We start from the raw sequence: 52,922 nt of genomic DNA, 5'->3' as shown, positions 1-52,922 counted from the left end.
GAAGAAGAAAAAGCGAAAGCTAAGGCGAAGGCAGCAGCAGCTGCAAAAGCAAAAGCGGCGGCGTTAGCGAAACAGAAAAGAGAAGGGACAGAAGAAGTAACAGAAGAAGAAAAAGCGAAAGCCAAGGCAAAAGCGGCAGCACTAGCGAAGCAGAAAGCCTCGCAAGGTGATGGGAATTCGGGAGATGAAAAGGCCAAGGCAATTGCAGCGGCAAAAGCGAAAGCAGCAGCGGCTGCAAGAGCGAAGACAAAGGGAGCTGAAGGTAAGAAAGAGGATGAGCCGAAGCAGGAAGAACCGTCCGTAAATCAACCACATTTAAATCAGTATGTTGAGGCTATTAGGGAGAAGTTAGGAGAGGGTGCATTAGTAGATTCCTATATTAATAAATTGTCAAAGGATGTGCCAACTCTTGTGGTGGATCCCGCAAAATATTATGAAGTGATGGAGTCACTGCGATTCCATGAGGGACTTGCTTTTGATTATATGTCAGAGCTACATGCGACGGATTTTGTGACACATATGGAAGTGTATGTTCATTTGTTTTCATATGGCAAGAAACAATCGGTAGCGGTGAAGGTAAAACTAGACCGGGAAGCGCCGCAAGTCGAGTCTGTGACAGCGCTTTGGAAAGGGGCTGACTGGCCGGAGAGAGAAGCGTACGATTTGCTAGGCATTGTATTTAAAGGGCATCCGAATTTAACGCGTATTTTAATGCCAGATGATTGGGTAGGATATCCGCTTAGAAAAGACTATGAACCGTATGATGTGGAGGTGTAGCTATGATCCGTACGGAAGAGATGCTTTTGAATGTAGGACCTCAGCATCCGAGTACACATGGTGTGTTCAGGCTCGTAATTAAGATTGACGGGGAAATTATTAAAGAAGCTACACCGGTTATTGGGTATTTGCATCGCGGGACGGAAAAGATTGCTGAGAGCTTACAGTATACGCAAATTATTCCTTATACAGATCGAATGGACTATTTATCAGCCATGACGAATAATTACGTCATTTGCCATGCTGTAGAGACGATGATGGGGCTTGAAATTCCAGAGCGTGCCGAATATTTGCGAGTACTTGCGATGGAGCTAGGAAGAATTGCAAGTCATCTCGTTTGGTGGGGGACGAATCTTCTTGATATAGGAGCGGTCAGCCCGTTTCTGTACGCGTTTCGTGAACGAGAGATGATTATAAATTTATTAAATGAATTATGCGGGGCACGGCTTACTTTTAACTATATGAGAGTTGGTGGTGTGAAGTGGGATGCGCCAGATGGTTGGATTGAAAAGGTGGAAGAGTTTGTTCCGTATATGAGAGAGCAATTGGCAGGTTATCATGATCTTGTTAGCGGTAATGAGATTTTCTTAAATCGTGTGAAAGGCGTTGGTATATATAGCGCGGAAGAAGCGATTTCGTATTCTTTAAGCGGAGCAAATTTGCGGTGCACTGGAGTAAACTGGGATCTTCGCAAAGATGAGCCATATTCGATTTATGATCGTTTTGATTTTGATATTCCTGTTGGAAGCGTGGGCGATGCTTGGGATCGCTACGTTTGCCGAATGCAAGAAATCGAGGAGTCTTTAAAGATTGTTGAGCAAGCGGTTCAGCAGTTCCCGAAAGATGGAGCTGTACTGGCAAAAGTACCGAAAATTATTAAGGCACCTAAGGGAGAAGCGTTTGTACGTATTGAATCGCCGCGCGGAGAGATTGGTTGTTATATCGCTAGTGATGGAAAGAAAGAGCCGTACCGTTTGAAGTTTCGCAGGCCATCTTTTTATAACTTGCAAATTTTACCGAAGTTATTAAAAGGTGAAAATATCGCTAATTTAATTACGATTTTAGGTGGAGTTGATATTGTACTTGGGGAGGTTGATGGCTAATGATTGAGACGCTCTTACAATCACCTTCAAGCTGGACGAATTTCTTCATTTTTTTCGGATTAGCGGTGCTTCTACTATTTGCAGTCCTTGGCTTCGTTACATATGGAATTTTGGCAGAACGGAAAGTGATGGGGTTTATGCAAGGGCGGATTGGACCAAACCAGGTTGGAGGCCGATTCGGTTTACTGCAAACGGTAGCTGATGTTTTAAAACTATTATTGAAAGAAGATAGTATTCCGAAAGCAGCAGATAAACCGCTGTTTATATTAGCGCCTGTCATTGCATTTGCACCAGCATTTATGGTGCTTGCAGTTATCCCGTTCACTGATAAATTTCAATTTGCAGATATTGGAGTCGGGCTACTTTATTATATTGCTGTTTCCGGTATTACGACGATAGGTGTTGTAACTGGGGGATGGGCATCGAATAATAAATATTCCCTTTTAGGAGGGATGCGTGCGGCGGCGCAAATGATTTCTTATGAGATTCCGCTCGTAATGAGTGTAATTGGTATCGTTTTGTTAGCTGGTAGCCTGAATTTAAATGAGATTGTAGCGGCGCAGGAGAAGGTTTGGTACATTTTCGTACAGCCAATTGGCTTCGTCGTTTTCTTAATCGCAGCAGTTGCAGAGTTAAATAGGACGCCATTCGATTTGCCAGAAGCGGAGTCAGAACTTGTTTCTGGATACCATACGGAATACTCAGGTTTTCGCTGGGCGTTTTTCATGCTTTCAGAGTACGTATATTTCTTCGGGATGGCATCGTTAATTACAGTGCTCTTTTTAGGAGGCTGGAATCCAGTCATGTTTCTTGGATTTATCCCAGGTGCCGTATGGTTTGCTTTGAAATTTAGCAGTGTAGTCTTTCTATTAATTTGGTTCCGCGTCACGTTCCCGCGTATAAGAGGTGACCAGTTAATGGAGTTTGGATGGAAAGTATTATTGCCGATTGCACTTGCAAATATTTTCTTAACGGCATTGATTAAGGAGTTATTCTTCTAATCTATGAGGGGGGTGCCAGTAAGAGATGAAAGGACTATTTAAAGGATTAAAATATACATTAAGTAATTTGAGCAAGAAGAAGGTAACGTATGATTATCCAAATCAGCCGTTGCCGTTGCCAGACCGTTTTCGGGGGATTCAAAAATTTTATCCGGAGAAATGTATTGTTTGTAATCAATGCTCTAACATTTGTCCGACAGACTGTATTCAGTTAACAGGAAAGAAACATCCAGATCCTACGAAAAAAGGAAAAATTATCGACACGTATGATATTAATTTTGAAATTTGTATTCTTTGTGATTTATGTACAGAAGTTTGCCCGACAGAGGCAATTGTCATGACAAATAACTTTGAACTCGCGGAATATTCACGTGATGACTTATTTAAAAATTTGCAGTGGCTTGACGAAAACGACGAAAACGTCAGGAAGGAGAATAAGGCATGAATGGCGAGTTTGTAGCATTCTTTATACTATCCTTGTCTGCAATTATCGGCGGTGTTCTTATGTTGAACTTAACGAAAGTTATGCACATGATGCTAGCTCTCGTTCTGACATTTCTCAGCATTGCAGGTTTGTATTTTCTTTTATCAGCTGAATTTATAGGCGTTGCACAAATTTTACTTTACTCTGGTGCAATCACAATTATTATGATTTTCGGCATTATGTTAACGAAACATAACGCGGAAAATGAATCGCGTCTTACTCTTCGAAAATGGATTATCTTCTTTGCAGTTGTAGCATTTGGAGCGGTTATGTATTTCGCTGTTAATAATGTTGATTTTGCAAATGAAAGCACACAAGGAAGTTTACCTCTCCATGAAAACAACACACTTCAAATCGGTACGCTTCTCTATTCAAAATATATTATTCCATTTGAACTAACTTCAGTTATTTTACTTGTAGCACTCGTTGGCGCGATTATACTTGCGAAAAAGGACGAGAAAGAGGAGGATTCCAATGAGTAGCGTTCCGGCTTCTGCATATTTAACACTTGCGATTATTTTGTTTTGCATCGGTCTATTTGGAGCTTTAACAAAGCGGAATACAGTAATCGTATTAGTTTGTATCGAATTAATGCTGAATGCTGCCAATTTAAACTTAGTGGCGTTTAGTAAATTAGGCCTATTTCCGAATTTAACAGGTCAAATTTTCTCACTGTTTACGATGGCTGTAGCGGCAGCAGAAGCGGCGGTAGGACTCGCTATTTTAATTGCTTTGTATCGTAATCGTACGACAGTTCAGGTAGATGAAATGGATACGCTCAAAGGATAGCATTGTGACCGAAAAAGGGGGAAGGAAACAATGATCGATTATGCATGGCTCATACCGCTTTTCCCACTCGTTTCGTTTTTGTTACTTATTATATTCGGGAAGAAAATTAGAGAAGGAAGCAGCGTACTTAGTATTTTTTTCGTCTTTCTCTCCTTTATACTTGCGGTACTTGTGTTAATAGAAAGGTTTTCAGAAGCAAGCGTGAAGCATAAGTGGGTGTGGCTTAGAGCTGGAGATGTGGATATATCATTCGGCTTTGAGGTGACTGCATTAGGAGCTTTAATGTTATTTATCGTGACGCTTGTGAGTCTGCTTGTACATGTGTATTCGAAAGGTTATATGAAAGGTGATGAACGATTACCAACCTTTTACGCATATTTAGGACTCTTTACATTTGCGATGTTAGGGCTTGTTATATCAACGAATTTATTACAGCTTTATATATTTTGGGAATTAGTTGGCCTTGGCTCATTTTTACTTATCGGTTTTTATTTCTTTAAAGAAGAAGCGAAGGCTGCTGCAAAAAAGGCTTTTATTATGACCCGTATTGGGGATGTTGGTTTATTTATCGGGATGATTTTAATTTTTTGGTACGCAGGTAGTTTTGAATATGACGCAATATTTAGGGCGATTTATACAGGGGATTTACCTCCTTACATGATTACGATAACAGCGATATTAATTTTTATCGGGGCGATGGGGAAATCAGGTCAGTTCCCGCTTCATACGTGGTTGCCAGATGCAATGGAGGGGCCAACGCCTGTTTCGGCACTTATTCACGCCGCGACGATGGTTGCAGCAGGCGTATATTTAGTAGCGACGATGTTCCCTCTATTTTCAGCAAGTACAGTGGCGATGCAGACCGTGGCAATCGTTGGAGCTTTCACTGCAATCTTTGCGGCCTCTATCGGTCTCGTGCAAACAGATATAAAGAGAGTACTTGCTTATTCTACAGTTAGCCAGCTTGGATATATGATGCTTGCGTTAGGTTCTGCAGGTTATGTAGCCGGTGTCTTCCATTTAACGACACATGCTTTTTTTAAAGCACTACTATTTTTGGCAGCAGGAAGTGTAATTCATGCAGTGCATACGCAAAACATTAATAAAATGGGCGGTTTACAGAAGAAGATGAAAGTAACTGGTACGCTATTTCTAATAGGTACCCTTGCCATTAGCGGTGTTCCGCTCCTTTCCGGTTTTTTCAGCAAAGATGAAATTTTAGCGGCGACTTGGATGAATGGCAATTACGTTTTATTTACTTTAGCAGTAATAGCGGCGTTTTTGACAGCGTTTTATATGTTCCGCCTATACTTTCTTGTCTTTACCGGAGAAACGAAGACGAAGGAAGATGTGCATGAGTCGCCCCGCGTTATGACGTATCCAATGATTGTTCTCGGTGTTCTTGCGGTAGTGGCAGGATATATAAATACACCATGGTTTGGTACGTTTCTCGGAGATTGGTTGACGAAAGATGTAGGGTTTAAGGTTGAAGAAGCGCATGGGCCAGTTTGGATTATGATTGTTGCGACGCTCGTTTCATTTGCGGGAATCGCTCTTGCATATTTCATATATGGCAAGAAATCAATTTCTAGAGATTGGGCTGGGGGTACGGAAACCTCGCTTTATAATCTTTTGAAAAAAAAATATTATGTGGATGAACTATACAACATGACGGTGATCCCTATTACGAAAGGAATCGCTCATGTGCTTCGCTTATTTGAAGTGTATGTAGTCGAGGGAATTGCAGTTTTAATTGGAAGCGTAGTTAAAGGCACAAGTAATCTTGGATCGAAACTTCAAAACGGGAATGTACAAGTGTACGGTACCGTAACGGCGGTTTCGCTCGCTGTACTCGTTATTATTTTGCTCTATACAGGAGGGGATTTACGATGAATGATTTGTTGTTAACGTTCTTCATTTTTTCCCCGCTTTTAGGAATTTTATTGCTTGTACTAACACCGAAAAAGGAATTGCGTACAGTGCGGGCGCTTGGCTTATTTGGGACGGCACTTCCATTTGGAATCGCTATCGTCCTCGCTTGTACATATGCTTCTGGAAAGAGTTTGTCACTATTTGATGAAAAGGTGAAATGGATTAAGTTCGGGGATTTTACAGCGGTGGATAAAAGGTGGTTTTCTATTTATTACGAGCTCGGTATTGATGGTTTGTCGCTTGTTATGATGGTGCTGACGGCTCTTCTAGCGATGCTTGCAGCAATTGCAGCCTTTTCTATTAAAAGAAATTTAAAAGCATTTTATATGCTGTTACTCATGCTAGAAATAGGGATGCTCGGCGTCTTTGCTGCTCAAAATCTAATGTTGTTTTTTATCTTCTTTGAAATTACGTTGCCACCAATGTTCTTATTGATTGGGAAGTGGGGGAAATTATCGAGCGAAAAGGCTGCGTATAGTTATTTAATATATAACGGTATTGGCTCAGCTATTTTGCTCATTGTTTTCTCAATTTTGTTCGCGAAAACAGGTACAACAAATATTGTGGAGCTGAAAGAGATATTAAGAAGCGTAAGTGCAGAAGGAGAACTCATCATCCCAAGTAGCTTGCAGCTTGGTGTATTTATTTCCATAATGATTGCCTTTGCAATTAAACTACCTGTTTTTCCGTTGCACCGTTGGATGGTCAATGTGCACATAGAAGCGCATCCAGCTGTAGTTATGCTTCATGCTGGTGTTTTGCTAAAGATTGGAGCGTACGGTATTATTCGCTTTGGAAAAGGGCTATTCCCGGAATATTTTCACGATGTTGCAACGCTAATTGCGATATTAGGTGTAATTAATTTATTATACGGTGCCTTTTTAGCGCTCATCCAAACGGACTTTAGGAAAGTACTGGCTTACTCTAGTATTTCGCATATGGGAATTGTGTTAATGGGACTTGCGTCACTTAATGCACCGGGTACACAAGGGGCGTTATTTCAGGTTGTATCGCACGGTTTAATTGCAGCCTTGCTGTTTTTCTTACTCGGTGTTATAGAACAACGTTTCGGAACATCAGACATTACAGCGCTTGGTGGACTCGCAAAGAGTGTCCCAGTACTTAGTGGCTTCTTCTTAGCAGGAGGAATGGCATCGCTTGGATTACCAGGGATGTCTGGGTTTGTTAGCGAATTTCTTGCCTTTCTCGGTTTATTTCAAGGAGAGCCCGTCATTGCTGCAGTCGGTGTGATTGGCATCATTTTAACTGCTGTATACGTATTAAGAGCGACACTTCAAGTGACATTTGGAAAGAAAGAGTGGGAAGCAAAGTCTGATATACACGGATGGGAGTACGTCCCTGTTTTACTACTTATCTTTTGTATTATTGTAATTGGAGTTATGCCAGAGATACTAGGGGATCCGCTTCAAAATACATTGAAAACATTGGGGGTGAAGTAGGATGGATATGAATACGTTACTTAGCTTATCGTGGCATCTAATGGTGCCAGAATTTATTATTCTCGGGGCCGCCATCCTTCTTTCCATATGTGATTTGTTTTTTAAGCTGAATCATAGATATGTAGCTCTTGGTGCGATCGCTGCCATCGTATTAGCACTTGTGTCATTAATTACGCTATATAGCGAACCAGCTGGAGATATTTTAAATGGATCGTTTGTGTTAGATGGATTTTCAAAAGGGTTTAAAACGTTGTTATTAGGCGCCTCAGCTCTCATTTTATGCATCGCAATGAGCGATGATAAGAAGAATCCGATTGAAGATAAGGGCGAATATTATTACTTATTTTTAATGGCACTTCTTGGTGCGATGTTCATGGCTTCTAGTATTGACTTTATCACCCTTTTCGTTGGTTTAGAGTTACTTTCACTTTCTTCTTATATTTTAGTAGGAATACGAAAAAAGAACCGTGCATCAAATGAAGCGGCAATGAAATATGTCATTAGCGGAGGAATTGGAACGGCAATCACGCTCTTCGGAATGAGTTATTTATACGGTATTACAGGTTCAACTAACATTGTAGATATGCAAAAGGTACTCACTGGGGAGCTCGCTAGTGGTATTCAGTTATTGCTAGCTCTGGCATTTCTTTTATTGCTAGTCGGTCTCTCATTTAAAATTGCCACAGTGCCGTTTCATATGTGGGCACCTGATGTGTATGAAGGCGCGACTACACCTGTTACTGCCTTTCTTGGAACGATTTCTAAAATTGCTGGGTTCCTACTCATTATTCGTTTGTTCCTTATGGTTTTTGCAAGTGTATTAATACAAGGAGATATGCAATCTTTATATGGGCATATGAGTATATATATTGCGGTGCTAGCAAGTATTACTATGATTGTTGGGAATGTAGTCGCGTTAAAACAATACAACATAAAACGTTTATTTGCTTATTCAGGTATTGCGCATGCTGGGTATTTGCTCGTTCCACTTGTGGCATTATCACCATTTACGCTGGATAGCATGTGGTTTTATATGTTGGCATACATGCTTATGAATATAGGCGCGTTTGCCATTATCCACGGCTTAATCTTACAAAACGATAAGGAAAATATAACGATTTTTACCGGATTATATAAGAAATCACCATTTGCAGCGATCATGATGACAATCTTTATTTTATCGCTGGCCGGGATACCAGGGACGGCTGGCTTCATTGGAAAGATTAACATCTTTTTAGGCGCGCTTCATGTAGAGCCAGCACATTACGTACTAGCTTCGATTATGATGGGTACGACAGTTGTTTCATTCGTATATTATTTCCGTATTTTACAACAAATGTTTTTCCGCACCGGAGAGACAGAAGAGAGAATACGGTTACCATTAAATATAAAGGTTGTTATGAGCCTTTGTGCAATTTCGATTGTAATACTGGGGATTATGCCGATGATTGGGTACAATTTCTTTTATGAATATTTTCCATTAATGAAAGATTTCTTCTTCTTAGGGAACGTGGTACAATAGTGAAAATAAAAGGTGTGGAGTCAGTACTCTGCGCTTTTTATTTTGTGTTAACTTGTAATGTAGATATACGTTTTTTGAAAGAAAATCACGATGTAAAATGTAAGATGTCTATGTGCATTTGAAAAAGTGTGGCTCCTACTTATTATGGTATCGTTTTTATATTCTTTCATAAGTAGTAGCTGAGTAAAAAGGGGTCGATTTTTTGGCACAACTTTTAGGGCAACAAGCACTGATTGCCATTGTTTCGCATTTATTGTTTATTACCATTACGTGGTGGGCTTTGCAAGGCATTCACATTGAGCGTTTAATGAAGTCCGGAAAAGTGCTGCAGACGCGAGTATTACTCATCTTAATTACAATTGCAATTGGGACATCTGTAAGTAACTTTTTCCTTGATTATTTAGGCTATTCGAAGAGTTTAACGTATTTAGTAAAGTAAGTGTATAGAACCTCAAATCTCCGTTAACAATGGGGATAGGAGGGGATGAAATTGAAGCTTAAAGCCATTCTTATTGTTGCACTTAGTGTTGTTTTATTTTTGGTTGGATATAGAGAGATGAAACCGATAAGCGATGAACAGAAAATGGAGAGCATGATTAAGGCTTTAGAGAAAAATGATGCTAAAGTAGAAAAATGGTCATGGTTAGCTAGAGAAACAAAAACAATTTCTAATATACATACGTTTCAAAAGTTGTTAAACGATGTGAAGGACAAGGCAAATATTCAAAAGTGGGAAGTAGAGCAATCTCCAGATGGATATAAAGCTACATCCTATAAAAAGTTTGCTTCTCATGAAGAACGAGTAGTAGTAACTTGGAGTAAAGAAAATACTAAAGAAAACACTTTCATTATCTTTGAAGTAAGTGGGGCGAAATGGGACCCGAAGTATGTTCAAAAAGTAAATAAAATTTTTAGTGAAAAACCTATAATTTACACTTGTGTTCAAGGTGTACTGAATGATAAGATTGAAGGTGTTTTGCAAAATAAAACCAATCAGGTTTTGAAAGATCTTTCAGCAAGAGCGATCGAACAAGTAGAAGAAAGAGCATTTGTGTCAGTCTCCGCATACAATAAAAAGTGGGATGACGCTCTTTCAACAAATAGAGAGAAAATAAATGTGCAAATAGCAATACGTTCTACAGACAACAAAGATACAATTGTGGTTGGCACACCGATCATAACTTCTGAGTATTGAGTGAATAGATACTGAAAAAAGGACACGGAGGGGAATAATTTGGAAAAGATCATCGTCCGTGGCGGAAAGCGGTTAAACGGCACAGTGCGTGTTGAGGGCGCAAAAAATGCTGTATTACCTATAATCGCTGCAGCCCTATTAGCGAGTGATGGAAAGAATGTACTATCTGAAGTACCAGTTTTGTCTGATGTATACACAATTAATGAGGTATTACGTCATTTAAATGCTGAAGTCGTATTTGAAAATAATCAAGTAACAATCGATTCTTCTAAAGAACTAAACATTGAAGCACCATTTGAATATGTACGTAAAATGCGTGCATCTGTTCAAGTAATGGGACCATTATTAGCACGTAACGGTCGTGCTCGTATTGCACTTCCTGGTGGATGTGCAATCGGTTCACGTCCAATTGACCAACATTTAAAAGGCTTCGAAGCAATGGGAGCAAAAGTACAGGTTGGTAACGGTTTTGTTGAGGCATATGTTGAGGGAGAACTAAAAGGAGCTAAAATCTACTTAGACTTCCCAAGCGTAGGCGCGACAGAAAACATTATGTCTGCAGCTACATTAGCAAAAGGGACAACAATTCTTGAAAACGCAGCGAAAGAACCAGAAATCGTTGACTTAGCTAACTTCTTAAATGCGATGGGAGCGAAAGTACGCGGAGCTGGAACTGGAACGATTCGTATCGAAGGCGTTGATAAATTATATGGTGCAAACCACTCTATTATTCCTGACCGTATTGAAGCGGGAACATTCATGGTTGCAGCAGCAATTACTGGTGGAGACATCTTAATTGAAAATGCTGTACCTGAACATTTACGCTCAATTACAGCGAAAATGGAAGAAATGGGTGTTAAAATTATTGAGGAAAACGAAGGTGTACGTGTTATCGGCCCAGATAAGTTAAAAGCGGTTGATATTAAAACTATGCCTCACCCAGGTTTCCCAACAGACATGCAATCACAAATGATGGCATTATTACTACAAGCTGATGGAACAAGCATGATTACAGAAACGGTATTCGAAAACCGCTTTATGCACGTTGAAGAATTCCGTCGTATGAATGCTGATATTAAAATTGAAGGTCGTTCTGTTATTATGAACGGTCCAAACAGCTTACAAGGTGCTGAAGTAGGCGCAACTGATTTACGTGCTGCAGCTGCATTAATCTTAGCTGGTTTAGTATCAGAAGGTTATACTCGTGTAACTGAGTTAAAACATCTTGACCGTGGTTATGTAGATTTCCATAAGAAATTAGCTGCATTAGGTGCAACTATTGAACGTGTAAACGAAAAAGTAGAAGAAGTGAAAGAACAAGAAGTTTCTGATCTTCACGCTTAATTGAAATAGTCTCTATGTCTTTTGACATAGGGGCTATTTTTTTTGGGTTATTACTGTTATAGTCAATAAATTCTATACTTATGCACGTACCAGTAAAAATATTTAGAAAATTTACGTTTTATGCTCTTCCTCCTTAAGTATGTTCTAAAAGAAAGAGTTGTTCCATAAGAATGAATGGAGTAAAGCTTTTATATTGGGGGAAAATAGGATGAAATTTTCAAAGCCACTTTTTATTACAGTAGCGCTCTTAATAGCGCTCGTTATCATTGTACCTGCAGCCCTTGTTATCCCATTTGCGAAAGCAAAAGTAGGGGAAGAAACGGCCGCTAAAACTCCTCCAGCGATAGAAAGTATACCAGCTCCAGGAAAAGTAGATACAGCTGTTCAAGTTGCTGTATATCGTGAGAAACAAAAGAAGGTAGAATCATTACCTATGGAGGAGTATGTGACCGGTGTAGTAGCTTCTGAGATGAATGCCAGTTTTGAAATAGAGGCGCTAAAGGCGCAGGCATTAGCAGCGAGAACATTCGTGGTGCAACGTATGCTGAGCGGAGGAAAGAAAAACAATGCGGACGTGACAGATACGGTGAAAGATCAAGTGTACAAAAGTAAAGAAGAATTGAAGAAACAATGGGGTAATAACTACGAAAATAATTTGAAGAAAATCGAAGAAGCTGTTTCGAAAACAGCAGGACAAGTTTTAACGTATGATGGAAAACCAATTTCAGCATCCTTCTTTTCAACGAGTAATGGCCGAACAGAAAATGCAGCTGACTATTGGGGAAATGATTATCCGTACTTGAAAAGTGTAGATAGTCCGTGGGATCAAGCCTCTCCAAAGTTTACGAGCGAGCAAACATTTACAGTAGCTGATTTTCAAAAACGTCTCGGTGTGAAAGTGCTAGCAGACGGGAAGGTTGGAAACATTAAAGACCTTACGGAAGGAAAGCGCGTAAAGGATGTAGCTTTTCAAGGAAAAACATTAACAGGAAAAGAAGTTCGTGAAAAGTTAGATTTACGTTCTTCTGATTTCACGTGGAAACAACAAGGAGATAAAATCATCGTTACGACGAAAGGCTTCGGTCACGGCGTTGGTATGAGTCAATACGGGGCGAACGGCATGGCAGCGGAAGGAAAGAAATATACAGATATCGTCGCTCATTACTATAAAGGCGTTGAAATAAAGACGATGAATGATTATGAAGGAAAATTGATGGTGAAGAAATAGGTGTCAGAACTCTGGCACCTATTTTTTCTGTTTAAAATATCATAATTTTCCATTAACTGTTTGATATAATAGGATAAAAAGGCATTTGGGGGAAATGAAATGGCGTTACTAGAGTTGAAACAATTAGGGAAGGCGAACCAGTTACCGGCAATTGAGCTAGAGGTGGAGAAGGGACAATGTATTGTTTTGCAATGCAATAATCATACAGCTAAAGTGTTACACCGTATCATTATTGGTGAAGAAGAGGCGTCGACTGGCAATGTACTGTTTGAAGGGGAAGCAATTGGAAAGAAAAATTATTCCCGCATCGGTTTTTGTTTTTTGAAAGATGAGGCATATGATCGTTTGAAGGTGAAAGAATACTTCAAATTTCTATTAGGGCTTTATGAATCAAAGATAAGTATAGAAGAAGTTGTGCAGTCTGTTGGTCTCCTAGATAAACTAAACGTTAAAATAGAAAAATTATCATTTTCAGAGAAACGCCGTCTTCATATCGGGCGAGTGATGATTCATAATCCGGATTTAGTTATTTTGGAAGAGCCAGGGCAAAATGTAGATATAGAGAGTACGGTTATTATTCGAAAAGCAATCATGAAAATGAAAGAACAAGGAAAGGCGATTTTTATTACGTCATCTTTCCTATCGGATGCCCTTTCGTTAACGGAAGATGTATATATACTAAACAATGATGGTGTGAAAAAAGTAGAAATTGAACAAGAGGAAGCAGAAAAAGTCGATGAAGAGAAGGTCGTTCAAATAATTCCGCAAATGAAGTTAGAAAGAATACCTGCGAAAGTGAACGATAAAATCATTTTACTTGATCCGATGGAAATCCATTTCATTGAAACGCAAAACGGAGTGACACATATTCACGTTCGTGAAGGGGATTTTGTATGTGCATTAACATTAAGCGAACTAGAAGCGAGATTAACAGGTTTTGGTTTCTTTAGATGTCATCGCTCGTATCTTGTGAATTTACAAAGAGTACGAGAAGTGATTACATGGACTCGTAACAGTTTCAGTTTAATTTTGGATGACGAAAGAAAAAGTTCAATTCCGCTTTCAAAAGGACGCATGGATGAATTAAAAGGTGTGATTGGGCTATAAAAAGTGCTCCAATAAGCTCAACATACGATTCATTCACCGGTAAAAATACTCCTTTTACCGGTATTTTACTGCGTAAACCCTTTGTTTTTCATATGATTGAGTCAAGAAAAGCGAAACAAACAAACGAAAAGCGCTAAAGCGACTTTCATCTATAAAGAAGAAAAACAAAGGGGATGAAGAAATGACATTGGCAATTGAAATGAAAGATGTAATGAAAAGTTTCAGTGGAAAAACGGCACTTCGAAATGTAAATATTGAGGTGAAGCAAGGAGAGATATTCGGATTCCTCGGACCGAGTGGATCTGGTAAGACGACAACAGTAAAAATTTTAACTTCTCAATTGCTTCATAGTGTTGGAACGGTAAGAGTATTAGGGAAAGATATTACAGGACCAAGTAGCATCGATTACAAACGAATTGGTATTTTAACAGATAACAGCGGCTTATATGAAAGACTTAGCATTTATGATAACTTACTATTATTTTGTGACTTATACGATTGTAAAAAAGAACGAATCAATGAAGTACTAGCGCAAGTAAATTTATTAGATGATAAAAAAACACTAGTAAAGAAACTATCAAAGGGAATGAAGCAACGCGTCACACTAGCAAGAGCAATCCTTCATAAACCAGATATCCTCTTCTTAGACGAACCAACATCTGCACTCGATCCAGTAAACGTACAAAACATTCATAAAATCTTAAAAGACTTAAATGAAGAAGGAACGACGATTTTCTTAACGACTCACAACATGGATGAAGCAGAAACGCTTTGTAACCGCATTGCCTTCCTTTGTGGCGGAGAAATTGTAGCGCTGGATACGCCAGAGAACCTACGCTTACAATACGCTAAGGATCAAATACAGGTCGTATTAAAAGATAAACAAAAAGAAGTAGTGCAAAAAGATGAATTAGGCGCAAAACGTATTTCAGAATGGATGAAAAAGGGCGAACTGTTATCTATTCATTCACACGAACCAACGCTAGGCGATATCTTTATTGAAGTTACTGGGAGGGGATTATAATGACATTTTCAATGAGACGTGTATCAGCTATTTTTAGAAAAGAAGTACAAGATTTTAAGACAAATTCACAAGTGTTGTTAATGGCATTTTTACCAATTATACTTTCATTTTTGTTTAGCAGATTTGGAGTGGGAAAGGAAATGTTAGGCATTACTACTATAACGGCCTTCCTATTTGTCGCAGGCTTTGTTCAATCTATGGTAATTGCAGAAGAAAAAGAAAAACATACATTACGTGTATTAATGCTATCACCGGCATCTTCGGTTGAAGTTCTACTTGGAAAAAGTATATTAACAGCATGTTTGACATTGGGCATTTGTATTGTGAACTTATTTATTTTGGATCAATTCAGTGGAAATCTATTATTGCTAGGATTTATTTTCTTATGTGGAACAATTCTATTTATTGTGATTGGAACAATGATTGGATTGTTAGCTGCATCTGTACCACAAACATCAATAATTGGAATGCCGATATTAATGACGATGTATTTGGCTGTACAGTTTGAGCCGATGGTTGAAAATAAAGTAATTAAGACGATGATTGGATATCTTCCAACATCTCATATTGTGAAAGCACTTAACAGCTTAGTAGGTGGAGCGGGATTTAGTAGTATTAGTGGGCATGTATTAAATGTTGGAGTGTGGCTTATTATTGCGCTTATTGCATGTTTAATCGTATATAAAAAGAAACAAATGGACTAAAAACTGGGCCGAAACGCTCAGTTTTTTCTTTTTTCTATCATTTCCTCGGAAATTTTACATTTCTTATACATATTTTTACAAATTTTGTCGAAAAGTAATTAGTTATACGTTGTATAGGATACGTGAATATTGTTCAAAATGATTGCTGAGGTGATGATGGAATGCGAGGAAGAAATAATAAAAAGTCGCAAAAGGTAGTACATTTATTTCAAAAAAGATGGGTGTTTCCGGCACTATACATTGCTTGTGCAGCGGTAATCTTAATGGTTGCGCTATGGTTCCAAGGAGCTAATCCGAAGAAGACTCCAAACCACGATCAAGCAACACCGTATACACAATCGGAAGATCCAGCAGTACCAGTAACGAAATCTTCAGAAGTAGTGAAAATGCCAGCTGCCGCGAATGCGGAAGTAGTCGTACAAAAGAAATTCTATGAAGATGCAGCAACTGAGGCGGAACAAGAAAAAGCACTTGTCTTTTATAACAACACATATTCCCCAAACAAAGGAATTGACATTGCTGCGAAGAATGGAAAAGAATTCAATGTTGCCGCTGCTTTAAGTGGTACAGTAACGAAAGCTGAAAAAGATTCACTTCTTGGTTATGTTGTAACAGTTGATAGTGGAAATGGTGTAGCGGTATCTTATCAAAGCTTAGGCAGTGTGAAAGTAGAAAAAGGTGCAAGAGTTGCACAAGGTGAAGTATTAGGAACATCCGGTCTAAGTGCAATGAATAAAGAGGCAGGCTCTCACGTTCACTTTGAAGTACGTAAAGACAATGTGGCTGTGAACCCTGAACGTTACTTAAATAAATCAGTAACAGAAATTAAAGCTGATGCAGGTGCTGCAAAGGCTACGAATGCTTCTGGTAAAAAAGCTGACGACAAATCTCAAAAAGAAGAGAAGTCAACGAGCACGAAACCAGAAAATAAAACAGAAGACAAGTCTCAAAAAGAAGAGAAATCAACAAGCGGTTCAACTAGTGACAAAAAAGAAGAACCGAAGAAAGAAGAAAAATCAACAAACGGTTCTACAGAATCATCTAACGATTCTTCTTCACAAGAATAATAAAGTGAAAAAATCAGTTCCCACTAGGGGAGCTGATTTTTTTATTTTTATATAAAAATACTCAATTTCGAGAAAAAAGTTGTAAAAACAAGGAAAAATGACGAGATTCTCGAATATATATTACAAAAGGGAGGGGATACTGTGTCATTTTTGTTTGTTCTGTCGACTGCTATTATTTTATTGTTTGTTTTATTCACTTTATATTATTATATTGCCGGTAAGAAAGAGGTTCCCCACCATCAGTTGTTAGAAGAAGAATTGGAACGAGAAGAATGACGCCTTTTATACAAGGTGTCATTTTTTTTGGCCATAATAGTCAGTTTTAACGTATTTCTCACAAAAAAACGTAATTTTTCTTAACTTAGTCCGCAAAAATAGTGAACATGTAGCATATATCAGTAGTGCGGGCAATACAATGGTATAAACCAAAGCAAAGAGAGTGTTTGAGGTGAGAAATCGTGAATCATTTCATTATAAATCCAAGAATGTTTAACGCTTACAAACAGCACTCACACTTACTTCTTAGTCGTATGCAGCGAGGCTCATTTCACCCTTCTCACATCCAAATTAGGGAGGCGAGTGGTGTGCACGATTACATCAAAGAGAGAACTATCAAGATTGGTAAGTATATCGTGGAGACAAGAAAGACAGTGCGTGTCATTGCAAAGGAATTTGGGGTATCAAAGAGTACAGTCCATAAAGATTTAACAGAACGTCTACCAGAGATTAATCCAGAGCTCGCAAATGAAGTAAAAGAAATTCTTGATTATCATAAGTCTATTCGTCATTTAAGAGGTGGAGAAGCAACAAAACAAAAGTATAGAAAAGAAGATGTAGAGAAGCCTGTACGTCAATAATGTTACAGTAGCAAACATTCCGTTCACATTCGGTAATATTTTTCAGAAGAATTCTTTTTGCGAATATTACGTTTCTGTTAAATTTATGATAAAATCAGAAATTAGGTGAAAAGAATTCGGGTGTAACCTGATTTTGAATATCGAGGAGGAAAAAACGGGAATGTTTGCGCGAGATATCGGAATTGACCTAGGTACGGCTAACGTATTAATTCATGTTAAAGGTAAGGGTATTGTATTAAATGAGCCATCTGTTGTGGCCATTGATCGTAATAGTGGTAAAGTATTAGCAGTCGGTGAAGAAGCGAGAAGTATGGTGGGACGTACGCCTGGTAATATTGTAGCAATTCGTCCACTTAAAGATGGTGTAATCGCAGATTTCGAAATTACAGAAGCAATGTTAAAGTATTTCATTAACAAATTGGACGTAAAGAGCTTCTTTTCAAAACCTCGTATTTTAATTTGTTGTCCAACAAATATTACATCAGTAGAACAAAAAGCAATTCGTGAAGCTGCTGAACGTTCAGGTGGTAAAACAGTATTTTTAGAAGAAGAACCAAAAGTAGCCGCAGTTGGTGCTGGTATGGAAATCTTCCAACCAAGCGGTAACATGGTTGTTGATATTGGTGGAGGTACAACAGATATCGCTGTACTATCTATGGGTGATATTGTTACCTCTTCCTCTATCAAAATGGCTGGCGATAAGTTTGATATGGAGATCTTAAACTATATTAAACGTAAGTATAAGCTATTAATCGGAGAACGTACTTCAGAAGATATTAAAATTAAAGTTGGTACAGTATTCCCAGGTGCACGTAGCGAAGAGCTTGAAATTCGCGGACGTGACATGGTAACAGGCTTACCACGTACAATTACAGTATGCTCTGAAGAAATTACAGAAGCATTAAAAGAAAATGCAGCTGTTATTGTACAAGCTGCAAAAGGCGTATTAGAGCGCACACCACCAGAATTATCTGCAGATATCATCGACCGCGGTGTTATTCTAACAGGCGGTGGAGCTTTACTACACGGTATCGACATGCTTCTAGCAGAAGAGCTAAAAGTACCAGTATTAATTGCTGAAAACCCAATGCACTGCGTTGCGGTTGGTACAGGTATTATGTTAGAGAATATCGACAGATTACCAAAGCGTGCTTTGAGATAATTTGAAAGAACTAAGGCTAATGCCTTAGTTCTTTTTTTCGTTTTTATATTTTTTTATTTTGTTTTTTTGCGAAAATGGAAGGAAAATAGAGAAATATGAAGGAAACAGGTAAAATATTCATATATATGGTTAAATTTAATATTTCCTTAATTGAAAACGTTTATAATATAATGAGTCGAATACGACATTAAGGCAAATAATGTTTCAATACATATTGCCTTTCCCTAATTTGGGCATACACTCCTTTCCACCTCCGTGTCAGTTGCAAAAATGTGCAACTATTTTAATGGAATAGAGTGTGTGCATTTTTTTTTAGGAAGTTGTGCTAAATATAAAATGTTACTTTGTAATGACAAACAATAAACAAAATGGGATAATAGCAATATGTCCAAGTGGTAAGACCAATATTACAAAAGGGGCGATTGTTACATGCTAAATATAGAACAAATTAAAGAAATCATTCCTCACCGCTATCCATTTTTACTTGTTGATAAAATATTAGAAGTAGATGAAGGAAAAAGAGCGGTTGGGATTAAAAATGTATCCGCAAACGAAGAATTCTTTAACGGACACTTCCCTGACTATGCAGTTATGCCTGGTGTACTTATTGTAGAAGCATTAGCACAAGTCGGAGCAGTTGCAGTATTAAAGAAAGAAGAAAACCGCGGAAGACTTGCCTTCTTCGCAGGTATCGACAATTGCCGTTTCAAAAAACAAGTACGCCCAGGTGATCAGCTTCGTCTAGAAGTAGAAATGACACGCGTACGCGGCCCAATTGGAAAAGGAAAAGCAATCGCAACAGTAGATGGTGAAGTTGCATGTGAGGCAGAAATTACATTTGCGATTGGTGATAAAAAAGAATAGATAGTACTAAAAAATCTCCTTGTAAAAAGACAAGGAGATTTTTTTAATTTCTGCTATATAACGATGAAACGATAATATACAAACTAATCAGAAAATTACTTGTAAATAGATGGCAATTACCATATACTTACTTTATTGTTTATCTAGAAAACAGGATAAGTGATAAAGGTAATAAAGAAATAAGGGCATTGTCATATTGTTAAGGTACTTAAATAAGACAAAGTAGAATGTTATTGATTATGATGAAATGTGGGGAAATCAGCAAGAATATTAATTAGACGTATGAAATCGAGCATAAGAGAGAGAAAAGGGAAATGTCGCATTTCACAAAAGGAGATTATGAATATGTTCGGGAGAAAGAAAAGAAAACCATTACGACAATTAATTACACATAAAGAGCCTAAATCGCGTATTACAGAACAATACCGTAACATTCGTACAAACATTGAGTTTACATCTGTAGATAATCATGTTCGTTCTATTATTGTTACTTCAGCAGATCCAGGTGATGGGAAAACAACAACAATCGCAAACTTAGCAGTTGTTTTCGGACAACAAGGAAAGAAAGTTTTATTAATTGGAGCTGACTTGCGTAAGCCGACGATACAAAACTTATTTGCCGTTCATAGTTCAAATGGGTTAACGAACTTATTATCAGGACAAGCAAAACTTATGCAATGCATTCAAAAAACAGATATAGAGAACGTATATTTAATGGCAGCAGGTCCAATCCCGCCAAACCCAGCAGAACTATTAGGGAGCCGGGCAATGGACGAGGCGTTGCTAGAAGCGTATAACATGTTTGATATTATATTAATTGATACACCACCTGTCCTTGCGGTTACAGATGCACAAATACTTGCGAATAAATGTGATGGAATTGTACTCGTTGTACGAAGTGAAAAGACGGAAAAAGATAAAATCGTAAAAGCGAAACAAATATTAGATAAAGCATCAGGAAAACTACTAGGTGTTGTTTTGAACGATAAAAGAGAAGAAAAAGAACAGTATGGTTATTACTAAAATATGAAAAGCCGACAAAAAATGTTGGCTTTTTTGTTGTCTGAAAATTATTTATCAAGTTATACATTGTAAAAAGCATGATATGATAAAATTTTTGGGAAATCATTGGAATGTGTTGTCATATTTAAGATTATTTTGTAAGATTAAACTTGTTTCTTGTGAACAAATATAGAACTGAATTATTAAAAATAAAAAATGTAAGATTTATATGTTATAATTTTTCCTATGTGTAAATTTTAGAAAGTTGGAGGAACCTATGGAAGAAACAATTAGTTTAAAAGAGTTATTTCATATCTTAAAAAAACGTTTAGCAATGATCCTCGTAATCGCCTTTGGTGCAGCTATTGTAAGTGCTATCATTAGCTTTTTCTTCATGACACCAATCTATCAATCTTCGACGCAAATTCTTGTTAACCAGAAGAAACAAGAGGGTGCAATGTTCCAAGCTGGTGAAATTCAAACGAATATTCAATTAACGAATACATATAAGGTTATCATTAAAAGTCCAGTAATCTTAGAACAAGTGAATGAAAAATTAAATTTAAATATGACATCTCAAGCGCTAACAGGAAAGATTAATGTTGCAAATGAAAAGGATTCACAAGTAATCTCTGTAACAGCTGAGGATAAAGATCCAAAACTAGCTCGTGATATTGCTAATGCAACTGCAGATGTATTTAAAGGTGAAGTTGCAAAAATTATGAATGTCGATAATGTAACAGTATTATCTAAAGCAGAAGTTGCAGAAAATCAATCTCCAATTAAGCCAGCGCCTATGCTTAATGTAGCGATTGCTTTCATTGTTGGTTTAATAGCTTCAGTTGGTCTTGCATTCTTATTAGAATACTTAGATAACACGGTTAAAAAAGAAGAAGATGTAGAGAACTTACTTGGCTTACCAGTATTAGGAATTGTAGCTCGTATGGATGAAGAAACAATGAACGTGAAATCACACGCTCCATCATCAAGAAAAGTGAGGGGACAAACAATTGGCTCTTAATTTATTTAAAAAGAAAAAGAATCATCGTCAACGCCGTCAATTAATTGCTCATCAACAACCGAAATCACCAATTTCAGAACAATATCGTAATATTCGAACGAATATTGAATTTGCAGCTATTGATACGAATTTACATTCATTAATGGTAACATCTGCTAACCCGAGTGAGGGGAAAACGACTACGACAGCGAATATGGCAGTTGTTTTTGCTCAACAAGGAAAAAAAGTATTATTAATTGATGCAGATATGCGTAAACCAGCAATGCATCAAATGTTCCAAGTAGATAACATTTTTGGACTCACGAACGTACTAACACATAGTGAACGCTTAGAAAAATGTGTACAAACGACATCTGTAGACAATTTACACTTTTTAGCTTGTGGTCCAATCCCGCCAAACCCGGCCGAATTGTTAGGTTCAAAATCAATGAAAGAACTTCTTGGACAAGCATATAGTATGTACGATCTAGTTATTTTTGATATGCCGCCAATTTTAGCTGTAACCGATGCGCAAATTATGGCAAATGTATGTGATGCTTCTATTCTTGTTGTTCGTAGTGAATCAACAGAGAAAGAAACAGCGGTAAAAGCAAAAGGATTGTTAGAATCAGCTAAAGGTAAATTGTTGGGCGTTGTTCTGAATGATCGTAAACGTGAAGAAGGCTTATATTATTATTACGGTGCAAACTAATTAAAAGAGTGAGATATGGTTGAAACATATCTCCTTTTTTCCCTTGAATATGAGCGATATCTCATATTCAAGGGAAAAAAGATCTTTATAGGAGAGAGGGAGGATGAAACAAATGATAGATTTACATTGTCACATTTTACCTGGTATCGATGATGGTGCCCAGACAGTAACAGATAGTTTAGCCATGGCGCAACAAGCCGTTTCAGAAGGAATACATACAATTGTCGCAACGCCGCACCATCAAAATGGCAAATATGTAAATGAACGTACCTCAATTATTCATCACATAAAACAACTAAATGATGAACTACAACAACATAATATTCCACTTACTATTTTACCGGGGCAAGAGGTCAGGTTATATGGTGATTTATTAGAAGACTATGAGGCTGGTAAAATCGTTACTTTAAATGAAACAAATAAATACATATTCATTGAATTCCCATCAAATCACGTACCTCGTTATACCGAACAATTATTATACGAATTACGTGTAAAGGGAATGATTCCAATTATCGTTCATCCAGAACGTAATGCCGAGTTAATCGAGCGACCAGATAAGTTATATAACATTGTAAATAAAGGTGCATTAACACAAGTGACAGCAGGTAGTTTGCTTGGAAAGTTTGGTAAAAAGATTAAAAAATTCTCACTACAGCTTGTGGAACATAATTTAACACATATGATCGCATCAGATGCGCATAACACGACGTCGAGAGGATTTCATTTAGCAGAAAGCTATGAACTAATTGAGAAAGAATTTGGAATGAGTGTTATGAGTGATTTGAAAGAGAATCCATATTTATTAATTAGCGGGAAAGCAATTTATAAAGAAGATCCAGAACAAATTCGCCGTAAAAAATTGTTCGGTATTTTTTAAATAAAGAATGGGTGATGTCTCCTAACCGTTATCAATGGGGGCACTCGGTCGTGCTGTGGGTAGAAATTTTTATTTCGAACCTACCTTAGACGCTTGTCGTCGGGAGTATGACGTGAGGATGGGTTAGATGCCCATAATTTATTTCTAATAGAAACTCTACCTATGGAGTTATAACTATGACTCCATAGGTAGGGTTTTTGTTATTGTTACATATAAATATAATAATTTATTTTTGGGGGTACTAGATTTGAAAAAAGTAAGAAAAGCAATTATTCCAGCTGCTGGACTGGGGACAAGGTTTTTACCAGCAACGAAAGCGATGCCGAAAGAAATGTTACCTATCGTTGATAAACCGACAATTCAATACATAGTAGAAGAAGCGATAGAATCAGGAATTGAAGATATTATTATTGTTACTGGAAAAGGTAAACGTGCCATTGAAGATCATTTTGACCATTCCTTTGAATTGGAGCAAAGCTTACTAGAAAAAGGGAAGCATGAGATGCTAGAAAAAGTACAAGCTTCCTCAAAAATTAATATTCATTACATAAGACAAAAGGAACCAAAAGGTCTAGGGCATGCAGTATGGTGTGCACGTAAGTTTATTGGAAACGAACCATTTGCTGTATTACTTGGTGATGATATTGTGCAAGCAGAAACGCCTTGTTTACGTCAATTAATGGATCAATATGAAGGTACACAGTCGTCAGTTATTGGTGTACAAACAGTACCTGAAAACGAAACACATCGTTACGGTATTATCGATCCAATTGAACAAAGCGATCGCCGTTATCAAGTACGTCAATTTGTGGAGAAGCCAGTTCAAGGAACTGCACCATCAAATTTAGCAATTATGGGACGTTACGTATTAACGCCAGAAATTTTTATGTTCCTTGAAAATCAACAAACAGGTGCGGGTGGAGAAATCCAATTAACAGATGCCATTCAACGATTAAATGAAGTTCAACGTGTATTTGCGTATGACTTTGAGGGTACGCGTTACGATGTTGGGGAGAAGTTTGGATTTATTAAGACGACGATTGAGATGGCGCTACAAAATGAAGAATTAAATGTAGAGTTAATGAAGTATATGAAGGAACTTGTAAAAAAGGAAGAGGTACATTCATAAGAGAATGTCCTTTTTTATTATGAATAAGATAAGAATTATATAAAGAAGGGAACAGGTATATTGAGTTATCGAAGACGGCTCTCATTATTAATTTTATTAGATTCATTTATCGTATTAACTGCCGTGTATTTAAGTTATTGGTTTATACATCCAAATGTATTAAACAAAATTCCTATGACAGTAGTTATTAGTTCTATTACATTATTGTGTAGTCATCATGTTTTTGCAGCTATTTATAAGTTGTATAACAAGGCGTGGGAATATGCAAGTATTGGAGAGCTAAAGCAAATATTTAAGGCGATTACGCTATCAATTCTAGTAACAGCAATTGTTCAACAAATTATTAATCACGATATTTATGTTCGAATTTTAGCAATCGCATGGATGTTGCATTTACTATTAATTGGCGGTTCTCGCTTCGTATGGCGTATGTTCCGTGATACATATATTACAAAAGCTACTAATAAAAAACGAACATTAATTATTGGTGCGGGTTCAGCAGGAACGATGGTAGTACGTCAATTACAACATAATAAAGAAGCAGATTTATATCCAATTGCGTTTGTTGATGACGATAGAAATAAGCAAAAATTGGAGATTTATAATGTTCCAGTTGTTGGAACAACAAATCATATTCAAGAAATTGTAGAAGATAATGATATAGAACATATTATCATCGCTATTCCTTCTTTAAATAGAAGTCAAATCAATGAAATTTTTGAGAAGTGTAGAAAGACAAAGGCGAAAACGCAAATTGTACCGATGCTTGAAGATCTTTTAGATGGAAAACTCTCTGTTAATGAATTCCGTGATGTACAAGTAGAGGATTTATTAGGGAGAGAACCAATAAAGCTAGATGATGCAGGAATTGGAGAGAAGATTACAGGTAAAACAATTTTAGTAACAGGCGCTGGTGGATCAATTGGATCAGAAATTTGTCGCCAAGTGATGAAATATAAACCGGCTAAAATTGTTCTTTTAGGACATGGTGAGAACAGTATTTATAATATTGAGATGGAAATGAGAGTCACTTATAAAGATTCTGTGGAAATAACAACAGAAATTGCTGATATTCAAGATCGTCATAAAATCTTTGAAATAATGAAGAAGCATCAACCGTATATTGTATATCATGCGGCTGCACATAAGCATGTTCCTTTAATGGAACGTAATCCAGAAGAAGCTGTTAAAAATAACATTTTTGGTACGAAAAATGTAGCTGAAGCAGCAGATACGTTTAAAGTGAATACGTTTGTTATGGTTTCTACAGATAAAGCTGTAAATCCGACAAATGTAATGGGGGCTACAAAACGATTTGCAGAAATGATTGTGCAACATATGGCATCTGTAAGTACTAGTACGCGTTTTGTTGCGGTTAGATTTGGTAATGTTCTTGGAAGTAGGGGAAGTGTAATCCCACTATTTAAGAAGCAAATTCAAAAAGGCGGACCTGTAACAGTTACTCACCCTGATATGATTCGTTACTTTATGACAATACCAGAAGCTTCTAGGTTAGTAATTCAGGCTGGTACATTAGCTAGAGGTGGAGAGTTATTTGTTCTCGATATGGGAGATCCAGTGAAGATTGTTGATTTAGCTAAAAACTTAATCACTCTTTCGGGTTATTCTATTGAGGAAATTGGAATCGAATTTACTGGATTAAGACCAGGCGAGAAAATGTATGAAGAGTTATTAAATGAAGGTGAGATTCATCCAGAGCAAATATTCCCTAAAATTCATATAGGAAAAGCTGTTTTAATTGATCAAGGGATTTTAAGGCAGTTTATGAATGATTTTGAAGGAATTAGTAAAGAAGAAATAAGAGAACGATTATTAGATATTGCAAATAATAAAGTTAATCTTAAAAACTAATTTAAGGGAAGGAAGTTTTTTAAATGGGAGACAGAATATTTCTTTCATCACCACATATGAGTGATGAAGGTTATGAAATGCATTATGTTAAGGAAGCTTTCGATACTAATTGGATTGCGCCACTCGGGGAAAATGTAAATGGATTTGAAAGAGAATTAGCCGCAAAAGTTGGTTCTAAGGAAGCTGCAGCGCTATCTTCTGGGACAGCTGCAATTCATTTGGCTTTAAAAGCGGCAGGAGTAGGGGAGGGAGATATTGTTTTCTGCCAAACACTTACATTCTCGGCTACTGCAAACCCTATCATTTATCAGAATGCTACACCTGTTTTCATAGATAGTGACTATGAAACTTGGAATATGTGTCCTAAAGCTTTGGAAGAGGCTTTTAAAAAGTATCCGAACGTAAAGGCAGTTATAGTAGTCCATTTATATGGTCTTTCTGCGGATATGGATAAGATTGTTGAACTTTGTAAAAAATACGATGTTACTTTAATTGAAGATGCTGCGGAATCTTTAGGAACGTACTATAAAGGAAAGCATACTGGAAGTTTTGGTAATTATGGTATTTTCTCTTTTAATGGAAATAAGATTATTACAACCTCTGGTGGTGGTATGCTCGTTTCTAATAATGAAGAAAGAGTTTCAAAGGTAAGATTTTGGGCTACTCAAAGTAGAGATCAAGCCAGACATTATCAACATAGTGAATTAGGTTTTAACTATCGTATGAGTAATGTAGTTGCTGGTATTGGTAGAGGACAGCTTAAAGTTTTAGATCAAAGGGTTCAGAAGAAAAGATACATATTTGATTTTTATAAGAGAGAACTAGGAAATCTTGAAGGAATTGAATTTATGCCTAGTAATGGGTGGAATGAACCAAACTATTGGCTAAGTTCTATGACACTAAACGGTAAGATCCGTCCAATAGATGTGATGGAAGCCCTTGAAAAAGAAAATATTGAATCTAGGCCGGTTTGGAAGCCAATGCATATGCAACCATTCTTTGAGAAATATGATTTTGTTGGTACAGATGTATCAGAAAAACTTTTTGAGAATGGTATATGTTTACCAAGCGATACGAAGATGACAGAAGCAGATCTAGAAAAAGTTGTGAAAATTATTAAAGGGTTGTGGATAGCATAATGAGGAGTTCTAAAGTTGGCATCTATGGTAGGTTTATAAAAAGGCCGATGGATTTTATACTGTCTTTAATTGCTATTATAATGCTTAGTCCAGTATTCCTTATAGTGGCTTTTCTTGTAAAAACAAAGTTAGGTAGTCCGGTATTATTTAAACAAGAGCGACCTGGATTAAATAGAAATATTTTTAAGATGTATAAATTTAGAACAATGACAGATGAAAAAAATGAAAATGGTGAGCTATTACCTGATAGTGTGAGGCTTACTAAGTTCGGTAAGTTTTTACGTTCGACATCACTTGATGAATTACCTGGGCTGTTTAATATTTTTAAAGGTGATATGTCAATTATAGGACCAAGGCCTTTATTAGTTCAGTATTTACCACTATACAATGAACATCAAAAGCGTCGTCATGAAGTTAGGCCTGGATTGTCAGGGTTAGCGCAAGTCAATGGTCGGAATGCTATTAGTTGGGAAGAGAAATTTAATTACGATGTAGAGTATGTAGATAATGTAAGTTTTACTACGGATTGGAAGATTATCCTTTTAACAATTAAGAAGGTTTTTATTAGAGAAGGAATTAATTCAGAAACTGCAGCTACAATGGAATATTTTGAAGGTAGTAAAGTGAGGGAAAATAATGAGAGAAATTAATATTTTAATTTTAAGTGCGGGAAGACGCGTAGAGCTAGTGCAACATTTTCAAAAAGCAATGAGAGATTTAAATGTTAAAGGTAATATTGTAGCAGGTGACTGTTCTAATACGGCACCAGCGCTATATTTTGCAGATAGAACTTGTAAGTTACCACGAATTAGTGAACCAAATTATATTGAAGAGATTATAAACATCTGTAATCAAGAAAATATTTCGTTAATTGTCCCAACGATTGATACAGATTTATTGCTACTTGCGGAGAACAAGGAGTTTATTGAGGAAAAAACGCATGCTAAGGTATTGATATCCGATTCAAAGGTTATTAAAATTTGCAGGGATAAAATCAATACACAAAGATTTTTAGAAGAAGAAGGTTTTGGAGTTCCAAAAATGTATACAGATGAGGAATTAATTTGTGGGGAGAACATACAGTTTCCTTTATTTATCAAACCTAAATCTGGAAGTTCAAGTGTTAATACATTTAAAGTAAATAATTTAGCGGAATTAAAGACATATAAAAGTTTTATCAATGAGCCCCTGATCCAAGATTTTATGGAAGGGGAAGAATTTACGGTTGATGTATTTTTAGATTTTCAAGGGAATGTAATTACAGTAGTTCCACGATTAAGAATAGCTACACGTAGTGGTGAAATTTCAAAAGGGAAGATTGTAAAGGATCGAGAGATTATTAATGATGTAATTAAATTAATGAAGACACTCCAGCCAACTGGACATATAACTGTTCAACTTATGAAGACAAAGAAGGGGATTGAGTACATTGAAATCAATCCAAGATTCGGTGGAGGAGCTCCAATGAGTATTCAAAGTGGTGCAGATTCATGTGGTAATTTGTTGCGCTTATTAATGGGACAAACATTAAACTATAATGAAAACTATCGAGAAAACCTTACATTTATTAGGTTTGATAGTAGTATATGTTTAGATGAGAACATGGAGTTAGTAAAATGATAAAATCAGTTATATTTGATTTAGATGATACACTTATCTCTGAGAAAAGGTATATCGAAAGTGGCTATAAACATATCTCAAAATTACTAAGTAAAAAACTTCAAAAAGATGAACAAGAACTGTATCAAATATTAATAACCTTATTTAATGAGGATACTAAAAATGTATTTAATAGAATGTTTGATATGATTGGAGTTATCTATAATCAAAATGATGTATTAGAACTAGTAGAAGCTTATCGTAACCATGTGCCAACGATAGATTTTTTTGAGGATGTATTACCATGTCTGAAAAGCCTAAAGGAAAAAGGGTTAAATTTAGGTATTATAACAGATGGTTATGCAAATGCTCAGCAACAAAAAATAGATGCAATAAAGGCCAGTAATTATTTTGATGAAATTATTATCACTGATAAATTGGGAAGAGAGTTCTGGAAGCCACACCCTAGGGCATTTGAGACTATGAAAGAAAAATTAAACACAGAATTTAATGAAATGATTTATATTGGAGATAATCCAGAAAAAGATTTTCATATAAGTTCTATTTATCCAATACAGACTGTAAGAATTTATCGGGATGGAGTTTATAGTGAAAAGAGTTATTTGAATGAAGTTAAGGAAGATTATTCAATTTATTCTTTGAAGGAATTGAATCAGATAATTAATAAGAAGCTTTGTAAATAGCAAGTTTATTGCGGATGTAACAAAAACTTGTTTCTAAGATAAGAGTATAATTGGTCATGGTTAATAAGGAGAAGGTGTTAGAAGTAATTCTAGATAGGAGATTAGAGAGTTAAAAATGAAAATATTATATGTTACGACCATATCCAATACTGTAAATACTTTTTTAATACCACATATACAACTTTTAGTGGAACAAGGGCATCAGGTTGATATGGCCTTTAATATTGTGCAAGAGGTTAATCCTGAACTAATTAAAATGGGATGCAAAATACACAATATAGAATTCCAACGCTCTCCCTTGGATAGAAAAAATTATTTAGCATATAAAAATTTGAAAAAGCTTATAAAAAACGAGGGATATGATTTAATTCATACACACACACCTGTTGCTTCAGCATGTGTGAGGCTTGCATGTAAGAAAATGCAGGGTGTAAAAGTAATATACACTGCACATGGATTTCATTTTTTCAAAGGTGCTCCACTTATAAATTGGTTGGTATATTATCCTATCGAAAAATGTTTAGCAAAGTATACTGATATACTTATTACTATAAATAAAGAAGACTATAATAGAGCCAAAAATTCTTTTAAAGCGGATAGAGTGGTGTATATTCCTGGAGTAGGGCTTGATACCCAAAGGTTTGATACGATACTTGTAGATAAATCATTGAAACGTAAGGAGCTGGGATTGCCAGAAGATGCTGTCATTATTCTATCGGTTGGTGAACTTAATAAAAATAAAAATCATGAAACTGTTATTAGAGCGCTAGCAAAGTTAAATAATCCAGCTATTTATTATGTAATATGTGGACAGGGACCTTTAGAAGATAATTTAAGAAGCTTGTCTAAAGAATTAGGATTAGAGAATCGTGTGAAGCTATTAGGGTATCGTAAAGATATAATTGAAATCTGTAAGGCAGCAGAGATCTTTGTATTTCCTTCATTTAGGGAAGGATTATCTGTGGCTTTGATGGAAGCGATGGCATGTGGTTTACCGGTTATTTGTTCAGATATCAGAGGGAATAGAGATTTAATGGAAAATAGTGAAAGTGGCCAGTTAGTAAAACCAAATGATTTTGAAGAGTTTGCTAAGAGTATTAATAAGGTTCTAATGTGTAATGGGAATAGGATTGACGTGAATAATAAAGAGGCTATTAAAGCTTTTGATATTAGGAACATTGTACAAAGAATGCAGGAAATATATTCACAAGTTCAGTTAGATAAGACATCAAATGAAATTTTAACTAAAGACAAAGATTATAGAGAGGGGGAAGTTTAATGCCAAAGATATCGGTAATAATGGGTGTTTACAATGGAGCTAATAAAATAAAAACTGCAATTAAATCAATACTTGAGCAAACATTTACTGATTTTGAATTAATTATATGTGACGACGGCTCAACTGATAATAGCATTGAAATAATTGAAAAATGGGTTGCTAAAGATAATAGAATTAAATTTATACGCAATCCAAAGAATTCAGGGCTTGCCCCAACGCTTAATAACTGTTTAAAGATAGCTAAAGGAGAATATATAGCTAGAATGGATGATGATGATATTTCACATCTAAACAGATTTGAAAAACAAGTGGATTTTTTAGATTCCCATTTAGAGTATGCAATAGTAGGCACGAGCCGAAATATGTATGATGATAATGGTGTTTGGGGGAAAAGTATAGAAGAGGGTGAAAGAACACCTCTTGATATTTATCTTGGAAAAACTTTCGCCCATCCATCAGTAATGATGCGGAAACAAGCCGTGGTTGATGTTGGGGGATATACAACAGGTCCCGAAACTGAAAGGACGGAAGATTTTGATTTATGGTGTAAATTATATGAAAAAGGTTATAAAGGATTTAACCTTGGGGATATATTATTTGATTATTATGAATCAAGAGGTTCATATGGTAAACGAAAATATAAATATCGATTTTGTGAATATAGGCTTAAAAAGAAATGGCGTAGAAAGCTGGATATTCCTGTGAAATATTCTATATATGCGTATAGACCCCTTCTTGTAGGATTAATACCTACAAAAATGCTCATGAAGCATCATGAAAAAATTTTTCAGAAATAAATTAATCGAATAAAAAGCTAAGATTACATCGTTCCTATTCTTGATGAGGTCATAAATAATGGTTGTGATTAGCTGGAAATAACAGGAGTGTAGGTGGAAATTGGAAATGAAAAAAGTGATGTTTGTAATTGGGGTTCTTAGTAATGGTGGGGCAGAAAGAGTAATATCCATTTTAGCAAAAGAGATGATTAGAAAAGGGTATGAAGTTAGTATTGTTACAGTTTTTGGTGATAATAACAATTATGTAACTGACAAAAGGATTACGCTATATCCAATAAATCAGAAATACAAAAATAAAATGCTAAGGGTCATGGGGATATTGCGTAGGACTCGTCAATTAATTAAACAGCAGAATCCAGATTTAATTATTTCTTTTGATACAACAATTAATATATATACTATTGTATCACGTACTTTTTTACCAAATAAATTGATAGTATCGGAGAGAAATGATCCCTACCAATATCCTGGAAGTAAAGGGATAAGAAAAGTAAGAGATTTTTTATATAGGTTTTGTGATGGATTTGTTTTTCAAACAGAGGATGCAAAGAAATATTTTTCATCTCGGATACAAGAAAAAGGAGTTGTAATTCCAAATCCTATCATATCTGATTTACCCTATTGGAATGAGAATAGTTCAGAAAAGACAATCATCACAGCTAGTAGGTTAAATAGACAAAAAAATCTCCCAATGCTAATAAATGCTTATTCAAGGATAAAGGATAGTTTTCCAGAATATAAACTTAAAATATTTGGTGTAGGAGAATTGCGAGAGGAATTATTAAATCAAATAGAGCATTTGGGATTAAGTGATAAGGTTACAATACCGGGATTTTCTAATGATATTCATACTGAGATGGCGAATTCAGATTTATTTGTTATTCCCTCCGATTATGAAGGGATTTCAAATTCTATGCTTGAAGCATTGGCTATAGGGGTACCAGTAATTTCAACTGATTCACCTATAGGTGGAGCAAAGATGTTTATTAAGAATGAAGAGAATGGGATACTTATAAAAGTCAGAGATACTGATGGATTAGTTCAAGCAATGAATCAGATTTTATCTGATAAAAAATTCGCGAAAAATCTATCATATGAAGCACGCAAAATAAGAAAAGATTTACAATCAGAGAAAATCGCAAAAATTTGGGTAGAGTTTGCCCAAAAAATTTATAGAGGTAATCATGAGTGGTAATCGATATATTCAAAAGGTGGAAATAAAAAGGCGAAATATGGAAATTGGGAGCATTACTATTTTATTAGCGGTGTTCGGATACCTATTATACCTAATGACGTTGTCATTAGGTAACACTGTTGCAAGTTATAATGAAATAATTTTCGCGCTTAGCTGGTTGGGAATTTTCTTGGTGGTATATGTTATTACAACGTGGTATAAATTATCAGGAACTATATTCTCTCCGTATACGATATTCATGTTATTTTTCTTTCTATTTAACTTTGGGCAGTGTTTTATGTGGGCATTTGGTATCCATAACCCATCTGAAATTGGAAAAGTACCTATGTTTAATGGGTTTGGAACACCAAGTGGTGAGGATATTGTTCATGCTCAAGGATTAACGCTAGCATGTATTTTAATGTTTCATAGCGGTGCAGTTTTATGTTATAAGAACAGAGCTAAGAAAAGTGTCAAAGCGATGGAAGATAACCCTACTATTTTTAAGGATTATAATAAAAGAACTTTGAATTCAATATTTTACGTTTGCTTAATAGTGAGCTTAGTAGTTATTCCTCTTGAATTATACAATAGCTATTCAGAACTTCGGTTAGCAAGTATTTATGGATATAATTCTTTATATTATTCAGATTTAGCTAGCACTGATGCGACGTTTATAGGTTTGTTGCAAAGAATGTTCTTCCCATGTTTAGTGGGGCTATTAATAGGTAGTAAGTACAATAGAAAGGTTCAAGTAGTTGTTTATATAATTTTTTCTATCTATATGTTTTTAAACTTGCTTGCTGGAGATAGGGGATCGTGGGTGTATAAAATCATAATTTTAGCTTGGCTTAGTCATGCATGCTATAAACCGATAAAGTTTAAGAAGTTTGTGAAATATATGGTTGTTGGTATTGTTTTTTTATATTTCATTACAGCCATAGTATCTGTAAGAGATACGGGTTTATCTAGTGCTACTATTGCGCAGGCATTTGAATCCATCTCTTTTGAGGAATCACCTATTATAGGGGCTATTTTTGAAATGGGTGGTTCAATGAAACCTGCTATTGTATTACAAAAGTATGGGTGGGATGTATGGCCCTATGGTAATACTTATTTGCTTGCCATACTTGGGATGGTCACAAATAAGGTTATATATCTTTTAGATATTCCGTTTGCTTTACCAAGTGCATGGTTTTCCCAGGGGTATTTAGGGTTATCTTGGGGAGCTGGTTTCTCTATTGTTGCTGAAGCTTTACTAAATGCAGGACCATTTTTTGCACCTCTAATATTAATTATTGTGGGTTATTTAGTTACATCGATGATATATATAGATAAAACAATGATTTATATGGAAAGGCCACTTAAATTCTTTTTTGTTGCATCAACTTTGCATTTTTTTATTCCAATGACAAGAAATGAATTACATGTCCAATTAAAAGATTGGTTTTATGGTTTGCTTGTTCTATGTATTCTTATATTAATAGTGAGAAACCTGCCATTTAGATCGAGTAATAATAGTGTTAATATTAGGAAATAAATGTGTTGCAGATTATCAACGTTTAATCTGAATTGAACTGCACTCCAATTGTTAGACATAGTGCAACAATTGGAGTGCAGCTTTTTGGGTTAAAGATCAATATAAGGATGTACTCGTAAAAAATAAAAGTTAAGAATCAAAAGATAGGTTGAAATTGAAGTGTTACAAGCTAAATCAGTGAGACCTCGTATAGAAACGTGTACTTAGAAAAGGTGAATACTGTAGTACGAAAAAAGGGAACATTACCAAGCAGGAAAAAGCCCATGTAATCTATGAACTAAGGTTCAAAATCCCCAATATAAAACCATTGTTACTTACTTTATATTCCTAAAAGTAGAATTTATGTATAAGTGAATTTTTAATTATTTTGGAATTTAAGTTGTTGTTCGACAAAAGTATATTTAGTCTTAAGTTATGTTTAGTATTAGAAACACATTGAATCATCTGATTTTTAGCACTCATTTAGGATGATATGAATGATTGTTTATTTTAGAATAGAAAGGGAAATTATTATCTTATGCTAGGAAGCAGTTTTAATAAAAAGGTTGGCATTTATTTTATTGGTATGTTGTCCTCAAAAGTATTATCGGTATTATTAATCCCAATATATGCATTTTACGTTTCGGCAGATGTTTTAGGGTATTACGATTATACACTTACAATCATGAGTATTCTAATCCCGTGTATATATATTGCAATTTGGGAGGCAGTCTTAAGGTTTATATTATCGGAAAAAGATGAAATTGAAAAAAAGACAGCAATTGCAACATCAGCGATTTTTAGTTTGTTTATGACATGCATCCTTATAATAGGGATAGTTATATATGGGAATCTATTTATGGATGAAACAAGGGTTATGTTATCAATAGCTATAATGTTTGCAAGCTATGGATTAGCAAATATATGGCAATATTTCGCAAGAGCTTTCGAGGAAAATAGAGTTTATGTATACGCGGGTATAATTGGTACAATAATTAATTTTATTTTAGTAGTGCTATTGGTGTGCATTTTTAAGTTAGGAATTCAAGGGCTTTTCATTTCTTATATTTTTGGACAAGCTTCAATTTTGATTTTCATTGAAAGTAAAATAAATGTTTGGCAGTATATTAAAATGAAATACTTTAAGATTGATATGCTTAAAAGGATGTTGATGTTTTCAGCCCCTTTAGTACTCAATTTAACTTCAATATGGTTAATGTCTGCATTTGGAAGATTTATTATTACAAAAAAGATAAGTATGGATGCAAATGGGCTCTTCTCATTTGCAAGTAAATTTTCTTTAATTGTAACTATGATAGGGTCAGTTGTGACTATGGCGATTATTGAAGAGGCTATTACTTCAGCAAAAACAAAGGGATTTAATTCTAATTTCACTAGAACGATAGAAAGTATTTTTAAGATATTTCAATCAATAATTTTAATTGCGGTTCCCTTAATAGTAATTTTTTATAATATTATTCATAAGACGGATTACTATACTTCAATGCAGTATGCACCTTGGTTATTGCTATATGCGGTTGCTACAACTATGTCATCCAATTTGGGTTCGGTTTTCCAGGCCATAAATAAGACAAAGTATCAATTTACAACGACTGTAATGGGTGCTTTGGTTACTGTAGCTTTATCTTACGGGTTAATTTCCATAATTGGGATTTACGCAGTTATTATTGGTCAAATCATGGGTGGTATAGTCATGATGTTGATGCGTTATAGATTGATTAATAAATATATAGATTTTAAAATGAAATGGATGCCAATTGTAGGAATGACGGCTTTGTTTTTGGGAATTACTGTGGTATGTTTGAACTCGAATTTAGTTATTAATATAATTATTTTGTTATTGATAATGGTATTTTTAGGTTATCAAAACTGGAATTATGTGAAGCAAGGATATCGACTCATCAGGAATCGATTTTGATTATAGAAATAAAAAGAAGGGGAAGGTGTAACCATGTATAAAATAGCAGTGGCTGGAACAGGTTATGTTGGCCTAGTAGCAGGTGTATGTTTTGCAGAAGTTGGGCATCAAGTAACTTGCGTGGATATCGATGAAAAAAAAGTAGATTTAATGAAATCCGGCGTTTCACCAATTTATGAAGCTGATTTAGAGAATTTAATGCAGAAAAATTATGCTGGAGGAAGAATTAATTATACAACGGATTACAAGTTAGCATACAAAGATGCAGATGCTATTTTTATTGGAGTTGGGACTCCAGAACAAGCTGATGGTTCTGCAAACCTTTCATATATTGCAACCGTGGCAAAACAAATCGCTGAAAGTGTAGAAAGAGATTGTCTTGTTGTTGTAAAATCAACTGTTCCAATTGGAACAAATGATAAAGTGGAGCAGTTTATTCAAGACTTTTTAGTTAATAATGTGAAAGTTGAAGTGGCATCAAACCCAGAATTTTTAGCTCAAGGTTCCGCTGTTCATGATACGTTATATGCAGAAAGAATTGTTATCGGTACAGAAAGTAAATGGGCAGAAGAAGTATTAACGAATCTTTATAAGCCATTTCATTTACCTATCGTTTCAGTAAACAGACGTTCAGCTGAAATGATTAAATATGCATCTAATGATTTCCTAGCTCTTAAAATTTCTTACATGAATGATATTGCAAATCTTTGTGAATTGGTCGGAGCAGATATTCAAGATGTTGCAAAAGGTATGAGTTTTGATGAGCGTATTGGAAGTAAGTTTTTAAATGCAGGTATTGGATTTGGAGGTTCATGCTTCCCTAAAGATACGAAAGCATTAGAATATTTAGCAAGACAAAATGGTTACGAGTTAAGAACAGTAAAGGCTGCAATTGATGTGAATAAAGATCAAAAGACTTTATTATACAAAAAGGCGAGTCAGCGGTTAATTACTTTTAACGGTCTTAAAGTAGCGGTGTTGGGTTTAACATTTAAACCTGGTACAGATGATTTAAGAGAAGCTGCATCCCTTGAAAATATTCCTCTATTATTAGAGCAAGGTGCAGACATTTATGCTTTTGATCCAGTCGGTGCAAATAATTTTGCAAAAGTATATCCTGAGGGAAGAAATAAGAATGGAAATATCACATATGTTACAGACATTGAACAGGCGTTAGAAGGGGCAAATGTTTGCTTTATCTTCACCGAGTGGGGAGAAGTGAAAGCATTAACTCCAGAGATTTATAAAAAGTTAATGAGAACACCACTAATTTATGATGGAAGAAATATTTATGATGTTCAAGCAATGCAAGAAGTGGGCATAGAATATCATTCCATTGGCAGAAAATCAACAAATAGAGATCGTATGAAGGAGTTGAATAACATTGAACTACAAGCCTCTAGATAATAGTAAAACATATCTTATTACTGGAGCAGCTGGTTTTGTAGGATACTTTTTATCTGAAAAATTACTAGCTCAAGGTTGCAAAGTAATAGGTATTGATAATATGAATGACTATTATGATGTAAATCTTAAATATGCTCGTTTAGAACAATTAAAGCCCTATGAAAAATTTACTTTTATTAAAGGTGATATTTCTGATAAGGATATGCTTACTAAGCTCTTTGAAGAGTATAAGCCTAATATTGTAGTGAATTTGGCTGCGCAAGCTGGTGTGAGATATTCAATTGAAAATCCAGATGTATACATTCAAAGTAATATCATTGGTTTTTATAATATTCTTGAAGCATGTAGACATTTCCCTGTTGATCATCTTGTATACGCATCATCAAGTTCTGTTTATGGAGCTAATAAAAAGGTACCATTTGAGGAAACAGATTTTGTAGACAACCCAGTCTCGCTTTATGCTTCTACTAAGAAATCAAATGAGTTAATGGCTCATACATATAGTCACTTGTACCAAATCCCTGCAACTGGACTTCGTTTCTTTACAGTGTATGGTCCTATGGGGCGTCCGGATATGGCTTATTTTGGCTTTACTAATAAATATTTTGCTGGTGATTCGATTAAAATATTTAATAATGGTGATTTTGAAAACGATCTGTATCGTGATTTTACTTATATAGATGATATCGTTGAAGGAATTCAACGACTTTTAAGTAATCCACCTCAAGATGATGTTAAGCATAAAGTATTCAATATTGGAAATAATAACCCTGAAAAACTAATGGTGTTTATCGAAACGTTAGAGAAGACACTAGGTAAAGCGCTAGGGAGAGAAGTTGCATTTGAAAAGGTATTTGAGCCTATCAAACCAGGAGATGTACCAGCTACTTATGCATCTACAGATTTATTACAGAAGGCTGTAGATTTTAAACCTGAGACATCTATAGAAAAAGGTTTACAAGAGTTCGCTAATTGGTATGTAGAGTATTATAAAATGAAATAATCTGGTTATAGTCTAGCATCCTTAGTATAATAGACTAAAGTGTTATTTTTATTATCTGGATATTTATTCAGAGTGATGGAAAGAAGAGGTCTATAATAATGAAAAAGAAAATCCTACTTTGGATATTAGGAATCATAGGAGTATTAGTTATAGGTGGAGGAGTTTACGCTTATAATGTATATTCTAAAGTCTCAAATACATTAAATGAAGTTCATAAACCTTTAGAGCGTGATAAAAATAATAAACAAGAAGCAAAAATTAATAAATCTGAACCAGTTTCAATTCTATTACTAGGTGCCGATGAGCGCGGTGAAGACAAAGGACGTTCAGATTCCTTAATGGTCATTACATTAAATCCTAAAAATAATTCAATGAAAACAGTAAGTATCCCACGTGATACTTATACTGAAATTGTTGGAAAAGGTAAAAGTGATAAAATCAACCATGCTTATGCATTTGGCGGTGTAGATATGTCTGTAGCGACAGTGGAAAAATTCTTAAATATTCCTATTAATTATTATATTGAAGTGAATATGGAAGGATTTAAAGATATTGTTGATGCAGTAGGCGGTGTAGATGTTAACAATGATTTGGAATTTTCACTTGATGGACATCATTTCCAGAAGGGGAATGTTCATCTAACAGGTGACCAGGCCCTAGCATTCACACGTATGCGTAAAGAAGACCCACGCGGTGACTTCGGACGTCAAATGCGTCAGCGCCAAGTGATGCAAGCTGTTATTAAGAAAGGCGCAACTTTCTCTTCTTTAACAAGTTATGGTGATGTATTAACAGCAATCCAAAAGAACGTGAAAACAAACTTAACGCAAGATCAAATGTTTGATATGCAAAAGAATTATAAAGATTGTCTGCAGAATAGTGAAGATATCCAAATCTCAGGTGACGGTCACATAGCAGCTGATGGTATTTGGTACTACTACGTTCCAGATGCTGCAAAACAAGATTTAACGAATAAGTTAAGAGCACATCTTGAAGTGACTAAGTAATATGTAATAACCCAACTCCTTTGGAAGGAGTTGGGTTTATTTTTGCTTGGATTTATATTAGTATTATATATTGTGAGATTAATAGATGAGGTGAATCGATGAATAAGAAAGCAGTACTTGTCCTTGTTATTTTTGTATTGTTTGTTGCTTCGGTTGTGAGTGGTAAACTGTACTGGAATAAGAAGATTGCGAATGCAACAGGACAAACACAAACGAGTGAAGTAACGAAAACAAAGGCTGAAGTGAAAGATAGCGGAGCAAAGAAAGAAGAGAAAAAACAAGATGCGAAGTCATCTTTTAATGAGGCATACGCGAAGAACTTGCCAGATGCAGTGAAAGAGAAGTTAAAGAAAGCTGCTGAGGATAAAAAGCCAGTGAATCTTGTTATTGTTGGTGATGAAGGTTCTTCATCTGAAAAAGGTGCTTGGGCAGCTAAGTTAACGTCTAATTTAGAAACTGCTTACGGTAAAGGTTTATGGAATGTGACTGTAAAGGAATATAAGGGTGAAAGTACAGAAGAGTTAATTGCGAATAAGCGTGATAAAGAGATTGCGAAAGAGAATCCAGATGTAATTTTATTTGAGCCACCATTTATTACTGATAACGGTAAAACTGGTAATGGGAACTCTGTTGTGAGTACACAGAAGTTTGTTCAAGCACTTTCTACTAGTGCAAAGGGTGCTACGATTATGATTCAACCATCAAATCCAGTGTATGGTGCGAAAAATTATCCGAAAGCGATTGAAGCGTTAAAACAATTTGCGGCGCAAAATAATTATACATATATTGATCATTGGGGAGCATGGCCTGATGCAACAACAAAGGCAATTTTACCATACTTACAAGAAGAGTTTGGTTTCCCGAGTGCGAAAGGATATGACGTTTGGGCGAAATATGTAACTGATTATTTCGTTGCTAAGTAAAAAGGAAGTTTCAAGAGGTAATCATTTCTGTTGTGATTGCCTCTTTTTTGTTAATAAGCTATAACAATGGAGGTATACTCATGACCATACTTGTAACAGGTGGAGCAGGATATATTGGTAGTCATACATGTGTAGAATTACTAAATAGCAGTTACGAAATTATAGTAGTGGATAATCTTTCGAATAGCTCAGTAGAATCTATAAATCGAGTGAAAGAAATAACAGGAAAACAATTTAAGTTTTATAAAGAAGATGTTTTAAATCGCGAAGCGCTTGAAGTAATTTTTGAAGAAAATGCAATTGACGCAGTTATTCACTTTGCAGGATTTAAAGCTGTAGGGGAGTCAGTAGCGATTCCATTAACATATTATCATAACAACATTACAAGCACGTTAGTGCTATGTGAAGTAATGCAGAAACATAATGTAAAGAAGATAATCTTTAGTTCATCTGCAACGGTATATGGTATCCCGGAAACGTCACCGATTACGGAGGAGTTTCCATTAAGTGCAACAAATCCATATGGTCAAACGAAATTAATGATTGAGCAAATTATGCGTGATGTAGCATTTGCAGATACAGAATGGAGTATCGCGTTACTTCGCTATTTCAATCCATTTGGTGCACACGAAAGTGGGCGTATCGGAGAAGATCCAAACGGAATTCCAAATAACTTAATGCCGTATGTAACGCAAGTAGCAATAGGTAAGTTAAAAGAATTAAGTGTATTCGGAAATGACTATCCAACGAAAGATGGAACGGGGGTCCGTGATTACATTCATGTTGTAGACTTAGCAAGTGGTCACGTCAAGGCGCTTGAGAAAGTACTGAGTACAACAGGAGTAGATGCTTATAATTTAGGCACAGGTACGGGTTATAGTGTACTAGAGATGGTTGAAGCATTTGAAAAAGTTTCGGGCAAGAAAGTCCCTTATAAGATCACAGAGCGTCGCCCAGGTGATGTGGCAGTATGTTTTGCTGATGCATCGAAAGCAAAGCGTGAATTAGGCTGGGAGGCAACACGTGGATTAGAAGAAATGTGTGCAGATTCTTGGAAATGGCAATCAAATAATAAAAATGGCTATATGGATAATGAAACGTAAAAAATTTTGAGCTAAATGCTTATGGTTTAATCTATTAGAGTTAATGATTCTTAATTTACAAGGCTAGATATATAGAAAGTAGGGGCAAAATGAAATCAATCTTAATCTGCGGCGGAGCAGGCTATATCGGCTCTCACGCTGTGAAAAAATTAGTAGACGAAGGTTTATCGGTAGTAGTGGTAGATAACTTACAAACCGGTCATGAAGATGCAATTACGAAAGGTGCGAAGTTTTATAATGGTGACCTTCGTGATAAATCATTTTTAAGAGATGTTTTTAAAAAAGAAAATATTGAGGCGGTTATGCACTTTGCAGCTGATTCTTTAGTTGGAGTTAGTATGGAAAAGCCCCTTCAATATTATAATAACAATGTGTATGGTGCACTTTGTTTATTAGAGGTAATGGATGAGTTTAAGGTAGATAAGTTCATTTTCTCTTCTACTGCGGCAACGTATGGTGAGGTAGATGTGGATCTTATTACTGAGGAAACGATGACAAATCCTACGAATACGTATGGAGAGACGAAGTTAGCAATCGAGAAGATGCTTCATTGGTATAGCCAAGCTTCTAATTTACGTTATAAGATTTTCAGATACTTTAACGTGGCTGGTGCAACTCCAGGTGGTATTATTGGAGAGGATCATCGCCCAGAGACACATTTAATTCCTCTTGTGTTGCAAGTGGCTTTAGGTCAACGCGAGAAGATTATGATGTTTGGTGATGATTATAATACACCAGACGGTACTTGTATCCGTGATTATATTCATGTTGAAGATTTAGTAGCGGCTCATTTCTTAGGGCTTAAAGACTTGCAGAACGGCGGAGAGAGTGATTTCTATAACTTAGGAAATGGTAATGGTTTCAGTGTAAAAGAAATCGTTGATGCAGTTCGCGAAGTTACAAATCATGAAATTCCTGCTGAGGTAGCACCGCGCCGTGCGGGCGATCCAGCACGTTTAGTTGCTTCTTCTAAGAAAGCGAAAGAGAAGTTAGGATGGGATCCTAAGTATGTAAATGTGAAAACAATTATTGAGCATGCTTGGAATTGGCATCAAAAGCAACCGAATGGATATGCTAAATAAATATAATAAGTGAAAGAGAGGGTATCGTCGACAAAATATGTTCGACAATACCCTCTCTTTTTTTATAGGATTTTTGCTATACTAAACTGTACTATAATACATGATGGAAGGAGGAGAATAATGAAAATACTTGTGGTTGATGATGAATCAAGTATTCGTAATTTGATTCGGATGCAGTTGGAGATGGAAGGTTATGAAGTATTAGCAGCGGCTGATGGGAGAGAAGCTTTAGAGCGATGGAATGAAGGGCCGGATGTATTGATTTTGGATGTTATGCTTCCGGATACGGATGGGTATGAGTTGCTTCGTTTGTTCCGTGAGAGGGATAGGGATATTCCGGTGCTTATGTTAACGGCAAAGAGTCAGATGAATGATAAGTTGCTTGGCTTGCAGCTTGGTGCTGATGATTATGTGACGAAGCCGTTTAATTATGCGGAGCTTATTCTTCGGGTTAAGAATATGGCGCGGCGTGTAAAGAAGACGGAGACCGCTGTAAGTCATGAAGTAATTGAGGCTGGAGAGATAGTGATTTGTCCTAAGGAAAGAAAGGTACATGTGAGTGGACGAGAGATTCAGTTAACGTACCGAGAGTTTAATTTATGTCAGTTGTTTGTTTCAAATCCGCAGCGTGTGTTTATGAGGGATGAGTTGCTTGAGAAAGTATGGGGGTTTGAGTATATCGGAAATACGAGAGCAGTTGATATTATGGTGCAGAGACTTCGAAAGAAGCTTGGGACGAGCGGAGAATATATTAAGACAATTTATGGCGTTGGCTATAAACTGGATTGTTAAGTGGTGATGGTATGTCTTTAAAGCGAAATATGGTGTTCGGAATAGTTGGGCTGTTAATTCCGATTTTTGTTCTTTTATATGCAGTTGTTTATATTACGTTAGAAAAGAATATGTATCATAACGCAGCAGATTCTTTAGAAAAGTTAAGTGTAGAAGCACAAATTTATACGATGAATTATTTAGAGAAGGAAGCAGAAGTGGATACGCTTGGTCCGAATTCACTTTTAATTGCGTCGTATTTAGCGAAGCGTATGGATGTCCGTGTGCAGATGATTGGGAAGAATGGCGATGTTGTTGCAGATACACAAAAAGGAGCATTGCTTCACCGTAACATCGACATTGAGAGTTCCTTGAAGGGAAAGAAGTCTTATGTTTTTGAGGAGGCGGATCCAGCTCCTATTCTTTTGTTTTCAAGCCCAGTATATTATGGAAACGATGTCATTGGAAGTATTCGTTTTATAAATGAGTTAACGGGTGAGAAGGAAGTTTTAACAAATGTGAGCTGGACATTCTTAATGGCGTCCCTTTGCCTAGTAGCTACCGGTATTTTCTTTGCGATTCGTTTGGCGAAGTCTCTTCATAAACCAATTGATCAATTGAGACAAATGGCACAGCGGCTCGCGAATGGTGATTATAAGAGTAAGATTGAGTTAAATGAGTACGTGGAAATCACTCAGCTTTCAGCATCTTTTAACGCGATGGCCGATGGAATTGAGCTGCATATTAAGCAATTGCAGGAGGAGAAAGAGAAACAGAAAGATTTCCTAGACCGCATTACGCATGAGCTAAAAACACCGCTAACGGCAATTATCGGTTATGTTGATTTAATTCCGAAGTTACAATCGAAAGAAGATGTACAGGAAAGTCTTCGTTATGTATCTGTGGAAAGTGAGCGTTTATTATCACTTGTAGAGGAACTGCTTAAGTCTTCGAAATATGGGAAGAGTACGTTTGAAGTGTCTCCTACAGTTGTGAATATAAAGGAATTGGCAGAAGAAGCAGTTTCAATTGTGAAACCTCGTCTAAATCAGTTTGAAATTGAAGTGATAAATGAGTTAACGGATGTACATGTTGTTGCGGATTTTGATAAGACGAAGCAAATTTTCTTAAATGTGCTTGATAATGCAATTAAGTATAGTGATGCTTCGCACATTCGTATGAATGTAATTGTAAATGAGCATGAGGCGAAGGTTTTTGTTCATGATGATGGGATCGGTATAGATGAAATGGTGCTTGCAGAGTGGAATGAGTCTCCGAAAGGAAAAGCACTTCCGTCTAGTTACGGGAATGGTTATGGTTTGTATATTTGTCAGGAGATTATGAGTAAGCAGGGCGGAAGCATGCGGATTGAGAGTAGTGAAGAAATAGGTACTACAATATTCATTACATTTTTGCTTCCGAGAAGGATGGAAGACATAAAAAACTTGAAAGCGGTTAAATGATACATTTATGAAACAATTATGCGGTATTTTCGAAACAACGTTTTTTTATCTTGGAGGTAGGCAGAAATGAAAAGGCTATCATTTCAAATTCTTATGTTTGTCATTTGTATGATTGTTTCTCTTGTTTTGTTTTATGTAATGGAGAAGCAAATATATAATCGAATTAACATTGTAAATGATAAACAAGCCGTTTTACAAAGGGTGAATGAATCTCTTCCAATTGAAGTGAAAGTAAGACATGAAAAGTGGGGAGAAATCGTTGTAACGGATGAAGTTCGTTTGCATACGATTGTTTCATTCTTTGACCGAATTCGAATAGAGCCAGGGGACGTTAAGAGCCAAGAACAAGTATTTACTGGAGAAGTAACGTACTTGAATGGACATAAGCGTACTTTTGCAGTAGGTGACTTGTTCCAGTATGGGGAAAATGTATACGGAAAGAATGGCATGGATCCGATGATTTCAGCACTTCAAACGTATTTATTAAGCCTGTATTACACACCAGAGCGTATTAGTGATTTCTTTGCTTCAGCAAAAGACGTCGTAGTACGTGAAGGCGATGTGGTACGTACTATCAATCTTACGCACATACTTGATTCTATTCGGTACGCAAAGCAAATTACAGATTACGGAGAAATACAGAAGTTATTACAATCGCAGAATGAACCGATTGCTTATATTACAGCTTATAAAACAGGTAAGCGTGTAAAGAATGATCGTGAAGATATTCTTACGATTTCTGTGTATCCATCGTACTTTGTTGTGCAATATCTCGGTGATAATAACGGGAATGTCATGTATATGAAAGGCTCTCTAGCAGAGTTATTCGTAAAGGAGAATGCGTCATGAGAAAGATAGCCTTTTTCTTCTTTTTGCTAGTAATTGGAGGAGCGATGTCTAGTTGCTCTCGAGATACAACCTCTATTAAATATAGTAAAAATGGTCTCCCTATTTTGGATGATCGTCATATTGTTGCGTATGTAGCGGCTCGTGAGGAAGTTGGTGAAGCGTTACTTTCATCATTTTGTAAGCCGCGCGGATGTACGTATGAATTTATTCGTCTTTCAACAGAAGAGCTTCTTCGTAGAGTGGAAGAAGAAGCTGGAAATCCGAAGGCGGATATTATTATTGGCGGTACAGTAGATGCGCATCAAATGATGAAGCAAAAAAATCTTTCTATTCCTGTGATAAGCCAACATGCAAATCGTATTTCAAAAACTGTTAAAGATAAAGATGGTTATTGGTACGGTTATGAAGTGGAGAAGCTGGCAATTGCGATTAATAAAGAGCGGTGGAACGAGGAAATAGCACCGCTCGGTCTCTCGTATCCGTTAAGATGGAAAGATTTATTGAATCCAGTATATAAAGGAAAGATTGTCATGCCCGATCCAAATGTTTCAGGTACAGCATATACGTTTTTTCAATCACTTATTGATACGTTAGGTGAAGAGGAAGCGAAGGAATATGTGAAGAATCTGGCGGAACAAGTTGGAGAAGTAACAGTGAATGGTTACATCCCAGCAGAACTTGTTGCGAGTGGTGAATATATGATAGGCATCAACTTTATGGGAGATCAGAGAATGCTTCAAAAACAAGGCTTTCCGATTTTAAGTAACGAACCTGAGCAAACAGGGTTATCCGTTAATGCGATTTCTAAACTAAAACGTGCACCGAGTGGTATTATTGCGGATTTATTTATTGATTATTGTTTATCAGAAGAAGCGGGTCACATTTTAGAAAAAGTGTCGTTTGGCGTACCAACGATGTTTGCGAAGAATGAGAAAGAAATAGAAGGACAGCCGGTTAGAAGGACGAACCAAAATATATCAAATAGCGGAATAATCGAGATATGGAATAGACAGCGTCTCTCTCTGAAGTGAGAAAAGGAGACGAAAATATATGTTTAAATGGCTCAAGCCAGCACCTGCAATTGAAAGATTGCCAGCGGATATGATCGACCGTGTATATCGATTACTACGTATTCGTGTGTTAATCGGGATTTCAGTTGGATATGCTGCTTATTATTTAGTTCGTAGTAACTTTACGTTATCAAGTACGTATTTAGTACAAGAATATGGTTTTAGTACAGCTGAAATTGGTCTACTAGGTTCAGTAATGGCAATTGTTTATGGATTTAGTAAGTTCTTTATGGGTAATTTATCAGATAAAGCTTTCGCCCAGCGCTTTATCGCAGTCGGTTTATTCTTATCAGGGCTTGTAAATATTTGTTTCGGCTTTGCATCATCATTTGGGATGATTGTTACATTACTTGTTGTTAACGGTATTGTACAAGGTATGGGAGCACCACCTTGTAGTATTGTTATGACGAAATGGTTCTCGAAGAAAGAACGCGGTACGAAAACAGGTCTTTGGAATATTTCACATAACGTTGGTGGAATGCTTGTGCCACCACTTGTCGGAATTGGTGTAGGTATTTTTGGTGAAAACCATTGGCAAGGCGGCGTGTTTATTTTCCCTGCAATTATCGCAATGGTAATTTCAGTTCTTGTTTGGATTAATGCGAAGGATACACCAGAATCTGAAGGTCTTCCTCCAATTGATGAGTATCGTAATGACTATGAAAATCTTGAAAAAGCAGATAATGCTAACAAGATGTCACCAAAAGAAATTTTAATGAAGTATGTAGTGAAAAATAAATTTGTATGGTTCTTATGTATTGCGAATGCTTTTGTTTATTTAATTCGTTTCGGTGTTATTAACTGGGTTCCACTTTATTTAACGACAGTTAAAGGATTTTCAAAAGCAGAAGCGCATGCGGCATATGCAATCTTTGAAGGTATGGCAATTCCAAGTTCATTAATCGTTGGTTTTTTAAGTGATAAATTATTTAAAGGAAAACGTATGCCATTATGTATTATTAGTATGGTTGGAGTTGTTATTGGTACGTTTATATATTGGCAAGCAACTAGCGTACTTGTTGTAAGTATTGCAGTTTCTATTATCGGTTGTTTAATTTATGTACCACAGTTCTTAATCGGTTTAAGTGCGATGGAATTAGTACCGAAATTTGCAGTAGGTACGACAGTTGGTATGTGTGGTCTATTCGGTTATGTAGGCGGAAGTCTTGTAGCTAACGCAGCAATTGGTGTTATTGTTGATCGTTCTGGCTGGGATGGTTGTTTCATCTTACTATTAACAGGTGCGGTTTTATCAACAATCTTCTTATTTATTGTTCAACGTGGACATGAGAGAAAAGATCCTAAAGTAGCGTAATATTTTGTTTGAAAAGCTATCCAATTGTGTGTGATTGGATAGCTTTTATATTAGAAAAAACAAACAGTATGTAAAATTGCAGTTTAATATGTAAATGATTTTTGTTAATTAATATAATTTTTTTAGATTCCATAAACCAAATAGATACATGGTTATACCGAAAAATCCGCCAGCGCAACCCCAAAGCACAACATCAAATAAAGAAATAGAGATTTCTTCTGAGCCTACATAGGGAAGGATATAATTCATAAAAACAAACATTTGAAAGCCCCAAAGCAGACCTGCTTTTAAGCCAGCTTTTCTTAATTTTTTCTTGTGTTGTAAATATTCTTCTTTTGTTGCACATTCAGTATCACTTAAACCTTTTTTCTTGAATTTAAAGGCTAAGTAATTAGCGTAAATCATATTAGATAGAAAAATGAATATTGTCCCTATAGATATTGTGTGATTCATAGTATCAACAAGTAACATAATAAGCATTACCAACATATTTAACCACCACAAACCAATTCCAGCTACAGATAACTCTTTATTGATTTCTTGTTTTTGGTATTCATCTCTCTCACTTAGTGTTCCAACAAAACTATTATAAACTCTTTCTTTCCATTCAATTTTCATCATTTAATCTCCCTCCCAAAATAGACTATTTAAATCTGTTTTTAGTGCTTTTGCTAATTCGATACATAAGGCTAAAGAGGGATTATATTTATTGTTTTCAATTAAATTTATTGTCTGTCTCGCTACGTTAACTTTTTTAGCTAATTCTAGCTGTGATAGACTTTCAGATTTTCGATATTGTTTAACGTTATTCAAATATAACCCTCCCATTGATGGTTTTAGACCTCGTGTACCAAAATGTCATTTATATGTGACATTTTATAATTGAATAGATAAAATGTCAAATATATATGACAAAATAGCGATGGTGCAATTAGGAAAATGATTTTAATAATTCATTTTGGCAAGAAGTTTGTTAATAAAGAATGGCTTCCATTCAATTAAAATTGCTCTTTTTCCTTTCCTTAAATCTATCTTAAAAGATATAATGTCATATTTCTAATCATTGGAATTTTTGTTACAATATAAATGGATGTGTAAAACTTTGTAAAAAGATTGTAATAATATACAATTTGTTTTCAGAAAGTTTTATACAATTATGGTATTTATTAAACTATTAATTTATAAAGGGAGAGAGAATATGTTACCAAATACGGTTCGTACTCCAAACAAGAAGAAGAAATGGATTATTATTGGGGTTATTGCACTAATTGTTATTGTAGCGGCAATTAATATTTTTGTTATGCAAGGTAAGAAGAAGGGTGCATCAACAAATGCTGATGCTGTAAGTTTTGAGAAAGTGACAGAGCGTAAGCTGAATAATACAAAGTTAATTTCTGGTCAGGTGAAGCCTGGTAATATCGAAAGCTTCTATGCAGATCCGGCCAAAGGAAAAGTGAAAGATATTGAGGTAAAAGAAGGGCAAGAGGTAGAAAAAGGTACGAAGTTATTCTCTTATGACAATGAAGAGATTAACCTTCAAATGAAGCAAGCTGAGCTTGATCAGAAGATGGCGGATATGCGTTATGATCAAGGAAAGAAAAAGATTGATTCGCTCAAGAAAGAAATTAAGAAGGCAAAAGATAGCGGAGCTGGAAAAGAAGTAACAGATCCGATGGAAGAGCAAGTAAACGAGTTAGAGATAGCTCAAAAGACAACTGACCTTGAGAAAGAAAAAGGAAAGTTGCAGAAAGAAGAGTTAAGTAAGAAGCAGAAAGAGCTTACGATCTATAGTAATTTCGCTGGTGTTGTTCAAAAGTTAGATAAAGATGCGGCACAAAGTTCATCTCAAGCGTTAGGTGGTCAAGGAAAATCGTTTTTACAAGTAGCTTCTAAAGATCCATTCCAAGTTCAAGGTACGTTAACTGAGCTTCAGAAGTCACAAATTCAAAAGGATCAAACATTCACTGTAACAGCGAAAGCAAATAATAAGAAGAAGTGGACTGGTAAGATTACAGAGGTAAGCGAATTCCCAACAAGTGCAGAGATGGCGCAAGCTGGCGGCATGGGTGAAGCAACTCAAAATATGTCCCAATATACATATAAAGCTAGCCTTGATAGTCAAGATGGTTTATCTCCAGGTTATCATGTTTCCCTGCAAGTAAACTTAGAGAATAAGACGATGATTGCTGTTCCAAGTAAAAGCATTGTAGAAAAAGGTGATGATGCATTTGTTTATGTTGAGGATAAAGGGAAGCTTCGTAAACAAAATGTGAAAAAAGGTTCTACTGATGGAGACTGGACAGAGGTTGTAGAAGGCGTAACAGTGGGGCAAAAGGTGGTTAAAAATCCTTCCGACGATGTGTATGACGGAATGGAAGTGAAAGAGAAATGATTACGTTAAATAATATTGCTAAAACGTATTATCAAGGAAAATTGGCGGTACCGATTTTGCATGGTATTAGTTTAACGATTCAGAGCGGTGAGTTCGTTTCGATTATGGGACCGTCTGGTTCTGGTAAGTCGACGCTTATGAATATTATTGGTTGCTTAGATCGTCCAACAGAAGGCGAATATATGCTGAATGACGTGAATATCTTAACAGCAGACGAGTCGAAGCTTGCTTTAATTCGTAATGAATATATTGGCTTTGTATTCCAGCATTTTAATTTACTGCCTCGTCTTTCCGCAGTGGAAAATGTTGAGCTTCCGCTCGTATATGGTGGCGTGAAGAAAGCGGAGCGTCGCAAGCGTGCTTTGGAGGCGTTAGGTAAAGTTGGATTAGCAGACCGCGTGCATCATTTACCAAATGAGTTATCCGGTGGACAGAAGCAGCGTGTAGCGATTGCAAGAGCGATTGCGAATAACCCAACGTTCATTATGGCCGATGAACCGACTGGTGCACTTGATACGAAGTCTGGTGAGCAAGTTATGGATATTTTCACGAAGCTTAATGCAGAAGGTACAACAATTGTTATGGTTACGCATGAAGAGGAAGTAGCAGCGTATTCTTCCCGCCGCATTGTACTGCGAGACGGGAAAGTTACAGAAGATAGAAGGTGTGCGGTATGAGTTTACTAGATAGTATAAAAATTGCCCTATCTTCTATTTTAGCTCATAAATTACGTTCAGCTCTTACGATGCTCGGTATTATTATCGGGGTAGGTTCGATTATTACAGTCGTTGCAATTGGGCAAGGCGGAGAAGCTGCATTGAAATCGCAGTTTGTTGGGGCAGGTAATCAAACGGTTCCGATTCATTATAGTGCAGATATAAACGATCCTTTCGGTATGGGAATGGTAGAAGCACCGAAGATAACTGAAGAAGACATTTTTGAAATTAAAAAAATTCCAGAAATCGCACATGTGGTAACAACAAATTCAACCATGGAACCACTTGATATTGAAGATAAAAAAGAAATGGTGAGTATTACTGGATTAGATAGTGAGTACTTTGCAGTAAATAAAGTAAAGTTGTTAAAGGGACGTTCTTTACAAGAATCAGATGTGGATCAAGGTAATAACGTTGTCATGATTAGTAAACAAATGGAAGAAAAGGTGTTTAAGGATATCAATCCAGTCGGTAAAATTATTGAAATGAAAGGTCAACCGATGCAAATTATTGGTGTCTACAAATCAGATAATGAGTTTATGGGAATGGGACCATCAGAAGCACTAGTTCCAATTTCATTATGGCCGACACTGTATGGGAAAGATGAAATTCAAAATATTTCTGTTCAAGCAAAAAATGTAGATAATCTAGAAAAAGCAGGTAAAAAAGCTGCAGATGTTTTAAATAGTCGTAAACCGACTGATGCAACTGGTAAATATGAAGTTATGAATTTAAAAGAAATTCAAGAAGGTATTTCGAAGATGACCGGTATTATGACAATGATCATCGGTGGTATCGCTGGTATTTCATTAGTCGTTGGTGGTATCGGTGTTATGAACATCATGCTTGTATCTGTAACGGAGCGTACGCGTGAAATTGGTGTACGTAAAGCACTTGGAGCAACGCGTAGTAAAATTTTATTACAATTTTTAATTGAAGCAGTTATGTTAACACTTCTAGGTGGTTTGATCGGAATTGGTCTTGGGTATGGCGGAGCATATATCGTTTCTACATTCGCAAAATGGCCACCACTCGTTTCATGGGAAGTTGTCGTTGGAGGCGTACTGTTCTCGATGACACTTGGTATTATTTTCGGATTAATTCCAGCGAACAAAGCTGCGAAATTAGATCCAATTGAAGCATTGCGTTATGAGTAATTAATAGTGTAGTAGAACTACACATTACCGTTCTAGTGGGCGGTTCATAGCCTCTATATGAGGAAGGAAGTGAACCGCTCGTTAGAACGGGTTATATAAATAGAAGGAGGCGTTATAATGGAAGCTAATTTGAATACGCAAAAAGTTGGCGGAGAAAAGCCATCATTATTTGGAATGATTACTTCTCCGGGTTTGCAGTTTGAGCGAATGAAGACAACGGAGAAAGTTTGGGGTATGTTCTTCTTAGTCGCATTGTTACAAGGGCTTGTAGGTGGTTTAAATTCGTATGTTATGTATAC

General features: G+C 36.1%; 53 protein-coding genes (1 of these 53 running past the window's edge). 51 read left to right on the top strand and 2 right to left on the bottom strand.

All coding sequences use genetic code 11. The annotated features are described in order from the left end of the window. The 47 genes from DN400_RS05470 to pgtP form a co-directional block, all read left to right on the top strand. Positions 1-777 (top strand): NADH-quinone oxidoreductase subunit C (locus tag DN400_RS05470; RefSeq protein WP_147801571.1); only part of this gene is annotated, 777 nt, incomplete at its 5' end. A gap of 2 nt (positions 778-779) precedes the next feature. After that, on the top strand, positions 780-1,880 hold the full coding sequence (gene nuoD / locus DN400_RS05465) for an NADH-quinone oxidoreductase subunit NuoD (protein WP_000621434.1): 1,101 nt from the start codon (positions 780-782) through the stop codon (positions 1,878-1,880). Then, positions 1,880-2,881, top strand: coding sequence for an NADH-quinone oxidoreductase subunit NuoH (nuoH, locus tag DN400_RS05460; protein ID WP_000573426.1), 1,002 nt, complete (start codon positions 1,880-1,882; stop codon positions 2,879-2,881). Before nuoD ends, nuoH begins: the two co-directional genes overlap by 1 nt. Positions 2,882-2,906: 25 nt before the next feature. After that, entirely contained in the window at positions 2,907-3,326 is a 420-nt protein-coding gene (gene nuoI, locus DN400_RS05455) for an NADH-quinone oxidoreductase subunit NuoI (protein ID WP_000677191.1), read from the top strand. Beyond that, complete coding sequence (locus DN400_RS05450; RefSeq protein ID WP_001012812.1) at positions 3,323-3,847, top strand: NADH-quinone oxidoreductase subunit J; 525 nt, start codon at positions 3,323-3,325, stop codon at positions 3,845-3,847. Before nuoI ends, DN400_RS05450 begins: the two co-directional genes overlap by 4 nt. Continuing rightward, entirely contained in the window at positions 3,840-4,154 is a 315-nt protein-coding gene (nuoK, locus tag DN400_RS05445; protein WP_000100079.1) for an NADH-quinone oxidoreductase subunit NuoK, read from the top strand. Before DN400_RS05450 ends, nuoK begins: the two co-directional genes overlap by 8 nt. 30 nt (positions 4,155-4,184) lie before the next feature. Next, complete coding sequence (gene nuoL / locus DN400_RS05440; RefSeq protein ID WP_063549155.1) at positions 4,185-6,047, top strand: NADH-quinone oxidoreductase subunit L; 1,863 nt, start codon at positions 4,185-4,187, stop codon at positions 6,045-6,047. Then, positions 6,044-7,546, top strand: coding sequence for an NADH-quinone oxidoreductase subunit M (locus DN400_RS05435; RefSeq protein ID WP_147801570.1), 1,503 nt, complete (start codon positions 6,044-6,046; stop codon positions 7,544-7,546). Before nuoL ends, DN400_RS05435 begins: the two co-directional genes overlap by 4 nt. Before the next feature lie 7 nt (positions 7,547-7,553). Further along, a complete protein-coding gene (gene nuoN, locus DN400_RS05430) occupies positions 7,554-9,068 on the top strand; it encodes an NADH-quinone oxidoreductase subunit NuoN (RefSeq protein ID WP_327885493.1) in 1,515 nt (504 codons plus the stop codon). A gap of 202 nt (positions 9,069-9,270) precedes the next feature. Next, positions 9,271-9,507 carry a DUF1146 family protein gene (locus tag DN400_RS05425; RefSeq protein WP_000057889.1) on the top strand — a complete coding sequence of 79 codons (237 nt, stop codon included), beginning with the start codon at positions 9,271-9,273 and terminating at the stop codon, positions 9,505-9,507. 51 nt (positions 9,508-9,558) lie between these two features. Then, a complete protein-coding gene (locus DN400_RS05420; protein WP_000767913.1) occupies positions 9,559-10,263 on the top strand; it encodes a YwmB family TATA-box binding protein in 705 nt (234 codons plus the stop codon). Positions 10,264-10,302: 39 nt separating this feature from the next. Further along, positions 10,303-11,607, top strand: a complete 1,305-nt coding sequence (gene murA, locus DN400_RS05415; RefSeq protein WP_000411275.1) for a UDP-N-acetylglucosamine 1-carboxyvinyltransferase — start codon at positions 10,303-10,305, stop codon at positions 11,605-11,607. Between the two features lie 208 nt (positions 11,608-11,815). Beyond that, complete coding sequence (spoIID, locus tag DN400_RS05410; RefSeq protein WP_098352202.1) at positions 11,816-12,835, top strand: stage II sporulation protein D; 1,020 nt, start codon at positions 11,816-11,818, stop codon at positions 12,833-12,835. Positions 12,836-12,934: 99 nt separating this feature from the next. Then, positions 12,935-13,942: a LytTR family transcriptional regulator DNA-binding domain-containing protein gene (locus DN400_RS05405; RefSeq protein WP_097913074.1), complete on the top strand. Its 1,008-nt coding sequence runs from the start codon at positions 12,935-12,937 to the stop codon at positions 13,940-13,942. 181 nt (positions 13,943-14,123) lie between these two features. Beyond that, entirely contained in the window at positions 14,124-14,966 is an 843-nt protein-coding gene (locus DN400_RS05400; protein WP_147801569.1) for an ABC transporter ATP-binding protein, read from the top strand. Beyond that, on the top strand, positions 14,966-15,670 hold the full coding sequence (locus DN400_RS05395) for an ABC transporter permease (protein ID WP_089172024.1): 705 nt from the start codon (positions 14,966-14,968) through the stop codon (positions 15,668-15,670). The genes DN400_RS05400 and DN400_RS05395 overlap by 1 nt, the downstream gene beginning before the upstream one ends. 161 nt (positions 15,671-15,831) lie before the next feature. Then, a complete protein-coding gene (gene spoIIQ / locus DN400_RS05390) occupies positions 15,832-16,737 on the top strand; it encodes a stage II sporulation protein SpoIIQ (protein WP_001214922.1) in 906 nt (301 codons plus the stop codon). 141 nt (positions 16,738-16,878) lie between these two features. Next, positions 16,879-17,013 carry a hypothetical protein gene (locus tag DN400_RS05385; protein WP_000008903.1) on the top strand — a complete coding sequence of 45 codons (135 nt, stop codon included), beginning with the start codon at positions 16,879-16,881 and terminating at the stop codon, positions 17,011-17,013. 308 nt (positions 17,014-17,321) lie between these two features. Further along, positions 17,322-17,594, top strand: a complete 273-nt coding sequence (gene spoIIID, locus DN400_RS05380; RefSeq protein ID WP_000544012.1) for a sporulation transcriptional regulator SpoIIID — start codon at positions 17,322-17,324, stop codon at positions 17,592-17,594. A 160-nt stretch (positions 17,595-17,754) separates the two neighbouring features. Next, entirely contained in the window at positions 17,755-18,756 is a 1,002-nt protein-coding gene (gene mreB / locus DN400_RS05375) for a rod shape-determining protein (protein WP_000457978.1), read from the top strand. Between the two features lie 429 nt (positions 18,757-19,185). Then, a complete protein-coding gene (fabZ, locus tag DN400_RS05370) occupies positions 19,186-19,620 on the top strand; it encodes a 3-hydroxyacyl-ACP dehydratase FabZ (protein WP_000931959.1) in 435 nt (144 codons plus the stop codon). A 345-nt stretch (positions 19,621-19,965) separates the two neighbouring features. After that, on the top strand, positions 19,966-20,643 hold the full coding sequence (locus tag DN400_RS05365) for a CpsD/CapB family tyrosine-protein kinase (protein ID WP_016513262.1): 678 nt from the start codon (positions 19,966-19,968) through the stop codon (positions 20,641-20,643). A gap of 256 nt (positions 20,644-20,899) precedes the next feature. After that, a complete protein-coding gene (locus tag DN400_RS05360) occupies positions 20,900-21,643 on the top strand; it encodes a YveK family protein (RefSeq protein WP_079246206.1) in 744 nt (247 codons plus the stop codon). Beyond that, a complete protein-coding gene (locus DN400_RS05355; protein WP_079246205.1) occupies positions 21,633-22,334 on the top strand; it encodes a CpsD/CapB family tyrosine-protein kinase in 702 nt (233 codons plus the stop codon). Before DN400_RS05360 ends, DN400_RS05355 begins: the two co-directional genes overlap by 11 nt. A 112-nt stretch (positions 22,335-22,446) precedes the next feature. Beyond that, positions 22,447-23,214, top strand: a complete 768-nt coding sequence (locus DN400_RS05350) for a tyrosine-protein phosphatase (RefSeq protein ID WP_079246344.1) — start codon at positions 22,447-22,449, stop codon at positions 23,212-23,214. Between the two features lie 247 nt (positions 23,215-23,461). Further along, positions 23,462-24,343: a UTP--glucose-1-phosphate uridylyltransferase BpsC gene (bpsC, locus tag DN400_RS05345; RefSeq protein WP_079246204.1), complete on the top strand. Its 882-nt coding sequence runs from the start codon at positions 23,462-23,464 to the stop codon at positions 24,341-24,343. A gap of 60 nt (positions 24,344-24,403) precedes the next feature. Next, positions 24,404-26,215 (top strand): polysaccharide biosynthesis protein, encoded by a 1,812-nt coding sequence (locus tag DN400_RS05340; protein ID WP_079246203.1) that lies wholly within the window; start codon positions 24,404-24,406, stop codon positions 26,213-26,215. 23 nt (positions 26,216-26,238) lie between these two features. After that, positions 26,239-27,354, top strand: coding sequence for a DegT/DnrJ/EryC1/StrS family aminotransferase (locus tag DN400_RS05335; protein WP_079246202.1), 1,116 nt, complete (start codon positions 26,239-26,241; stop codon positions 27,352-27,354). Continuing rightward, positions 27,354-28,004: a sugar transferase gene (locus DN400_RS05330; RefSeq protein ID WP_079246201.1), complete on the top strand. Its 651-nt coding sequence runs from the start codon at positions 27,354-27,356 to the stop codon at positions 28,002-28,004. Before DN400_RS05335 ends, DN400_RS05330 begins: the two co-directional genes overlap by 1 nt. After that, positions 27,991-28,974 carry an ATP-grasp domain-containing protein gene (locus tag DN400_RS05325; RefSeq protein ID WP_063549135.1) on the top strand — a complete coding sequence of 328 codons (984 nt, stop codon included), beginning with the start codon at positions 27,991-27,993 and terminating at the stop codon, positions 28,972-28,974. The genes DN400_RS05330 and DN400_RS05325 overlap by 14 nt, the downstream gene beginning before the upstream one ends. Beyond that, positions 28,971-29,657 carry an HAD family hydrolase gene (locus DN400_RS05320; protein WP_000597761.1) on the top strand — a complete coding sequence of 229 codons (687 nt, stop codon included), beginning with the start codon at positions 28,971-28,973 and terminating at the stop codon, positions 29,655-29,657. Before DN400_RS05325 ends, DN400_RS05320 begins: the two co-directional genes overlap by 4 nt. 115 nt (positions 29,658-29,772) lie before the next feature. Beyond that, positions 29,773-30,936 (top strand): glycosyltransferase family 4 protein, encoded by a 1,164-nt coding sequence (locus DN400_RS05315; protein WP_097891793.1) that lies wholly within the window; start codon positions 29,773-29,775, stop codon positions 30,934-30,936. Beyond that, positions 30,936-31,733 carry a glycosyltransferase family 2 protein gene (locus tag DN400_RS05310; RefSeq protein WP_079246199.1) on the top strand — a complete coding sequence of 266 codons (798 nt, stop codon included), beginning with the start codon at positions 30,936-30,938 and terminating at the stop codon, positions 31,731-31,733. The genes DN400_RS05315 and DN400_RS05310 overlap by 1 nt, the downstream gene beginning before the upstream one ends. A 106-nt stretch (positions 31,734-31,839) precedes the next feature. After that, a complete protein-coding gene (locus tag DN400_RS05305; protein ID WP_000757395.1) occupies positions 31,840-32,928 on the top strand; it encodes a glycosyltransferase in 1,089 nt (362 codons plus the stop codon). Next, positions 32,918-34,447 (top strand): O-antigen polysaccharide polymerase Wzy, encoded by a 1,530-nt coding sequence (gene wzy, locus DN400_RS05300; protein WP_079246198.1) that lies wholly within the window; start codon positions 32,918-32,920, stop codon positions 34,445-34,447. The genes DN400_RS05305 and wzy overlap by 11 nt, the downstream gene beginning before the upstream one ends. Positions 34,448-34,964: 517 nt before the next feature. Then, positions 34,965-36,365, top strand: coding sequence for a lipopolysaccharide biosynthesis protein (locus DN400_RS05295; protein WP_000901585.1), 1,401 nt, complete (start codon positions 34,965-34,967; stop codon positions 36,363-36,365). Between the two features lie 33 nt (positions 36,366-36,398). Next, complete coding sequence (locus tag DN400_RS05290) at positions 36,399-37,772, top strand: UDP-glucose dehydrogenase family protein (RefSeq protein WP_079246196.1); 1,374 nt, start codon at positions 36,399-36,401, stop codon at positions 37,770-37,772. Next, the gene (locus tag DN400_RS05285; protein WP_098205668.1) at positions 37,750-38,775 is read left to right on the top strand and encodes a GDP-mannose 4,6-dehydratase; all 1,026 of its coding nucleotides are present in this window, start codon (positions 37,750-37,752) and stop codon (positions 38,773-38,775) included. Before DN400_RS05290 ends, DN400_RS05285 begins: the two co-directional genes overlap by 23 nt. A gap of 98 nt (positions 38,776-38,873) precedes the next feature. After that, positions 38,874-39,782 (top strand): polyisoprenyl-teichoic acid--peptidoglycan teichoic acid transferase TagU, encoded by a 909-nt coding sequence (gene tagU / locus DN400_RS05280; protein WP_079246194.1) that lies wholly within the window; start codon positions 38,874-38,876, stop codon positions 39,780-39,782. 98 nt (positions 39,783-39,880) lie between these two features. Beyond that, entirely contained in the window at positions 39,881-40,705 is an 825-nt protein-coding gene (locus DN400_RS05275; protein WP_097891796.1) for an SGNH/GDSL hydrolase family protein, read from the top strand. Positions 40,706-40,785: 80 nt separating this feature from the next. Next, the gene (gene galE, locus DN400_RS05270; RefSeq protein ID WP_147801568.1) at positions 40,786-41,808 is read left to right on the top strand and encodes a UDP-glucose 4-epimerase GalE; all 1,023 of its coding nucleotides are present in this window, start codon (positions 40,786-40,788) and stop codon (positions 41,806-41,808) included. An 89-nt stretch (positions 41,809-41,897) separates the two neighbouring features. After that, complete coding sequence (galE, locus tag DN400_RS05265; RefSeq protein ID WP_097891549.1) at positions 41,898-42,890, top strand: UDP-glucose 4-epimerase GalE; 993 nt, start codon at positions 41,898-41,900, stop codon at positions 42,888-42,890. Positions 42,891-43,010: 120 nt separating this feature from the next. Beyond that, positions 43,011-43,682 carry a response regulator transcription factor gene (locus DN400_RS05260; protein WP_097891552.1) on the top strand — a complete coding sequence of 224 codons (672 nt, stop codon included), beginning with the start codon at positions 43,011-43,013 and terminating at the stop codon, positions 43,680-43,682. A gap of 11 nt (positions 43,683-43,693) precedes the next feature. After that, positions 43,694-45,124, top strand: a complete 1,431-nt coding sequence (locus tag DN400_RS05255; protein ID WP_147801567.1) for a HAMP domain-containing sensor histidine kinase — start codon at positions 43,694-43,696, stop codon at positions 45,122-45,124. A gap of 66 nt (positions 45,125-45,190) precedes the next feature. Continuing rightward, positions 45,191-45,973 carry a DUF3919 family protein gene (locus tag DN400_RS05250; RefSeq protein ID WP_071713994.1) on the top strand — a complete coding sequence of 261 codons (783 nt, stop codon included), beginning with the start codon at positions 45,191-45,193 and terminating at the stop codon, positions 45,971-45,973. Further along, positions 45,970-47,004 (top strand): ABC transporter substrate-binding protein, encoded by a 1,035-nt coding sequence (locus tag DN400_RS05245; RefSeq protein ID WP_001225641.1) that lies wholly within the window; start codon positions 45,970-45,972, stop codon positions 47,002-47,004. Before DN400_RS05250 ends, DN400_RS05245 begins: the two co-directional genes overlap by 4 nt. Before the next feature lie 19 nt (positions 47,005-47,023). Continuing rightward, complete coding sequence (pgtP, locus tag DN400_RS05240) at positions 47,024-48,358, top strand: MFS transporter (protein ID WP_000477603.1); 1,335 nt, start codon at positions 47,024-47,026, stop codon at positions 48,356-48,358. Between the two features lie 108 nt (positions 48,359-48,466). Here the strand turns inward: pgtP and DN400_RS05235 are convergent, their stop codons facing one another. Both DN400_RS05235 and DN400_RS05230 read right to left on the bottom strand, forming a co-directional pair. Then, positions 48,467-48,979 (bottom strand): DUF3278 domain-containing protein, encoded by a 513-nt coding sequence (locus DN400_RS05235; RefSeq protein ID WP_016513245.1) that lies wholly within the window; start codon positions 48,977-48,979, stop codon positions 48,467-48,469. Further along, positions 48,980-49,171, bottom strand: coding sequence for a helix-turn-helix transcriptional regulator (locus tag DN400_RS05230; protein ID WP_097913039.1), 192 nt, complete (start codon positions 49,169-49,171; stop codon positions 48,980-48,982). It abuts the gene before it with no gap. A gap of 385 nt (positions 49,172-49,556) precedes the next feature. Between DN400_RS05230 and DN400_RS05225 the strand changes: the two genes are divergently transcribed. From DN400_RS05225 to yknW, 4 genes are all read left to right on the top strand, one after another. Further along, positions 49,557-50,750 (top strand): efflux RND transporter periplasmic adaptor subunit, encoded by a 1,194-nt coding sequence (locus DN400_RS05225; protein WP_016513244.1) that lies wholly within the window; start codon positions 49,557-49,559, stop codon positions 50,748-50,750. After that, the gene (locus DN400_RS05220) at positions 50,747-51,427 is read left to right on the top strand and encodes an ABC transporter ATP-binding protein (RefSeq protein ID WP_000631624.1); all 681 of its coding nucleotides are present in this window, start codon (positions 50,747-50,749) and stop codon (positions 51,425-51,427) included. Before DN400_RS05225 ends, DN400_RS05220 begins: the two co-directional genes overlap by 4 nt. Beyond that, positions 51,424-52,623, top strand: coding sequence for an ABC transporter permease (locus DN400_RS05215; RefSeq protein ID WP_098205529.1), 1,200 nt, complete (start codon positions 51,424-51,426; stop codon positions 52,621-52,623). The genes DN400_RS05220 and DN400_RS05215 overlap by 4 nt, the downstream gene beginning before the upstream one ends. 117 nt (positions 52,624-52,740) lie before the next feature. Beyond that, positions 52,741-52,922 carry the 5' end (the start) of a YknW family membrane protein gene (gene yknW, locus DN400_RS05210; protein WP_065229586.1) on the top strand. Its footprint extends 520 nt past the window's final position, so only the first 182 of its 702 coding nucleotides appear in the window; its start codon is at positions 52,741-52,743; its stop codon lies off the right edge, out of view.

The organism is Bacillus sp. AR8-1 (genome assembly GCF_008042345.1).
In the GTDB taxonomy this organism is placed as follows: domain Bacteria; phylum Bacillota; class Bacilli; order Bacillales; family Bacillaceae_G; genus Bacillus_A; species Bacillus_A cereus.
Note: the sequence above shows the minus strand (reverse complement) of the source record. Positions and strands in the feature narration are given on the sequence as shown.

Excerpts from the sequence above, each read along its gene's own strand:
- nuoD (WP_000621434.1), top strand. The coding sequence starts at position 780 with ATGATCCGTACGGAAGAGATGCTTTTGAATGTAGGACCTCAGCATCCG.
- nuoH (WP_000573426.1), top strand. The coding sequence starts at position 1,880 with ATGATTGAGACGCTCTTACAATCACCTTCAAGCTGGACGAATTTCTTC.
- nuoI (WP_000677191.1), top strand. The coding sequence starts at position 2,907 with ATGAAAGGACTATTTAAAGGATTAAAATATACATTAAGTAATTTGAGC.
- DN400_RS05450 (WP_001012812.1), top strand. The coding sequence starts at position 3,323 with ATGAATGGCGAGTTTGTAGCATTCTTTATACTATCCTTGTCTGCAATT.
- nuoK (WP_000100079.1), top strand. The coding sequence starts at position 3,840 with ATGAGTAGCGTTCCGGCTTCTGCATATTTAACACTTGCGATTATTTTG.
- nuoL (WP_063549155.1), top strand. The coding sequence starts at position 4,185 with ATGATCGATTATGCATGGCTCATACCGCTTTTCCCACTCGTTTCGTTT.
- DN400_RS05435 (WP_147801570.1), top strand. The coding sequence starts at position 6,044 with ATGAATGATTTGTTGTTAACGTTCTTCATTTTTTCCCCGCTTTTAGGA.
- nuoN (WP_327885493.1), top strand. The coding sequence starts at position 7,554 with ATGAATACGTTACTTAGCTTATCGTGGCATCTAATGGTGCCAGAATTT.
- spoIID (WP_098352202.1), top strand. The coding sequence starts at position 11,816 with ATGAAATTTTCAAAGCCACTTTTTATTACAGTAGCGCTCTTAATAGCG.
- DN400_RS05405 (WP_097913074.1), top strand. The coding sequence starts at position 12,935 with ATGGCGTTACTAGAGTTGAAACAATTAGGGAAGGCGAACCAGTTACCG.
- DN400_RS05400 (WP_147801569.1), top strand. The coding sequence starts at position 14,124 with ATGACATTGGCAATTGAAATGAAAGATGTAATGAAAAGTTTCAGTGGA.
- DN400_RS05395 (WP_089172024.1), top strand. The coding sequence starts at position 14,966 with ATGACATTTTCAATGAGACGTGTATCAGCTATTTTTAGAAAAGAAGTA.
- spoIIQ (WP_001214922.1), top strand. The coding sequence starts at position 15,832 with ATGCGAGGAAGAAATAATAAAAAGTCGCAAAAGGTAGTACATTTATTT.
- mreB (WP_000457978.1), top strand. The coding sequence starts at position 17,755 with ATGTTTGCGCGAGATATCGGAATTGACCTAGGTACGGCTAACGTATTA.
- fabZ (WP_000931959.1), top strand. The coding sequence starts at position 19,186 with ATGCTAAATATAGAACAAATTAAAGAAATCATTCCTCACCGCTATCCA.
- DN400_RS05365 (WP_016513262.1), top strand. The coding sequence starts at position 19,966 with ATGTTCGGGAGAAAGAAAAGAAAACCATTACGACAATTAATTACACAT.
- DN400_RS05360 (WP_079246206.1), top strand. The coding sequence starts at position 20,900 with ATGGAAGAAACAATTAGTTTAAAAGAGTTATTTCATATCTTAAAAAAA.
- DN400_RS05350 (WP_079246344.1), top strand. The coding sequence starts at position 22,447 with ATGATAGATTTACATTGTCACATTTTACCTGGTATCGATGATGGTGCC.
- DN400_RS05335 (WP_079246202.1), top strand. The coding sequence starts at position 26,239 with ATGGGAGACAGAATATTTCTTTCATCACCACATATGAGTGATGAAGGT.
- DN400_RS05330 (WP_079246201.1), top strand. The coding sequence starts at position 27,354 with ATGAGGAGTTCTAAAGTTGGCATCTATGGTAGGTTTATAAAAAGGCCG.
- DN400_RS05325 (WP_063549135.1), top strand. The coding sequence starts at position 27,991 with ATGAGAGAAATTAATATTTTAATTTTAAGTGCGGGAAGACGCGTAGAG.
- DN400_RS05320 (WP_000597761.1), top strand. The coding sequence starts at position 28,971 with ATGATAAAATCAGTTATATTTGATTTAGATGATACACTTATCTCTGAG.
- DN400_RS05315 (WP_097891793.1), top strand. The coding sequence starts at position 29,773 with ATGAAAATATTATATGTTACGACCATATCCAATACTGTAAATACTTTT.
- DN400_RS05310 (WP_079246199.1), top strand. The coding sequence starts at position 30,936 with ATGCCAAAGATATCGGTAATAATGGGTGTTTACAATGGAGCTAATAAA.
- DN400_RS05305 (WP_000757395.1), top strand. The coding sequence starts at position 31,840 with ATGAAAAAAGTGATGTTTGTAATTGGGGTTCTTAGTAATGGTGGGGCA.
- wzy (WP_079246198.1), top strand. The coding sequence starts at position 32,918 with ATGAGTGGTAATCGATATATTCAAAAGGTGGAAATAAAAAGGCGAAAT.
- DN400_RS05295 (WP_000901585.1), top strand. The coding sequence starts at position 34,965 with ATGCTAGGAAGCAGTTTTAATAAAAAGGTTGGCATTTATTTTATTGGT.
- DN400_RS05290 (WP_079246196.1), top strand. The coding sequence starts at position 36,399 with ATGTATAAAATAGCAGTGGCTGGAACAGGTTATGTTGGCCTAGTAGCA.
- tagU (WP_079246194.1), top strand. The coding sequence starts at position 38,874 with ATGAAAAAGAAAATCCTACTTTGGATATTAGGAATCATAGGAGTATTA.
- DN400_RS05275 (WP_097891796.1), top strand. The coding sequence starts at position 39,881 with ATGAATAAGAAAGCAGTACTTGTCCTTGTTATTTTTGTATTGTTTGTT.
- galE (WP_147801568.1), top strand. The coding sequence starts at position 40,786 with ATGACCATACTTGTAACAGGTGGAGCAGGATATATTGGTAGTCATACA.
- galE (WP_097891549.1), top strand. The coding sequence starts at position 41,898 with ATGAAATCAATCTTAATCTGCGGCGGAGCAGGCTATATCGGCTCTCAC.
- DN400_RS05260 (WP_097891552.1), top strand. The coding sequence starts at position 43,011 with ATGAAAATACTTGTGGTTGATGATGAATCAAGTATTCGTAATTTGATT.
- DN400_RS05255 (WP_147801567.1), top strand. The coding sequence starts at position 43,694 with ATGTCTTTAAAGCGAAATATGGTGTTCGGAATAGTTGGGCTGTTAATT.
- DN400_RS05250 (WP_071713994.1), top strand. The coding sequence starts at position 45,191 with ATGAAAAGGCTATCATTTCAAATTCTTATGTTTGTCATTTGTATGATT.
- DN400_RS05245 (WP_001225641.1), top strand. The coding sequence starts at position 45,970 with ATGAGAAAGATAGCCTTTTTCTTCTTTTTGCTAGTAATTGGAGGAGCG.
- pgtP (WP_000477603.1), top strand. The coding sequence starts at position 47,024 with ATGTTTAAATGGCTCAAGCCAGCACCTGCAATTGAAAGATTGCCAGCG.
- DN400_RS05235 (WP_016513245.1), bottom strand. The coding sequence starts at position 48,979 with ATGATGAAAATTGAATGGAAAGAAAGAGTTTATAATAGTTTTGTTGGA.
- DN400_RS05225 (WP_016513244.1), top strand. The coding sequence starts at position 49,557 with ATGTTACCAAATACGGTTCGTACTCCAAACAAGAAGAAGAAATGGATT.
- DN400_RS05220 (WP_000631624.1), top strand. The coding sequence starts at position 50,747 with ATGATTACGTTAAATAATATTGCTAAAACGTATTATCAAGGAAAATTG.
- DN400_RS05215 (WP_098205529.1), top strand. The coding sequence starts at position 51,424 with ATGAGTTTACTAGATAGTATAAAAATTGCCCTATCTTCTATTTTAGCT.